The sequence below is a fragment of the Pedobacter sp. ASV12 genome (assembly GCF_016429155.1).
Lineage (GTDB): Bacteria > Bacteroidota > Bacteroidia > Sphingobacteriales > Sphingobacteriaceae > Pedobacter.
This window is the reverse complement of the sequence record NZ_JAELUC010000013.1, coordinates 1-57,288: the sequence shown is the minus strand read 5'-3', so window position 1 is coordinate 57,288 and position 57,288 is coordinate 1. Positions and strand designations below refer to the sequence as shown.

General features: G+C 44.5%; 58 protein-coding genes and 1 pseudogene (1 of these 59 only partly in view). 42 read left to right on the top strand and 17 right to left on the bottom strand.

Translation table 11 applies throughout. From position 1 onward, the window contains the following. The 28 genes from pckA to JHD69_RS05615 form a co-directional block, all read left to right on the top strand. Positions 1-1,480, top strand: partial view of a phosphoenolpyruvate carboxykinase (ATP) gene (gene pckA, locus JHD69_RS05750; RefSeq protein ID WP_199138221.1) — the 3' portion only. The gene continues 125 nt to the left of window position 1, outside the view; 1,480 of the gene's 1,605 nt are visible here — the last part of the coding sequence; its start codon lies off the left edge, out of view; it ends in the stop codon at positions 1,478-1,480. A gap of 292 nt (positions 1,481-1,772) precedes the next feature. Beyond that, a complete protein-coding gene (locus JHD69_RS05745; RefSeq protein WP_199138219.1) occupies positions 1,773-2,654 on the top strand; it encodes a MotA/TolQ/ExbB proton channel family protein in 882 nt (293 codons plus the stop codon). Between the two features lie 83 nt (positions 2,655-2,737). Then, on the top strand, positions 2,738-3,358 hold the full coding sequence (locus JHD69_RS05740) for an ExbD/TolR family protein (protein ID WP_199138217.1): 621 nt from the start codon (positions 2,738-2,740) through the stop codon (positions 3,356-3,358). A 9-nt stretch (positions 3,359-3,367) separates the two neighbouring features. Next, positions 3,368-3,913, top strand: coding sequence for an ExbD/TolR family protein (locus JHD69_RS05735; protein ID WP_199138215.1), 546 nt, complete (start codon positions 3,368-3,370; stop codon positions 3,911-3,913). 33 nt (positions 3,914-3,946) lie between these two features. Further along, complete coding sequence (locus JHD69_RS05730; protein WP_199138213.1) at positions 3,947-4,768, top strand: energy transducer TonB; 822 nt, start codon at positions 3,947-3,949, stop codon at positions 4,766-4,768. A 6-nt stretch (positions 4,769-4,774) separates the two neighbouring features. After that, positions 4,775-5,014, top strand: coding sequence for a hypothetical protein (locus JHD69_RS05725; RefSeq protein WP_199138211.1), 240 nt, complete (start codon positions 4,775-4,777; stop codon positions 5,012-5,014). Continuing rightward, positions 5,015-5,926 (top strand): PstS family phosphate ABC transporter substrate-binding protein, encoded by a 912-nt coding sequence (locus JHD69_RS05720; RefSeq protein WP_199138209.1) that lies wholly within the window; start codon positions 5,015-5,017, stop codon positions 5,924-5,926. A gap of 93 nt (positions 5,927-6,019) precedes the next feature. Beyond that, positions 6,020-7,744 (top strand): tetratricopeptide repeat protein, encoded by a 1,725-nt coding sequence (locus JHD69_RS05715; protein WP_199138207.1) that lies wholly within the window; start codon positions 6,020-6,022, stop codon positions 7,742-7,744. Between the two features lie 79 nt (positions 7,745-7,823). Next, the gene (locus JHD69_RS05710) at positions 7,824-8,195 is read left to right on the top strand and encodes an NADH-quinone oxidoreductase subunit A (protein WP_199138205.1); all 372 of its coding nucleotides are present in this window, start codon (positions 7,824-7,826) and stop codon (positions 8,193-8,195) included. Between the two features lie 171 nt (positions 8,196-8,366). Continuing rightward, a complete protein-coding gene (locus tag JHD69_RS05705; protein WP_199138204.1) occupies positions 8,367-8,909 on the top strand; it encodes an NADH-quinone oxidoreductase subunit B in 543 nt (180 codons plus the stop codon). After that, positions 8,909-9,409 (top strand): NADH-quinone oxidoreductase subunit C, encoded by a 501-nt coding sequence (locus tag JHD69_RS05700; protein ID WP_199138202.1) that lies wholly within the window; start codon positions 8,909-8,911, stop codon positions 9,407-9,409. Before JHD69_RS05705 ends, JHD69_RS05700 begins: the two co-directional genes overlap by 1 nt. A gap of 4 nt (positions 9,410-9,413) precedes the next feature. Further along, on the top strand, positions 9,414-10,628 hold the full coding sequence (nuoD, locus tag JHD69_RS05695) for an NADH dehydrogenase (quinone) subunit D (protein ID WP_199138201.1): 1,215 nt from the start codon (positions 9,414-9,416) through the stop codon (positions 10,626-10,628). Continuing rightward, a complete protein-coding gene (locus JHD69_RS05690) occupies positions 10,621-11,136 on the top strand; it encodes an NADH-quinone oxidoreductase subunit NuoE family protein (protein WP_199138200.1) in 516 nt (171 codons plus the stop codon). The genes nuoD and JHD69_RS05690 overlap by 8 nt, the downstream gene beginning before the upstream one ends. Before the next feature lie 74 nt (positions 11,137-11,210). After that, positions 11,211-12,584: an NADH-quinone oxidoreductase subunit NuoF gene (nuoF, locus tag JHD69_RS05685; protein WP_199138199.1), complete on the top strand. Its 1,374-nt coding sequence runs from the start codon at positions 11,211-11,213 to the stop codon at positions 12,582-12,584. Positions 12,585-12,586: 2 nt separating this feature from the next. After that, positions 12,587-13,597, top strand: a complete 1,011-nt coding sequence (locus JHD69_RS05680; RefSeq protein WP_199138198.1) for a 2Fe-2S iron-sulfur cluster-binding protein — start codon at positions 12,587-12,589, stop codon at positions 13,595-13,597. Beyond that, a complete protein-coding gene (nuoH, locus tag JHD69_RS05675; protein WP_199138197.1) occupies positions 13,597-14,631 on the top strand; it encodes an NADH-quinone oxidoreductase subunit NuoH in 1,035 nt (344 codons plus the stop codon). The genes JHD69_RS05680 and nuoH overlap by 1 nt, the downstream gene beginning before the upstream one ends. A gap of 11 nt (positions 14,632-14,642) precedes the next feature. Beyond that, positions 14,643-15,143 carry a NuoI/complex I 23 kDa subunit family protein gene (locus tag JHD69_RS05670; RefSeq protein WP_199138196.1) on the top strand — a complete coding sequence of 167 codons (501 nt, stop codon included), beginning with the start codon at positions 14,643-14,645 and terminating at the stop codon, positions 15,141-15,143. A gap of 107 nt (positions 15,144-15,250) precedes the next feature. Beyond that, a complete protein-coding gene (locus JHD69_RS05665; RefSeq protein ID WP_199138195.1) occupies positions 15,251-15,757 on the top strand; it encodes an NADH-quinone oxidoreductase subunit J family protein in 507 nt (168 codons plus the stop codon). Further along, positions 15,750-16,079 carry an NADH-quinone oxidoreductase subunit NuoK gene (gene nuoK / locus JHD69_RS05660; protein WP_199138193.1) on the top strand — a complete coding sequence of 110 codons (330 nt, stop codon included), beginning with the start codon at positions 15,750-15,752 and terminating at the stop codon, positions 16,077-16,079. Before JHD69_RS05665 ends, nuoK begins: the two co-directional genes overlap by 8 nt. A gap of 18 nt (positions 16,080-16,097) precedes the next feature. After that, on the top strand, positions 16,098-17,996 hold the full coding sequence (gene nuoL / locus JHD69_RS05655; protein ID WP_199138241.1) for an NADH-quinone oxidoreductase subunit L: 1,899 nt from the start codon (positions 16,098-16,100) through the stop codon (positions 17,994-17,996). A 19-nt stretch (positions 17,997-18,015) separates the two neighbouring features. After that, the gene (locus tag JHD69_RS05650; protein WP_199138191.1) at positions 18,016-19,479 is read left to right on the top strand and encodes a complex I subunit 4 family protein; all 1,464 of its coding nucleotides are present in this window, start codon (positions 18,016-18,018) and stop codon (positions 19,477-19,479) included. Positions 19,480-19,481: 2 nt separating this feature from the next. Then, positions 19,482-20,852: an NADH-quinone oxidoreductase subunit N gene (locus JHD69_RS05645; RefSeq protein WP_199138189.1), complete on the top strand. Its 1,371-nt coding sequence runs from the start codon at positions 19,482-19,484 to the stop codon at positions 20,850-20,852. A gap of 46 nt (positions 20,853-20,898) precedes the next feature. Further along, positions 20,899-21,567 carry a DedA family protein gene (locus JHD69_RS05640; protein ID WP_199138187.1) on the top strand — a complete coding sequence of 223 codons (669 nt, stop codon included), beginning with the start codon at positions 20,899-20,901 and terminating at the stop codon, positions 21,565-21,567. Next, positions 21,564-22,115, top strand: coding sequence for an inorganic diphosphatase (locus JHD69_RS05635; protein ID WP_199138185.1), 552 nt, complete (start codon positions 21,564-21,566; stop codon positions 22,113-22,115). The genes JHD69_RS05640 and JHD69_RS05635 overlap by 4 nt, the downstream gene beginning before the upstream one ends. Next, entirely contained in the window at positions 22,115-23,428 is a 1,314-nt protein-coding gene (locus JHD69_RS05630; protein ID WP_199138183.1) for a hemolysin family protein, read from the top strand. The genes JHD69_RS05635 and JHD69_RS05630 overlap by 1 nt, the downstream gene beginning before the upstream one ends. 11 nt (positions 23,429-23,439) lie before the next feature. After that, entirely contained in the window at positions 23,440-24,141 is a 702-nt protein-coding gene (locus JHD69_RS05625) for a 16S rRNA (uracil(1498)-N(3))-methyltransferase (protein WP_199138181.1), read from the top strand. Further along, positions 24,138-24,920, top strand: coding sequence for a DUF4159 domain-containing protein (locus tag JHD69_RS05620; protein WP_370583455.1), 783 nt, complete (start codon positions 24,138-24,140; stop codon positions 24,918-24,920). Before JHD69_RS05625 ends, JHD69_RS05620 begins: the two co-directional genes overlap by 4 nt. A 2-nt stretch (positions 24,921-24,922) precedes the next feature. Continuing rightward, a complete protein-coding gene (locus JHD69_RS05615; protein WP_199138179.1) occupies positions 24,923-25,423 on the top strand; it encodes a biotin/lipoyl-containing protein in 501 nt (166 codons plus the stop codon). A gap of 98 nt (positions 25,424-25,521) precedes the next feature. Here the strand turns inward: JHD69_RS05615 and JHD69_RS21450 are convergent, their stop codons facing one another. Together JHD69_RS21450 and JHD69_RS21445 are read right to left on the bottom strand one after the other, a co-directional pair. Continuing rightward, the gene (locus JHD69_RS21450) at positions 25,522-26,181 is read right to left on the bottom strand and encodes an SUMF1/EgtB/PvdO family nonheme iron enzyme (RefSeq protein WP_370583454.1); all 660 of its coding nucleotides are present in this window, start codon (positions 26,179-26,181) and stop codon (positions 25,522-25,524) included. Continuing rightward, positions 26,142-27,101, bottom strand: coding sequence for an SUMF1/EgtB/PvdO family nonheme iron enzyme (locus JHD69_RS21445; protein WP_370583453.1), 960 nt, complete (start codon positions 27,099-27,101; stop codon positions 26,142-26,144). The genes JHD69_RS21450 and JHD69_RS21445 overlap by 40 nt, the downstream gene beginning before the upstream one ends. A 396-nt stretch (positions 27,102-27,497) precedes the next feature. On the opposite strand from JHD69_RS21445, the gene porV reads away from it, so the two are divergent. Genes porV through JHD69_RS05595 form a run of 3 tightly spaced genes read left to right on the top strand, consistent with a single transcriptional unit; the run spans position 27,498 to position 29,795 of the window. Continuing rightward, positions 27,498-28,679 (top strand): type IX secretion system outer membrane channel protein PorV, encoded by a 1,182-nt coding sequence (gene porV, locus JHD69_RS05605; RefSeq protein ID WP_233165731.1) that lies wholly within the window; start codon positions 27,498-27,500, stop codon positions 28,677-28,679. Then, the gene (gene ispF / locus JHD69_RS05600) at positions 28,679-29,158 is read left to right on the top strand and encodes a 2-C-methyl-D-erythritol 2,4-cyclodiphosphate synthase (RefSeq protein ID WP_199138177.1); all 480 of its coding nucleotides are present in this window, start codon (positions 28,679-28,681) and stop codon (positions 29,156-29,158) included. The genes porV and ispF overlap by 1 nt, the downstream gene beginning before the upstream one ends. 19 nt (positions 29,159-29,177) lie before the next feature. Continuing rightward, positions 29,178-29,795 (top strand): hypothetical protein, encoded by a 618-nt coding sequence (locus tag JHD69_RS05595; protein ID WP_199138175.1) that lies wholly within the window; start codon positions 29,178-29,180, stop codon positions 29,793-29,795. Between the two features lie 70 nt (positions 29,796-29,865). On the opposite strand, the gene JHD69_RS05590 is transcribed toward JHD69_RS05595, so the two are convergent. The 9 genes from JHD69_RS05590 to JHD69_RS05550 form a co-directional block, all read right to left on the bottom strand. After that, on the bottom strand, positions 29,866-30,741 hold the full coding sequence (locus JHD69_RS05590) for a pirin family protein (protein ID WP_199138173.1): 876 nt from the start codon (positions 30,739-30,741) through the stop codon (positions 29,866-29,868). An 87-nt stretch (positions 30,742-30,828) separates the two neighbouring features. Next, the gene (locus tag JHD69_RS05585; protein ID WP_199138171.1) at positions 30,829-31,359 is read right to left on the bottom strand and encodes a YceI family protein; all 531 of its coding nucleotides are present in this window, start codon (positions 31,357-31,359) and stop codon (positions 30,829-30,831) included. Positions 31,360-31,538: 179 nt separating this feature from the next. Then, complete coding sequence (locus tag JHD69_RS05580) at positions 31,539-32,126, bottom strand: Crp/Fnr family transcriptional regulator (protein WP_199138169.1); 588 nt, start codon at positions 32,124-32,126, stop codon at positions 31,539-31,541. Positions 32,127-32,131: 5 nt separating this feature from the next. Next, positions 32,132-32,293: a FeoB-associated Cys-rich membrane protein gene (locus JHD69_RS05575; protein WP_199138167.1), complete on the bottom strand. Its 162-nt coding sequence runs from the start codon at positions 32,291-32,293 to the stop codon at positions 32,132-32,134. Positions 32,294-32,442: 149 nt separating this feature from the next. Then, a complete protein-coding gene (locus JHD69_RS05570) occupies positions 32,443-33,636 on the bottom strand; it encodes a hypothetical protein (protein ID WP_199138165.1) in 1,194 nt (397 codons plus the stop codon). A gap of 132 nt (positions 33,637-33,768) precedes the next feature. Beyond that, positions 33,769-34,593, bottom strand: a complete 825-nt coding sequence (locus JHD69_RS05565) for a type 1 glutamine amidotransferase (protein ID WP_199138163.1) — start codon at positions 34,591-34,593, stop codon at positions 33,769-33,771. Positions 34,594-34,596: 3 nt separating this feature from the next. Further along, positions 34,597-35,700, bottom strand: a complete 1,104-nt coding sequence (locus tag JHD69_RS05560; RefSeq protein WP_233165729.1) for a carboxylate-amine ligase — start codon at positions 35,698-35,700, stop codon at positions 34,597-34,599. 30 nt (positions 35,701-35,730) lie between these two features. Then, positions 35,731-36,798 carry an ATP-grasp domain-containing protein gene (locus JHD69_RS05555; protein ID WP_199138161.1) on the bottom strand — a complete coding sequence of 356 codons (1,068 nt, stop codon included), beginning with the start codon at positions 36,796-36,798 and terminating at the stop codon, positions 35,731-35,733. A 96-nt stretch (positions 36,799-36,894) separates the two neighbouring features. Further along, a complete protein-coding gene (locus JHD69_RS05550) occupies positions 36,895-37,599 on the bottom strand; it encodes an esterase family protein (RefSeq protein ID WP_199138159.1) in 705 nt (234 codons plus the stop codon). A gap of 173 nt (positions 37,600-37,772) precedes the next feature. Between JHD69_RS05550 and JHD69_RS05545 the strand changes: the two genes are divergently transcribed. From JHD69_RS05545 to JHD69_RS05510, 8 genes are all read left to right on the top strand, one after another. Continuing rightward, the gene (locus JHD69_RS05545) at positions 37,773-38,582 is read left to right on the top strand and encodes an alpha/beta hydrolase (protein WP_199138157.1); all 810 of its coding nucleotides are present in this window, start codon (positions 37,773-37,775) and stop codon (positions 38,580-38,582) included. Positions 38,583-38,765: 183 nt separating this feature from the next. Next, positions 38,766-39,005, top strand: a complete 240-nt coding sequence (locus JHD69_RS05540; protein WP_199138155.1) for a hypothetical protein — start codon at positions 38,766-38,768, stop codon at positions 39,003-39,005. A 184-nt stretch (positions 39,006-39,189) separates the two neighbouring features. Next, on the top strand, positions 39,190-40,998 hold the full coding sequence (gene typA, locus JHD69_RS05535) for a translational GTPase TypA (protein ID WP_199138153.1): 1,809 nt from the start codon (positions 39,190-39,192) through the stop codon (positions 40,996-40,998). Between the two features lie 151 nt (positions 40,999-41,149). Beyond that, entirely contained in the window at positions 41,150-42,034 is an 885-nt protein-coding gene (locus JHD69_RS05530) for a lysophospholipid acyltransferase family protein (RefSeq protein WP_199138151.1), read from the top strand. Positions 42,035-42,239: 205 nt separating this feature from the next. Then, entirely contained in the window at positions 42,240-43,112 is an 873-nt protein-coding gene (locus JHD69_RS05525; protein ID WP_199138149.1) for a lysophospholipid acyltransferase family protein, read from the top strand. 272 nt (positions 43,113-43,384) lie between these two features. After that, complete coding sequence (locus JHD69_RS05520; RefSeq protein WP_199138147.1) at positions 43,385-44,269, top strand: lysophospholipid acyltransferase family protein; 885 nt, start codon at positions 43,385-43,387, stop codon at positions 44,267-44,269. 147 nt (positions 44,270-44,416) lie between these two features. Then, positions 44,417-45,613, top strand: a complete 1,197-nt coding sequence (locus JHD69_RS05515; protein ID WP_199138145.1) for a serine hydrolase domain-containing protein — start codon at positions 44,417-44,419, stop codon at positions 45,611-45,613. 15 nt (positions 45,614-45,628) lie between these two features. Further along, the gene (locus tag JHD69_RS05510) at positions 45,629-46,204 is read left to right on the top strand and encodes a thioredoxin family protein (protein WP_199138144.1); all 576 of its coding nucleotides are present in this window, start codon (positions 45,629-45,631) and stop codon (positions 46,202-46,204) included. Positions 46,205-46,243: 39 nt separating this feature from the next. Here JHD69_RS05510 and JHD69_RS05505 read toward each other — a convergent pair whose 3' ends face one another. From JHD69_RS05505 to JHD69_RS05495, 3 genes are all read right to left on the bottom strand, one after another. Beyond that, positions 46,244-46,804, bottom strand: a complete 561-nt coding sequence (locus tag JHD69_RS05505) for a type 1 glutamine amidotransferase domain-containing protein (protein WP_199138143.1) — start codon at positions 46,802-46,804, stop codon at positions 46,244-46,246. Between the two features lie 91 nt (positions 46,805-46,895). Beyond that, positions 46,896-47,645, bottom strand: a complete 750-nt coding sequence (locus JHD69_RS05500) for a glycosyltransferase family 2 protein (protein WP_199138142.1) — start codon at positions 47,643-47,645, stop codon at positions 46,896-46,898. A gap of 6 nt (positions 47,646-47,651) precedes the next feature. Next, on the bottom strand, positions 47,652-48,932 hold the full coding sequence (locus JHD69_RS05495) for a glycosyltransferase (protein ID WP_233165727.1): 1,281 nt from the start codon (positions 48,930-48,932) through the stop codon (positions 47,652-47,654). A 71-nt stretch (positions 48,933-49,003) separates the two neighbouring features. Between JHD69_RS05495 and JHD69_RS05490 the strand changes: the two genes are divergently transcribed. The 3 genes from JHD69_RS05490 to JHD69_RS05480 all read left to right on the top strand — a co-directional run bounded on the left by JHD69_RS05490 (position 49,004) and on the right by JHD69_RS05480 (position 54,583). Then, complete coding sequence (locus JHD69_RS05490; protein WP_199138141.1) at positions 49,004-52,198, top strand: S41 family peptidase; 3,195 nt, start codon at positions 49,004-49,006, stop codon at positions 52,196-52,198. 95 nt (positions 52,199-52,293) lie between these two features. Continuing rightward, positions 52,294-53,043 carry a class I SAM-dependent methyltransferase gene (locus JHD69_RS05485; RefSeq protein ID WP_199138140.1) on the top strand — a complete coding sequence of 250 codons (750 nt, stop codon included), beginning with the start codon at positions 52,294-52,296 and terminating at the stop codon, positions 53,041-53,043. A 1-nt stretch (position 53,044) separates the two neighbouring features. Further along, positions 53,045-54,583, top strand: coding sequence for a rhomboid family intramembrane serine protease (locus JHD69_RS05480; RefSeq protein WP_199138139.1), 1,539 nt, complete (start codon positions 53,045-53,047; stop codon positions 54,581-54,583). Positions 54,584-54,588: 5 nt separating this feature from the next. Here JHD69_RS05480 and JHD69_RS05475 read toward each other — a convergent pair whose 3' ends face one another. The 3 genes and pseudogenes from JHD69_RS05475 to JHD69_RS05465 form a co-directional block, all read right to left on the bottom strand. Further along, a complete protein-coding gene (locus tag JHD69_RS05475; RefSeq protein WP_199138138.1) occupies positions 54,589-56,040 on the bottom strand; it encodes an alpha-L-fucosidase in 1,452 nt (483 codons plus the stop codon). Positions 56,041-56,140: 100 nt separating this feature from the next. After that, positions 56,141-57,043, bottom strand: a complete 903-nt coding sequence (locus JHD69_RS05470) for a sugar transferase (RefSeq protein ID WP_199138136.1) — start codon at positions 57,041-57,043, stop codon at positions 56,141-56,143. Between the two features lie 12 nt (positions 57,044-57,055). Next, a pseudogene (locus JHD69_RS05465) lies at positions 57,056-57,288 on the bottom strand (hypothetical protein); the annotation flags it as partial.

The window sequence follows — 57,288 nt, the reverse complement described above, 5'->3', positions numbered from 1 at the left end:
GGCCGATAGCGGCGCTTTGGCAGTGGATACCGGAAAATTTACTGGCCGTTCGCCAAAAGATCGTTTTATCGTTTGCGATGAAGTTACCGAAGATACGGTTTGGTGGGGCGATATCAATATCAAGATCAGCCCTGCGCATTTCGATTCTTTGTTCAACCGTCTTACGGCACACCTCAACACCAAGCAGATCTATGTTCGCGATGCCTATGCCTGCGCCAGCAAGCCTTACCGCACCAGCATCAGGGTGGTTACCGAACATGCCTTCCAGAATTTGTTTGCCAATAACCTGTTTTTAAGGTACGATCAGGAAGAGCCGCCTGCACAGCCTGAATGGACTATTATTGCTGCGCCTTCCTTCGAAGCCAATCCAGCTACAGATGGAACCAGGCAGGCCAATTTTTCGATCCTGAATTTTGCCAAAAAGATTATTCTTATTGGTGGCACGGCCTATACTGGCGAAATTAAAAAGGGTATTTTTTCTGTGCTCAATTATGTTTTGCCACAACAAAAGCAAACTTTATCTATGCATTGCTCGGCTAATGTAGGTGCAGATGGAGATACCGCCATCTTTTTTGGCCTGTCAGGAACTGGTAAGACTACCCTTTCTGCCGACCCAAAAAGGGCACTCATTGGCGATGACGAACATGGCTGGAGCGAAGATGCCGTATTTAATTTCGAAGGGGGTTGCTATGCCAAGTGCGTAGACCTTACGGCCGAGAAGGAGCCTCAAATATTCAATGCCATCAAGTTTGGAGCATTGCTCGAAAACACCAATTACTTTCCGGGTACGCGCAAGGTAGATTTTTCGAATATCGAGAAAACAGAGAATACACGGGTTGCCTATCCAATACATTATATAGACAATGCCCAATTGCCATCGGTGGCTAAAGGGCCCAAGAACATATTCTTTTTAACTGCCGATGCTTTCGGCGTGTTGCCTCCTATTTCAAAGCTAACTACCGGGCAGGCCATGTTCCACTTTATTTCTGGCTATACGGCCAAGGTAGCGGGTACTGAGGCCGGGGTTACCGAACCCCAGCTTACTTTCTCGGCTTGCTTTGGCAAAGCATTTCTGCCTTTGCATCCGGCTCGGTATGCCAAACTGCTTGGCCAAAAGATGGAGAAGCATCAGGTCAATGTGTGGCTGGTGAATACGGGCTGGAGCGGCGGACCTTACGGTATTGGCCAACGGATGAAGCTAGGTTACACAAGGGCGATGATTACCGCGGCACTAAATGGCAGTTTGGCCAACGCCGAGTTTGTAGAACATCCCGTTTTTGGCTTGCTGATGCCAAATGCTTGTCCGGAAGTGCCAGCCGAAATCTTAAACCCACGCAATACCTGGAACGATAAGCAGGCTTATGACCATAAGGCTAACGAATTGGCTACGGCCTTTTTGCAAAACTTTAAGCAATTTGAGGAATTTGCTGATGAAGCCATCATAAAAGCGCTTCCCAAGGTGGTTGAGCCTGTGGTTTAAGGTATTTTTTTTACATAAAATTTGCTTTTAATTAAATTTTTAGTTTTAATTGCGGAAGATTGTCTAACCATAGGCAATCTTTTTTAGTTATATGCCCTGTTCGCTTGGTGAAGATGGATAGCAAAACGTAACGAATTAATTGTGTAACGATTATTTAATTTGTAATTTAAATCAAAGTTATAAATTTGTTAACGCAACAATTAGTGTCGATACGCGTTGTGTGTATTACTAAAAGATTTAATAATTTATCTAAAGTTTAAAAAACAAGTACTAAAACTAAAAAACTAAAAAAATGGCAAACGCACCAAAACCAACAACAGTTAAAAAAGAGAGCTCAACTGCATCTAATCTATTTGCAACGCTGGTAATCCCTATCTGTCTTATTATCGGTATTTCACTTTTCATCTTTGTATTAGGAAAGCCTTCAAACTTCAATGTTCCACCTGATGTGGCCAAAAACAACAGTGCTGTATCATTGGCTTTCTACAATGATGATACCCACAGCTTTTTACCACACCCAGGAAACTATGGCGGTATGGCTTACAAAGGTGGTTTCATCGTACCTATCCTAATCGGTATGCTTTTAATGGTGTTTGTATTCTCAATTGAGCGTTTAATTGTTATTGGCAAAGCTACAGGTAAAGGAAGCTTGGATTCTTTCGTTAAAAAAATCCAATCGCTTTTGAGCGCTGGTAATATCCAAGCTGCAGCTGCAGAGTGCGATAAACAAGAAGGTTCTGTGGCAAACGTAATCAAGTCTGGTCTTAAAAAATATGGCGAGATGGAAGTAGAGGCCAACATGGACACCGATCAAAAATGCTTGGCTATCCAAAAAGACATCGAAGAAGCTACTTCATTGGAAATGCCAATGTTGGAGCAAAACCTAACCATCATTGCTACTTTGGTATCAGTAGGTACGTTAATGGGTCTATTGGGTACGGTAACAGGTATGATCAAGGCCTTCGGTGGTTTGGCTAACTCAGGTGCTCCAGATCAAGCGGCTTTGGCAACAGGTATCTCTGAGGCATTGATCAATACAGCTACTGGTATCAGTACTTCTACGCTTGCGATCATCATGTATAACATCTTAACTTCGAAAATCGATAAATTGACTTATGCTATCGATGAAGCTGGTTTCAGCATCATCCAAACTTACGCTAGTACCCATAAATAAGAATTATTTTAATTTTTTTTACCGGCTTTATGGAAAACCGGAAGAATTAACATCATTAATTAAAATATTATAATTTTTATATTATGCCTAGAGTAAAAGTTCCAAGAAAGAGTACCGCAGTAGATATGACCGCCATGTGCGACGTAGCCTTCCTGCTGTTGACTTTCTTTATTTTAACGGCAACTTCACGTCAGCCAGACCCACTGGAAATCAAGACGCCTTCTTCCTCGGTACAGTTTAAAGTACCAGATAAGGATTTGACAATCTTGAGCATCGGTAAAGGAAAGGTTTTTGTCGAGATTATCGGTAAGGACGTGAAAATGCTGACTTTGCAGAAAATGGCTGAATTGTACAGCATGAAGTTCACCCCAGAAGAAATCAACCGTTTTGGTGTGATTTCATCGTTCGGCGTACCTTTCGGCAACCTGAAGCAGTTCATTAAAATGAACGGCGAGGAGCGTACCAAATTCGAGGCGCAGTTTCAAGGTGTTCCGGTTGACAGTACGAGAAACAACGATTTGTTCAGATGGATTGAACAAGCCCGTAGAGCTACGGCCGAATTGCACCAAACCGAGATGCGCGTAAGTATCAAGGGCGACGCAAAAGAAGAATATCCGGTGATCAAAAAGATCGTAGACGTACTTCAGGAGCAAAAAGTCAACAAATTTAGTTTAATTACATCGGCCGAAGCCGGTGCACAATAAAAAAGAGCTATGGCAGAATTAGATACCTCCGGCGGGGGTGGCAAAAAAGGTGGCAAAGTAAGAAGCAAGAAACAATCGACCAAGGTTGACTTGACAGCGATGGTGGATCTGGCTTTCTTATTGATTACCTTCTTTATGTTGACCACTTCGCTATCAAAGCCACTTGCAATGGATATTGCAAAACCAGATAAGGATGCGAAAGATGAAAATAGATTAGAGGTGAGAGAATCTCAGACCATGACAATTCTTCTAGGAAAGAACGATAGGATTGCTTGGTATATGGGAAAAGCTGGTAGCACGGCGCCAACTATCGAAGGATTTTCAGACATCAGGGCATCTTTATTAAAAAACAAAAAAGAAGTAAAGGATAAGACAGGCAGAGATATCATCATTTTGGTAAAACCGACTTCGGGTGCCAACTACAAAAACTTTGTAGACATTATGGATGAAATCAATGTAACCAAAACCAACATCAGTGCTCCGGCAATTGATGACGACCCTAAGCACTTGCTTGAAGCTGAAATAGCTTTCATGAAAGCAAAGGGCATCCTTTAACGAGAATTAGCGAATAATAAAAATACTTGAACAATGTTTGGAAAAAAAATAGATTTATTTGACAAAGAATGGCTTGAGATTGTATTTGCCAAAAAGAATAAAGCTTACGGAGCTTATGAGCTTCGCCAAACAAATTCTTGGAATACAACCAAATCATTATTGATTGCCTCAACAGTATTCATATTGCTGTTTTTGGGGCCAAGAATTTACGCTTTAATCAAAGGCCTTGCGCCAGAACCTCCTCCCGAAAAAGCGGTAGAGGTAATTGTGCAGCCACCGCCGCCGATCGATCCGGAAGTGAAAACACCTCCACCGGTAGAGCCTCCTCCACCGAAACAAGATCAGGTGAAATTCCCTCCTCCGATCGTAAAACCCGATAACGAGGTAAAAGACGAGGAGCCACCAAAACTGGAAGACTTGAAAAAAGCCGATCCTGGACAAAAAACAATCGAAGGAGATCCAACTGCGGAAATCGTTCAGATTGCACCAGCAGGCGAAGGTCCGAAACAAGCGGTAGTGGTAGAGGATAACACGGTTTATAACTTCGTGAGTATGGAGAACCCGCCAACCTATCCAGGCGGTATCGAAAAGTTCTATGCTTTCTTGGGCGCGAATATCAAATATCCGCCAATGGCAGCAGAGAACAATATTCAAGGTAACGTGTTCGTTTCATTTACAGTAGAGAAAGACGGCTCATTAACCGATCTTAAAATCGATCGTAAATTAGGCTACGGAACCGATGAAGAAGCATTGAGGGTATTAAGACTGGCTAAACGCTGGAACCCAGGTATGCAAAACGGTAAACCAGTGCGTGTAAAATACAACATTCCTATTAAATTTAGCTTACAACAATAAGCATACATGTTTAATCTGAATTACTTTAAACAGAAATCGCCTCAGCAGCGATTTCTGTTTATTTTAGGGCTTACCATGATGCTCATCTATTTGGGTATAGGCATCGTCGTTATTTTTTTCGGCGATTTAATTAACCTGGATCCGGAAAGGTTTCCGCAAAAATACCGGATCGCCTTTGGGGTGGTTTTGATTGTTTATGCAGCCATCAGGTTTAGCCGCTTAATCAATAAAAAAGAGTCCGTATAAATGAAAAGAATAAGTTTGATCTTGGTGCTTTTGGTGCTTTTGTTCGGCGCATGCCGCAGAAAGGACAAAAAGGACGCGGTTAAGGAAACCAGGACTTCGGGTACCACCAAGCTGCTGGTTGATGCATCTTTTGCCAGAATTTTGGACGACCAGATTCTTGTGTTCAAAAGCGATTATCCGAATGCCACTGTGACGACTACCTTGGGCAATGAGAACCAGATCCTTCCTGATTTTCTGAACGGCAAAACAAAGATGATCGTTTTGTCGAGGATGCTTAAACCAGAAGAAGAATACTATTACAAGCAAAGACAGGTTCCGGTGTATACAGACCGATTTGCAATTGATGGCATTGCCCTGATTACGAATGTCGCCAATATAGATACGAACATTACCGCAGCCGAAGTGTTCGATATCATGAAGGGCACTTCAACATCAGGAAAAAAACTGGTGTTTGATAACGCCAACTCCAGCACGATCAGGTACTTTATCGACTCGGCAAAGGTTAAGGAACTGCCCAAAAGTGGCGTATATACCCTACAGTCGAACAATGATGTGATTAAGTATATTGCCGAGCACAAGGATTACATTGGCGTAGTGGGCGTGAATTGGTTGTTGGAGAACAATAAAGATATTTTGGCATATTTGCCACAAGTTAAAATGATGGGCGTGAAGAATTTGCTTGGAAAAAAGGGGAGCGACTCGTATTATAAACCTATCCAGGAGAACCTGATCAACGCAAAATATCCTTTTTTAAGGAATGTTTACATCATTAATGCCGAGTACAGTGATGGTTTAGGCACAGGATTTGCAAATTGGTTAACTAGTCAACGTGGACAGTTAATTGTACTCAAATCAGGACTAGGTCCTCATAAATTAGCACCGAGAGAATTAAACATAAAGAACACGAACTAAATTTTAATATTCAACTAAGGAAATAATATTCTTAATGCAGAACCAGATAAAGGCATAGGAAAATTTTATTTCAGTTTAAAACAAATGATGACAATGAAAATGATCAAGAAAGCAATAACCTTAAGTTTAGGTTTGGTAATGATGGGTGGTACTGCCTCATTTGCTCAGAGTTTAGCCGATGCGAAGAAGGCCATGGATGCAGAACAGTACCAAAAGGCGGGCGCGATGCTTAAGACATTAGTAAACACCCAAGGAACAAAGGGCGAAAACTTTTTTAACCTTGGTGAAGTATATTTACGGACAGACGATATCGATTCGGCTAGAGCAGTGTTTACAAAAGGTATCGCTGCCGATGCAAAATACGCCCTAAACTATGTAGGTTTGGGACATGCCGATTTGAAATCGGGCAACCCAACGTCAGCAAAAACAAATTTCGACAAAGCTTTGCAGCTGGGCACTAAAGATTACCAAACCTATTTGGCAATCGGCAGGGCTTATACCGATCAGGCAAAACCTGATTATGCAGCCGCTTTGCCTAACCTGCAAAAAGCAGAAGAACTAGATGCGAAAGATAAAGATGCCGAAACCTTTTTGGCTTTGGGCGATTTTTATGCCATGCAGACTAAAAACACAGAGGCTTATCCGATGTACCTCAGGGCTTTAGATATTAATCCAAACCTGAACCGTGCACACGTACAGATCGGCAGGATGTATAAAATGGCTTTCGCCTTTCCTGAGGCAGAAACCGAATTGAAAAAAGCAACGGAAAGCGATCCTAACTACGGACCAGCCTACCGTGAGTTGGCCGAAAATGAAATGCAATGGTCACGTGCCGATGTGAAAAATGCAGAGGCAAAAAGAGCAGAAGCACTAGCTAACATGAGAAAGTACTTGGATTTGACCGATAAATCTTTTGAATCTCGTTTGCGTTATGCACAGTTCTTGGTGTATGCCGGCGACTTCGTTACTTTGGAAAAAGAAGTAGCTACGTTGAATGCAGAGGCAAATAATCCAAAAGAGTTTGTGGTAATCCGTATGCGTGGCTATTCGGCGATAGAAAATAAAAACTATGAGCAAGGCTTAAAATATATGAACGAATTGTTTGCACGCAAGCAAGACGAGTCGCGTATCTTGGGTGATGACTACCTTTATTTGGGGAAAGCTTATGCTGCAACAGGAAACGACAGCTTGGCTGTATTAAATATTGAAAAAGCTGTTAAGCTTGATTCGACAAAAGTTGAGGAATTGGCGGCTGTAGGCAAAAAACTGTTCGAAGGCAGAAAATATCAACAAGCAGCGGATGTATATAGAAAAGTAATTAGCTTGAATTCTAAAAATCCATCAATGGCAATGAATAACTATTGGTTAGGTAGTGCTGATTATTTTGCATATGCTATCGCTAATAGCGAAAAGAAAAATCCAGATAAGAAAATGTTAGTGGAGGCTGATACCGCGTTTTCAAGAATGCTAAGTGTAGCCCCTGAAACAGAAATTGGTTGGTTGTACAAAGCCCGTATCAATAAATTGATGGATAATGCCGAAACCCCTACTGGTTTAGCGGTTCCTTTCTACGAAAAGTACATTCAATTGGTAACTGTAACAAAACCGGAGAAGGCAACTTCATCGACCAACATGAAAGGTCTTGTAGAAGCTTATAATTGGTTAGGTGCATTTTATTCTGGCTCGGATAAAGAAAAGTCTAAAGAATATTTCAATAAGACTTTAGCTATCGATCCTCAGAATGCCTATGCTACAGAGAGCTTGAAGTCATTGACAGCGCCTCCTGCGCCGGCTAAGAAGGCTCCAATTAAGAAATAAGTTTCTTTCTGAATAGATAAACGAAAGGCAGGGTTTGTAATCCTGCCTTTTTATTTTAATTTTGCCTTAAATTATTGATATGGAAACGCAAAGTACAGCACAGGATTTTCTGCCTATTATTTTTCAGGTTATCGTAGCCTTGGGTTTTGTAGTGGGTACATTGTTTGTAACGCACATTTTAGGCCCTCGACGTAAAACCAAAGACAAGCTTTCTACATTTGAAGCCGGTATCAAAGTAATCGGCAATGCGCGTCAGCCGTTTTCTATCAAATATTTCCTAGTAGCCATACTTTTTGTGCTGTTCGACGTAGAGGTAATTTTTATGTACCCATGGGCAGTTAATTTTAAGGAGCTTGGCTGGAACGGCCTCATCGAAATGTTCATCTTCATGGGCACCTTGCTATTGGGTTTCATTTATATCATCAAGAAAAAAGCCTTGGATTGGGCTTAATCAATTAGCAGTTTACAGCTCTCAGTTAACAACTGATAACTAAAAACTGCTGACTAAAAACTCATTTATTTAGAACGGTTCTAAATGCTAATAGCTTAGGCTAATTGCTTTTAAAATATTGTAAATTTGTTGCTCATTCTTTATTTGAATGAGCATTTTTTGTTTAAAAACATGAGTGAAATCAACATAGTAGATGCGCCTCCAGGTATCGAAGGATCTGGTTTTTTTGCCACCTCTTTAGATAAGGTCATTGGTTTGGCTCGTTCGCATTCCTTATGGCCATTGCCATTTGCCACCTCATGCTGCGGCATCGAGTTCATGGCTACCATGGGTTCTCATTACGATTTTGGGCGTTTTGGCGCCGAACGTTTAAGCTTTTCGCCTCGTCAGGCCGATTTGCTGATGGTAATGGGTACCATAGCCAAGAAAATGGGTCCGGTATTGAAGCAGGTTTACCTGCAGATGGCCGAGCCTCGTTGGGTAATGGCAGTGGGTGCCTGCGCTTCTAGCGGCGGTATTTTCGATACTTATTCGGTGCTGCAAGGCATTGACGAGATTATTCCTGTTGATGTGTATGTGCCGGGCTGTCCGCCTCGTCCGGAGGCTATTTTAGACGGCTTCAACAAAATTCAGGAGCTGGTGAAGAACGAATCGGGCAGAAGGAGGCATTCTGAGCAATACAAAAAAATGTTAGCTTCTTACGGAATAGAATAATGGCCAAAGCAACCAATACAGAAATTATCGAATTGCTTGGCGAAAGATTTGGCGAGCAACTTTTCGATGTAACAGAGCCTTACGGACTGTTAACCTTTTCGACCACCAAAGACAAGGTGATTGCTGTGCTTTCTTTCCTGAAAGAAAACGGCAAAATCGATTTCAACTTCTTAACTGATATTACTGCGGTTCATTACCCTGAGAAAAACCATATTGCGGTAGTTTATCACTTGCACAGCATGGTAAGAGGAATTAGGGTGAGGCTAAAGGTTTTCATCCACGAAAACGAGCCAACCATTCCAACGGCGAGTACGCTTTGGAATGCGGCCAATTGGATGGAACGCGAAACCTACGATTTCTTTGGCGTAAAATTCGAAGGCCATCCCGACTTGAGGAGGATCCTGAATATGGACGATTTGGGCGTACACCCGATGCTGAAGCAATATCCATTGGAAGATCCGAACAGAGTTGATAAAAAAGACGAATATTTTGGTAGATAAATCCATGAATCACAATCAACCAGTATATACAGACAACGATCCGCAGAGTGAATTGGTAACCCTTAACCTGGGGCCAACCCACCCGGCTACGCACGGCGTTTTCCAGAATGTTTTGCAGCTGGATGGCGAGCGTATCGTCAGTGGTGTTTCTACCATTGGCTATATCCATCGTGCATTCGAAAAGATTGCCGAACATAGGCCTTTTTATCAGATAACGCCCTTAACCGATCGTTTAAACTACTGCTCGTCGCCCATTAACAATATGGGTTGGCACATGACGGTAGAGAAACTATTGAATATCCAGATCCCGAAACGCGTGGATTACCTGCGTGTCATCATCATGGAGCTTTCGAGGATTGCCGATCATATCATTTGCAATACCATTATTGCACAAGATACCGGAGCAACCACTACTTTCCTTTATCTTTTCCAGTTCAGGGAGCATATTTACGAAATCTACGAAGAGGTCTGTGGCGCACGCCTAACCACTAATATTGGTCGTATCGGCGGCTTGGAAAGAGATTTTAATGATATTGCCTTTGCCAAGATCAATAAATTCTTAAAAGAATTCCCTAAAGCGCTGAAAGAGTTTGAAAGCTTGTTGAACCGTAATCGTATTTTCATAGACCGTACTGCCGGCGTTGCTGAAGTAACGCAGGAAAATGCGCTGAGCTACGGCTGGACGGGCCCATTGCTGCGTGCTACCGGCGTTGATTACGACGTACGTACCAGCGAGCCTTATGCATCGTACCAGGACTTCGACTTCGAAATTCCGGTAGGTACCAGTGGCGATATTTATGACCGTTACCTGGTGCGCAACGAGGAGATGTGGCAAAGCGTACGCATCATCGAGCAAGCGATGGAGAAAATAAAATCGGAGCCCAAAGGCATTTTCCATGCCGACGTTCCGGAGTTCTATCTGCCAGGAAAGGAAGAAGTATACAACAATATGGAAGCATTGATCTATCACTTTAAGATTGTGATGGGCGAAATCGATGCGCCAAAAGCAGAAGTTTACCATGCCGTAGAAGGCGGTAACGGCGAGCTGGGCTTCTATTTGATTAACGATGGTGGCCGTACGCCTTATCGCTTGCACTTCAGAAGACCAAGTTTTATTAATTATTCTATGTTTGCCAAAATGAGCGAAGGCATGTTGTTGTCAGATGCCATCATCAACATGAGTAGCATGAACATTATTGCAGGAGAATTAGATGCTTAGAGTAGAAGAACAACAACCTGTAGAGTTTTCGTCGGCATTGATCAGCCAATTCGACGAGATCGTAAATCGTTATCCTGCCGGAAGACAGAAATCGGCACTCTTGCCTATTTTACATTTGGTACAGGCCGAGTTTGGCTGGACCAGCGTTCCTGCGATGGATAAAGTGGCCGAATATTTACAGATTCAGCCCATCGAAGTGTATGAAGTAGCATCTTTCTATACCATGTACTTCTTGGAGCCTAAAGGAAAATATGTATTGGAGGTTTGCCGTACCGGCCCTTGCTGCCTGGTGGGTGCCGAAAAAATTATGGACCACATTGAACAGAAGTTGGGCGTTAAGGAAGGCCAAGTAACCGAAGACGGCTTGTTTAGCTGGAGAGGCGTAGAGTGTTTGGCCGCCTGTGGCTTTGGACCGGTGTTGCAAATTGGTCCTGAGTATACTTTTTATGAGAACCTGACCGAACAGTCGGTTGATCAATTGATAGACGATTTAAAAAATAAGATTTGAGACCTTAGATTTGAGGCTTGAGAACGGAGCATTTTGGCTTTTATCTCATATCTCACATCTCATATCTATAGCAAATGGCACGTAAACTATTATTAGAACATATCAATGTACCTGGCATTAACACGCTAGAGGTTTATCGCCAAAAAGGCGGTTACCGAGCCGTTGAAAAAGCATTGAAAACGCTGACCCCCGACGAGGTAGTGGAAGAGGTGAAAAAATCGGGCTTGCGTGGCAGGGGCGGTGCGGGTTTCCCTACCGGGATGAAATGGAGCTTTTTGGCCAAGCCAGAAGGTGTTCCGCGTTATTTGGTATGCAATGCCGATGAATCTGAACCTGGAACTTTCAAAGACAGGTATCTCATGACTTATATTCCGCATGCCTTAATCGAGGGGATGATTGTAGCAAGCTATGCCTTGGGTGCAAACACTTCCTACATTTATGTGCGCGGCGAGATGATGCCTCAGATCCGCATTTTGGAAAAAGCGATTGCCGAAGCCAAAGCTGCCGGATTGTTGGGCCAAAAAATATTGGGAACAGACTATAGCCTCGAATTGTACGTACAGCCAGGTGGCGGTGCCTACATTTGTGGTGAAGAAACCGCTTTATTGGAATCGTTGGAAGGCAAGCGTGGAAATCCCCGTATCAAGCCACCTTTTCCGGCTATTGCAGGTTTATATGGCTGTCCTACGGTAGTAAACAATGTTGAATCGATTGCGGCTGTAGTGCCAATCATCAACGATGGTGGCGATGAGTATGCCAAAATCGGTATCGGTCGCAGTACAGGTACCAAACTGATTTCGGCTTCGGGCAACTTGGTTAAACCGGGTGTTTACGAAATCGAATTGGGCTTGCCGGTTGAAGAATTTATCTATTCTGACGAGTACTGTGGCGGTATTGCCAATGGCAAAAGACTAAAAGCTACGGTAGCCGGTGGTTCGTCGGTGCCCATTCTGCCAGCCAACCTCACCTTGAAATATGCCAACGGCGAGCCTCGTTCAATGAGTTACGAATCTCTTTCCGAGGGTGGCTTTGCCACTGGAACAATGTTGGGCTCGGGCGGTTTCATCGCTTTCGACGAAGACCAGTGCATTGTAAGGAACACGTGGAACTTCTCGCGTTTTTACCATCACGAAAGCTGCGGACAATGTTCGCCTTGCCGTGAAGGAACAGGTTGGCTAGAGAAAATTTTGCATAAAATTGAGTACGGACATGGTACGATGGACGACATCGATTTGCTATGGGATGTACAACGTAAAATAGAAGGAAATACAATTTGTCCACTAGGCGATGCAGCCGCTTGGCCGGTAGCCAGTGCCATCAGACACTTCAGAGAAGAGTTTGAATGGCATATCAAAGAACCGGTGAAGAGCCAGCAACAGAACTATGGCATAGCCAATTATGCAGTGCCCATAGAAAAAGCAGTGGAAGTTAAACAGGATAATCTTTAACCATGAGCGATTTAGTTAAAGTAACTATAGACGGAATAACAGTAGAGGTAGCTCCGGGAACCACCATCTTAAATGCCGCAAGGCAAATAGGCGGCGATATTGTTCCTCCTGCCATGTGCTATTATTCTAAGCTGGAAGGCAGCGGCGGCAAGTGCCGTACCTGTATCGTAAAGGTAAGCAAAGGCTCTGAAAAAGACCCTCGCCCAATGCCTAAGCTGGTAGCCTCGTGCCGTACCACAGTGATGGATGGCATGGAAGTACAGAACATCACTTCGCCAGAGGTTTTGGAGGCCAGAAGTGGCGTAGTAGAGATTTTGCTGATCAATCACCCTTTAGATTGCCCGGTATGCGACCAGGCGGGCGAATGCGATTTGCAAAACCTGGGCTATGAGCATGGCTTGCAAAAAACCAGGTACGAGTTTGAGCGCCGTACTTTCGAAAGGATAGATATTGGCGATAAGATCCAATTGCACATGAACCGTTGCATTTTGTGCTACCGTTGTGTGTTTACAGCCGATCAGATCACCAACAAACGCGTACACGGCATTTTGAACCGTGGCGACCACTCGGAGATTTCTACCTACATCCAAACTGCGGTTGACAACGATTTTTCAGGAAACGTAATCGATGTTTGTCCGGTTGGCGCCTTAACCGATAAAACTTTCAGGTTTAAAAACAGGGTATGGTTTACCAAACCTGTTGATGCACATCGCAATTGCGACCACGAAAAATGCAATGGTAAGGTAACGCTATGGTACAAAGGCGAAGACGTGTTGCGTGTAACTGCCCGCAAAGATCAGTTTGGCGAGGTGGAGGAATTCATCTGCAATACCTGCCGTTTTGAAAAGAAAAATACAGCCGATTGGGTAATCGAGCACCCAACGCACATTCCTGATACTTCGGTAATTGCCTCAAACCACTACGAAACTTTTAAGCCACTACCGGTGATCAAAGAAAACCTGGCCCTGCAAAAAGCAAATCAAATAGAACTAGAAAAAACTGCTAAATTCTAATGGATATCAACTTTGTAATCGAGAAATTTATACTGGTAACCATTTTATTTGCCATCAGTTTGGTTATTGCCATGTACTCTACGTATGCCGAGCGCAAGGTGGCTGCATTTTTACAAGACAGGCTTGGACCGGATAGAGCCGGACCTTTTGGTATTTTACAGCCATTGGCCGATGGGGTAAAGATGTTCATGAAAGAAGAAATCGTTCCAGCTACGTCAAACAAATGGTTGTTCATGGTTGGTCCGGGTTTGGCCATGCTTTGTGCCTGTATTGGCACGGCGGTTATTCCATGGGGACAAGACCTAACCATTGGTGGCAAAACAGTGCCTTTGCAGGTAACCGATATCAACGTAGGCGTTTTGTACATCTTCGGCGTGGTATCGTTAGGTGTTTATGGCGTAATGATTGGTGGCTGGGCTTCTAACAACAAATACTCGTTGCTAAGCGCGATCCGTGCGGCTTCCCAAAACATCAGTTACGAGGTGGCTATGGGCCTTTCTATCATCGCCTTGCTTTTGGTAACCAATTCGCTGAGTTTAAAGGAAATTGTAGCCCAACAACATAGCTGGCACTGGAATGTAATTTATCAGCCATTGGGCTTTATCATTTTTATGGTTTGTTCTTTTGCCGAAACCAACCGTGCGCCATTCGATTTGCCTGAATGCGAAACCGAGTTGATCGGTGGTTACCATACCGAATACTCGTCGATGAAACTGGGTTTTTACCTGTTTGCCGAGTACATCAATATGTTCGTTTCGTCAACCGTAATGGTTACGCTTTATTTTGGGGGCTATAACTATCCGGGTATGGACTATATTGCGGCACATTGGGCTCCAAATGCGGCAGTCTTGTTCGGCACGTTTATATTTTTTATGAAGATATTTATGTTCATCTTCTTCTTCATGTGGGTACGCTGGACCATTCCGCGTTTCCGTTATGACCAGTTGATGAATTTAGGATGGAAGGGATTGATCCCGTTGGCTATTGTCAATATCATCATTACAGGAATTTGGATTGCCTTACGTCAATTTTAAAAGGGAGAGCAATGGAATCATTAAGCAATAAGAAAAAAGTACTGGAACAAAAGCCGTTGAATTTGGCCGAGCGTTTGTATTTGCCGGCTATTGTAAAAGGCTTGGGTACTACAATGAGCCACTTTTTTAAGAAAAGTGCAACCATCAGGTACCCAGAGGTAGAGCGCGAGTTTTCGATCAACTGGCGTGGCATGCACTCTTTAAAAAGAGACGAAGAGGGCAGAGAGCGTTGCACAGCCTGCGGTTTGTGCGCCTTATCGTGCCCTGCAGAAGCCATAACCATGATCGCGGCCGAGCGCAAAGCGGAAGAAAAACACCTTTACCGCGAAGAAAAGTATGCCGCCGTTTACGAAATCAACATGTTGCGTTGCATTTTCTGTGGCTTGTGCGAAGAAGCCTGCCCTAAAGAAGCCATTTACCTGGATGGACCTATCGTGCCGTCTGATTATCTGCGCAAAGACTTTATTTATGGCAAGGATAAATTGGTAGAAGCTCCGTTGGAGACCAAATAAAAAACAGCCGTTGCAAGGAAAGAAGCAATCCCAAGCAACGGTTTAAAAAATGAGATTGCTTCGTGCCCCGCAATAGCGATGGCAACTAATAACTAAACAAAGAATTAATGGGTACACAAGTATTCTATTTTGTAGCTGCACTGAGTGTCATTTTCTCGCTGCTGGTGATTTTCTCTAAAAATCCCATCCACAGCGTGCTATACCTGATACTTACCTTCTTTACGTTTACCGTGCACTATGTATTGTTGAACGCCCAGTTTCTGGCCGTTGTAAACTTTATCGTTTATATGGGGGCAATTATGGTATTGTTTCTCTTTGTGCTCATGTTGCTGAACCTGAACAAAGAGAATGAACCCAACAAATCGAACCTCATTAAAATTGTGGGCGTAATTGCCGGAGGCTGTTTGGCCGTAACCTTAATCGGTTCGTTCAAAGCAGTTTCGATCAATAGCCCGCTGGTATTGCAGAACCCGAGCCTGGGCTTGGTCAAAAATCTGGGCAAGGAACTTTTTGGCCCGTTTATGTTGCCATTTGAGTTGTCGTCCATCTTATTGCTTACCGCAATGGTTGGTGCCGTATTGTTAACTAAAAAGGAAGAAAAGCAAAATGGATAGTTTGTTTCAAAATATGAAGGTTGTGCCGCTTAACCATTACATTTGGTTATGCGCCATTATTTTTACCATTGGTGTAATCGGGGTATTGACCCGCAGAAACGCCATCGTCATCTTTATGTCGGTAGAGCTGATGCTGAATGCCGTAAACTTGTTGTTAACTGCCTTTTCGGTTCACCATAACGACCCGTCGGGACAGGTTTTTGTGTTTTTTATTATGGCTTTGGCCGCGGCCGAGGTTGCTGTAGGATTGAGTATCATCGTCATGGTTTACCGCAATACGCAGTCGATAGATATTAATGTGTTAAATCGCCTTAAGTGGTAATTATATAGAATAGGAATGATGAATAATTTACTTTGGCTGGTTCCTTTGCTTCCGCTTTTAGGCTTCATAATTAATGGCCTTGGCCGAAATACGTTCAGCAAAAGCCTGGTTGGCTTGATCGGAAGCGGTGTGGTATTGGCCTCTTTTGTACTCAGCGTAGTTTTATTTTTTCAATTGAGCGGCAGTGCCGAAAAACAAATCAATGTAGTACTTTTCGACTGGATCAGCGCGGGCAAGGTACAGATCCCCTTGGCTTTCCTGCTCGATCCGTTGAGCTCGGTGATGCTGCTGATCATTACCGGTATCGGTTTTCTGATCCATATTTATTCGATTGGCTATATGCACGAAGATGCCGGTTTTGGCAAGTTCTTCAGCTATTTGAACCTCTTTATCTTCTTCATGTTGATTTTGGTGCTGGGTTCAAACTATATCGTGATGTTCATCGGCTGGGAAGGCGTAGGTTTGTGTTCTTACCTGCTTATCGGCTTTTGGTACACCAACCAAAGCTATGCAAGCGCGGCCAAAAAGGCTTTTGTAATGAATCGTATTGGCGATTTGGGCTTTTTGATTGGCGTATTTATGTTGGTAAACGCCTTTGGCAGCACCGAGTTTGCACAGATTTTCCCCCAAGCCTCTAAATTTGTTACTAACGATACGACTATAATTACCATTACCATCTTATTGTTTATCGGTGCCTGCGGTAAATCGGCACAGTTGCCTTTGTTTACCTGGTTGCCTGATGCGATGGCTGGCCCAACCCCGGTTTCAGCCTTGATCCACGCCGCCACCATGGTAACTGCTGGTATCTACATGATTGCCCGTTCGAGCGTATTGTTCGATTTGGCCCCGGTTACGCAAAACATCATTGCCATTGTAGGTGCAGCTACCGCTTTAATTGCCGCCTTGATTGCTTTGACCCAAACCGATATCAAAAAGGTATTGGCTTATTCAACCGTGTCGCAATTGGGCTATATGTTCCTGGGTTTGGGCGTTGGTGCTTACACCGGCTCGTTTTTCCACGTGTTAACACATGCTTTCTTTAAAGCCTTGCTGTTCTTGGGCGCTGGTTCGGTTATCCACGCCATGCACCACGAGCAAGATATGCGCCACATGGGTGGCTTAAGGTCGAAATTGAAAATCACCTTTGCTACCATGATGATCGGTACCATTGCCATTGCAGGTTTGCCACCGTTTTCGGGTTTCTTCTCTAAAGACGAAATCTTGGCCCATACTTTCGAGCATAGTCCGATACTTTGGGGCGTAGGTTTGCTTACCGCTTTCCTAACTTCGTTCTACATGTTCAGGATGATGTTCCTGACTTTCTCTGGCAAATACCGGGGCACGCACCACGAAGAAACCCATGTGCATGAGTCGCCAGGCGTAATGACTTTCCCGTTAATTGTGTTGGCCATTTTGGCGGCCATCGGTGGACTGATCAACCTGCCGCATTTTGCCGGAGGTAACGAATGGTTGGCGCATTGGTTGGCTGGTGCAGGTATTGCCCCACAAGAATTGGGCTTAGATCATGGCACAGAAATCGGCCTCATGGGCGCTTCTGTAGGTGCTGCCGTTATTGCCTTGATTTTTGCTTATGTAAAATATGTGAAAAATGCTGATATCCCTGTTGCCGATGAGGGCAAAAGATCGGTATTGGCCAAATTGTCTTACCACAAATTTTATCTGGACGAGATTTATGATACGATCATCAGAAAACCATTGGATGCTTTGTCCAAGTTCTTCTACCGGATTGTAGATAAAAAAGTAATCGATGGTTTGGTAAACGGCTTGGGCTGGACGGCTACCGAAGGCAGCAAAAACCTTCGCCTGTTGCAATCTGGAAATGTAGGCTTTTATATCTTTATGATGGTGTTCGGTATCATTGCCTTATTGTTGTACACCTATTTATCCATCTCTTAACATTGGCTAAACAAAATAAATGGAACTTTTAATACTTATATTTTTACCACTAATTGGTGCCATTGTCACAGCTGCTTTAGCCAAAAAAACCGCTAAGCAAACGGCCTTGGTGTTTTCCATCCTTTCGCTGGCAACAACCATAGGTTTATTGTGCAAATTTACGCCCGATGCCAGTACACAGTTTGTAATCAACTGTGCTTGGATTAAAGAGTTTGGAATCAGCTTTCACGTAGGTATCGACGGCATTAGCATGATTACTGTGCTACTGACCAATATTTTGATGCCTTTGATCATTTTGGCCAGCTTCAGGCACGACTATAAAAACAGCAACGCTTTTTATGCTTTGGTGCTTTTTATGCAAAGCGGACTTTTATTGGTGTTTACCTCGCTTGATGCATTTTTGTTTTACATCGGCTGGGAAGCGGCTTTGATCCCGATTTATTTCATCTGCGCCATGTGGGGCGGCAAAGACCGCATCAAGGTCAACATGAAGTTTTTTGTGTATACCATTGCGGGTTCGTTGTTCATGCTTTTGGGCATGATCTACCTGTACCTGCAAAATCCGGCACATACTTTCGCTATCGCCGATTTTTATAAGCTCCAACTCGATGCTACGCAGCAGGGCTGGGTATTCTGGGCCTTCTTTATTGCTTTTGCCATTAAGATGCCTATTTTCCCATTCCATACCTGGCAGCCAGATACCTATACCGAAGCTCCGGCAACCGGTACGATGCTCTTATCAGGTATCATGCTGAAGATGGGTATTTATGGCGTCATCAGATGGCTATTGCCGGTTGTGCCGCAAGGCGTACAAGACTGGACCAATCTGGCCATGATTTTGTCTGTTATCGGTATCGTTTATGCCTCCTTAATAGCTTTTACGCAAAAAGATGCCAAACGTTTGGTCGCCTATTCGTCAATTGGCCACGTAGGCTTGATTGCGGCAGGTATTTTTGCACTAAATACGCAAGGTTTGCAAGGTTCGATGGTACAGATGTTGAGCCACGGTATCAACGTAGTAGGTTTGTTCTTTGTATTGGACATCATTTCGTCGCAATTGAAAACCAACAAGGTGGATGAACTAGGCGGTTTGGCCAAAGTGGCTCCAAAACTAGCCATTACTTTCCTCATCATTGTTTTGGGCACGGTAGCCTTGCCAGGAACCAATGGTTTTGTGGGCGAGTTTTTATTACTGATGTCTGTTTACCAATATAATGTTTGGATGGTGGCTGTAGCCGGATTGACTATTATTTTCGGCGCTGTTTATATGCTGAGGATGTATCAAAAGGTAATGTTGGGCGAAACCAACAGCCTCACCATCGGCTTTACAGATATTAAAGGAACAGAAAAAGTGGTGTTGTATATCATTTGTGCACTTATCATTGTAATGGGCGTATATCCTAAGCCAATATTGCAATTATCGGAAGCTTCAGTACAACATTTATTAGAACAAGTCAATCAAAAATTAACAGGGTTAAACTAAACATGAACATTATTATAACCATTGCCGTAACGGCATTAGTAGTACTTTATGCAGGTTTGTTCAAAGCAAAAAAAGCCTTGTTGCCATTAACCTTGGTAGGTTTGCTTGTAGCCTTGGGCTTTACCCTGTGTGCCTGGAATAATCCGACAACTTATTTTGGCATGATGAAAATGGACAATTTTGCACTGGCCTTTAGCGCCATCAGCATTATTGGTACTTTCTTGATCTTTTTGCTTACCCAACGCTATTTTACCGAAGGCAGCGATAACGTAGCCGAATATTTTACATTGATTTTGTTCGCTTTGTCGGGCATGATCATCATGGTATCTTACCAGAACCTGTCTATGTTGTTTATCGGTTTGGAAATCATGTCAGTAAGCTTGTACATCCTGGCAGGTATTCGCAAGCTTAATTTTGCCTCTAACGAGGCTTCGCTGAAGTACTTTTTGATGGGTGCCTTTTCGACCGGATTTTTGTTGTTCGGTATTACCCTGATTTATGGCGCTACCGGATCTTTTGATATCGAAGTCATCAACAAATATTTGGTAGAGCACAATGCGGTTTCTACGCTATTCTACCCGGGTGTGATCCTGATCATGATTGGATTATGCTTTAAAGTAGGTGCGGCGCCTTTTCATTTCTGGACACCGGATGTATACGAGGGTGCACCATCGCTCATTACCGCCTTCATGTCGACAGTAGTAAAAACCGCTGGCTTTGCGGCTTTCTTGAGGTTGTTTAGCAATGCTTTTGAGCCTTTGCACGATTTCTGGACGCCTGTGCTAACCTGCATTGTCGTGCTCACCCTATTTATCGGCAACATCACCGCCCTTTACCAAAAGAACTTCAAGCGCATGTTGGCTTATTCGAGTATTTCGCATGCCGGTTATTTGCTGTTTTCTTTGGTGGTATTGACACCAAACTCGGCCAATAACGTATTGGTTTATGCGGCAGCCTATACTTTTGCCAGCATCATTGCCTTCGCCGTGCTGATCATGGTGAAGCAAAAAACAGGCAGCGATACTTTCGACAGCTTTAATGGCTTGGGCAAAAAGAACCCTTTGGTGGCATTTGCCTTAACGGTTGCCATGCTATCGCTGGCAGGTATACCGCTAACCGCCGGCTTTATGGGCAAATACCTCATGTTTATGAACGTAATGGACAACTATCAGGTAGTTTTGGTGGTTATTGCCATTTTAAACGCTTTGGTAGGTTTCTACTACTATTTTAGGGTAATTATTGCCATGTACTTTAAAGAAGGCGAAGAAATTTCTTTGGAAGCGCCGTCGCAGTATAAAATCGTATTGGTACTTGCCGTTATCGTAACCTTGCTATTAGGCGTTTATCCATCGCTTATTTTAAATTTGATATAGCATAACGATATAGATTATTATTTGTAGTTTTACGAATAATTGAACTATGCAAGAATTCTGGAATTCAGTACAGCATTTTATAGACCCTGAAAAACTGCTCAAAGAGGGGGGATTTTATGTGGTATTGTTCGTTATTTTTGCCGAAACCGGGCTTTTCTTCGGTTTCTTTTTACCTGGTGATTATCTGTTGTTCTTGGCAGGCATGTTTGTAGCTACAGGCAGGCTCGATGTCAATATTACCGTGCTGGTGCTGGGGCTCTGTGCCGCTGCCATCCTTGGCAATTTTACAGGTTACTGGTTCGGTCGCAAAACAGGTCCGGTTTTGTACAACCGCAAAGATACCTTCTTTTTTAAGAAAAGGTATTTGGTTGCCGCCGAACGCTATTACCGTAAACAAGGTGCTTTTGCCCTCATCATGGGCAGGTTTGTGCCGATTGTACGCACGTTTGCACCTATTTTTGCAGGCGTTGTTAAGCTCGATGTAAAAAAGTTTGCACTTTATAACATTGTTGGCGCAATATTATGGATAGCATCCTTAACTTTGTTGGGATATTTTTTGGGCAGGAAGTTTGCCACACAAATTGAAGAATATTTGGTTTATATTATAATAGGTTTCATTGTCATCACCACCATTCCGCTGATTATTACCTTTGTGAAAAAGCAGGTTTTGGGCGCTGGAGAGACAGATGAAACAGAGAATGAAGAAGAAAAATGAGTAAAGACGGCTATCATCCATGGCATAGTGTTTCTCCGGGCAAAAACGCACCGGAGGTTGTGAATGCAATTATAGAAATTCCTAAAGGTTCCAAAGCAAAATACGAAATCGATAAAGAGTCTAACCTGATCAAGCTAGACAGGGTGTTGTTCTCTTCGGTGATGTATCCGGCAAACTACGGATTTATTCCGCAGACGTATTGCGATGATAACGATCCCCTGGATATCTTGGTGCTGTGCTCGGTAGATGTGTATCCAATGACCATCATCGAAGCCAAGGTAATTGGTGTAATGCACATGGTGGATAATGGCGAACAGGACGATAAGATTATCGCAGTAGCCAAAAACGACATGTCGGTAAACTATATCAACGACTTGCACGAACTGCCGCCACATACCATGAAGGAAATTGTAAAATTCTTTCAGGATTATAAGGCTTTAGAAGAGAAAAAGGTAACAATTGAACACCTGCTAGGGGTGCGATACGCTCATAAGGTAATTAATGAGAGCATCGAATTATATAACAAAACATTTGGAAAATTAGCTTAATGGGCTGGGATCTATTCTGGACTTTCTTTTTAGTTGCGCTGAACGGCTTTTTTGTGGCCGCAGAATTTGCTATCGTTAAGGTTCGGGGTTCCCAAATTGAGATCAAGGCAAAATCTGGAAGCCGTGTAGGCAAAATGGCCAAGCATATCATCCACAACTTGGATGGCTATCTGGCCGCTACACAATTGGGCATTACCTTGGCTTCGCTAGGCTTGGGCTGGGTGGGCGAACGCGTGATGCACGACTTGATCCACGATGGCTTGCAAAACTTGGGCATGAGCGAAACTTTTATCAGCTCGGCATCAACAGTTATTGCCTTCTCTATCATTACCATTATGCACATCGTATTTGGCGAGTTGGCGCCAAAATCATTGGCTATCCAGCGACCGGTGGCTACCACCTTGTTTATTGCCTTGCCCTTACAGGGTTTCTACTTTATTGGTAGGCCTTTTATTTGGTTGCTCAATGGTTTTGCAAGGATTGTACTTAAGCTGTTTGGCATCAATACGGCTGATGGGCACGAATCTTTACACAGTACCGAAGAGCTGCAGTACCTGTTAGATCAGGGCAAGGAAAGCGGTGCCTTAGATACCAATGAGCACGAACTGATTAAAAACGTATTCGATTTTAACGAGCGCGTGGTTAAAAACATCATGGTGCCCCGTACCAAAATATCGAGTATCGAGCTGGATACGCCGAAAGAAGAAGTCGTACAAAAGATCATTGCCGAAGGCTATTCACGTATGCCGGTTTACGATGAGATCATCGATAAGATTATCGGCATTGTGCATGCCAAAGATATTTTGCCATTATTGGCGGGTAAAAAGGAGTGGGCTTTAACCGATATCATCAGGAAGCCTTACTTTGTGCCTGAAACCAAAAAAATCAACGACCTGTTGAGCGAACTGCAGCAAAAACGCATCCAGATTGCCATCGTCATCGACGAGTTTGGCGGTACGGCAGGCATGGTTACGCTCGAAGATATTGTGGAAGAGATTGTGGGCGAGATCCAAGATGAGTATGACGAGGAAAAGCCAACCGTTGAAAAGATTTCAGATACCGAATTTATCATTAATGCCTATGCCACGGTTTACGACGTAAACGAGCATTTGCCACACGATTTGCCCGAAGACGAAGATTTTGATACCGTAGGCGGCTTGGTTTCGCACGCCTTTGGCAAAATTCCGGAGGTTGGCGATAGCGAAGAATGCTATGGCTACCTTTTCACCATCCTTAAAAAAACGGAACAAAATATCGAAACCATCAAGCTCGAGCTGGTTATTGGCAAAAGCGACATGGTTGATAACCATTAATCCCCCACATTATGCATATCTTCTATACACCAGATATTGCATCGGCCCATTATACGCTTAACGAAGAAGAAAGCAAACATTGCAGCAAGGTGCTTCGGTTGGATGTAGGCGATGTTGTGCAGCTTATCGATGGTCGTGGTGGTTTTTACGAAGCCGAAATCAGTTCGGTCAGCAAAAAGCATGTCGATTTAAAAGTAATCAGCAGCCAGCAGGATTATGGCAAACGCAACCATCACCTGCATATTGCCGTCGCGCCTACTAAAAACATCGACCGTTTGGAGTGGTTCTTGGAAAAGGCAACAGAAATTGGCATTGACGAAATTACACCGCTCATCTGTGATCGTTCCGAACGACGTGTGGTTAAGGAAGAAAGGCTCGATAAAGTAATTACTTCGGCGGTCAAGCAATCGCTTACAGCCTATCATCCGCGGCTAAATCCAACTATGGCGCTGGCCGATTTCCTCAACAAGGAAACCTCGGCCAATAAACTGATTGCCCATTGCATGGATGGCGATAAAACCTATGCTAGAGATTTGGTACAGCCGCACCAATCGTATGTGGTGCTGATTGGCCCCGAAGGTGATTTTACGGCTGCAGAGCTGGAGCTCGCTTTGCAAAATGGCTACAAACCCGTAACTTTAGGACAAACGCGCCTGAGAACGGAAACGGCAGCCTTGTATGCCTGTTTCGAGCTTAACTATGTCAACCGATGAAGCTGATTTACGATTTACGAGCTACGATTTACAATTTGGGCAAGTCACTTAAGCGCATTGCGGTTTCACTTTGGGTTTTGGTCTTTGGCCCTTCCGCTTTAAACTTTAAACTTTCAACCTTCAACCTTCTGCCTTTAATCTTGGGTTTTTCGGTCTTGGTTTCCCTTACCGGCTTCAACGCCCCAACCTATAAAATGGGTAAGCTGAAGTACAGTGGGGGTGGCGATTGGTATGGCAACCGAACAGCTTTGCCTAACCTCATCGAATTCTGCAATAAAAATATCAATACTAATTTTGCGCCAGACGAAGGCATTGTGGAAGTGGGCAGTGCCGAACTGTACAATTTTCCTTTTGTGTACATGACCGGCCATGGCAACGTGATTTTTAACGACCAGGAAGCGGCTAATCTGAGAAAATATTTAATCGGTGGGGGCTTCTTGCATATCGACGATAATTATGGGCTCGACAAGTTTATCAGGCCCCAAATGAAAAAGGTTTTTCCTGAGCTGAGCTTTGTAGAACTGCCCGCCGACCATAAGCTGTACAACCAGAAATTCAAGTTCCCGGCAGGCCTGCCCAAAATACACGAACACGATGGCAAACGGCCGCAAGGCTTTGCGCTGATCTGGCAAGGCAGGGTGGTTTGCTATTATACCTACGAATGCGATCTGGGCAATGGTTGGGAAGATTACGGCACATATCCCAGCGATACGCAAGAAAGTAGGACCAAGGCGCTAAAAATGGGCGCAAATCTAGTGCAATATGCTTTAACCCAATAAACATGTATCAAGTAAAAGTAAACAACAAGTATGATTTTGAGATCGAGGCAACTAACCAATCGCTAAAAATCAATCATGAGGTAGTGACATTGGATAGTTTTCCCTTGAACGGGAACACCGCTCATGTGCTTTATCAGAACAAATCTTATACTACAGAACTTGTAGAACTGAACAAAGAAGAAAAAACCGCTACGGTTAAAGTAAATGGCAACTTGTATACGGTTAGCATCAAAGATCAGTTTGACCAGTTGCTTAAGCAATTGGGTATGGACAACCTGGCAGCCCATAAAATACAGCAGGTAAAAGCACCAATGCCAGGGCTAGTGCTAAACGTACTGGCCAGCGAAGGCGATGAGGTAAAGAAAGGCGATAGCCTCTTGGTACTCGAAGCCATGAAAATGGAAAATATGATCAAATCGCCTACCGATGGGGTAATTAAGAAGATAGCGGTAAAACAAGGCGATAAAGTAGAGAAAAATGAATTGCTCGTTAGCTTTAGCTAGGACATACGCTCTCGAAGTTTCAAAAAGCTTCGTAAGTGTATGAACAGGAAGGCCCGAAAATCTAGGATTTTCGGGCCTTCCTGTTATTTTTTTGAGGCTTACCTGCCTGACTTGAATTGAGGCTTGCCACTCGATTTGATTTCTGATGGGCCCAACATGGTCATGGCGCAACGGAAACCAATATCCGCGGTCGATTCGTCTTCCTGCAAGTGTCTTCTTGCTGCCGGATTTAGCCATTGTGCCTGGTCGTTCCACGAGCCACCTTTGTAAACTCTCGATTTATCGTTTACCAAAGTAGTAATGCCGTACAAAGCACTTTGCTCGTCGCGGTAACCGCGTTGATCGGCGTTGTAGGCCGCGCTGCCGTTGGTGCCTGCTGCTTTTCCGGCCTGTAGCTCTTCCCAGGTTTGTTTAACGCCAGAGTTGGCCTTTACCATTTCGGGCTTGCCATATTTGTTTTGTTTCAATTGGCTGTTTACAGGATCTCTGTCTTTGTTTTGGAATTGGTTACCCCTGAATGGGTTTAAGGCATCGGCCTGCTCGAAAGTAGCGGCACGGTATACGTCGGCTACCCACTCGTTTACATTTCCAGCCATGTTGTAAAGGCCAAAATCGTTAGGCATATAACTTTTTACGTTTTGGGTAAAAGCAGCTTTATCGTTCAAAGAACCACCAACACCCATGTAATCGCCTTTGCTTCTTTTAAAGTTGGCCAAAATCAATCCCCTGGTTTTTTTCTTGGCTGAAGTGATGCCCAAACCATTCCAAGGATAGATTTTTTCTCGTTTACGTTTTCATATTGGGTGTTGCCAATGAGGCCCAAAGCAGCGTATTCCCACTCGGCTTCTGTAGGCAAGCGGAAAGGCTGCAGAATTACACCGTCTTCCAACCTTACGTTTCTAGTTGCTCCTGTACCTCTCCGGCCATTGGTTGTAGTGCCGCTAGCTGTGGCTGCAGGATTTAAATCAGCCATGGCCCTAGGGCCTTTGTCGTCGTATTGGCCATTTAAATAGATTTCAGTATTGAAAGGTTTATCTTTTTTAGGAACTGCCGCGGCTGCCGTTGCATTTCTGCCGGTTGCCGTGCCATTAACTGTGGCAAAGGAATTCATATAGCCTTTGTCGCGTAAAAGCTTTTCGTTTACCATATCCGTTCTCCAGGCGCAGTATCTTTCGGCTTGTTTCGCACTTACGCCAACTACCGGATAGTCTTGGTAAGCCGGATGTCTTAAATAGTTGTTTACATAGGGCTCGTTAAACGAAAGCGGACTACGCCAAACCAAAGTATCAGGAAGTTCTTCATAGTAGTATTGCGCATCGGTAGGAAAGTTCCTTTTGATCCAGTTCAGGTATTCTAACCAGTTGGTGTTCGAAACCTCGGTGTCGTCCATATAAAAAGAGCTTACCGTAACCTCGCGTTTGTAGTTGTAGTTGCTCATGTCTTGGCCCGGAATATCAACCGCACTGCCACCCATGATGAACTCGCCACCTTCAATCTCTACTAATCCTGGCCCTGGGCCACGTTTGTACTTATTTGCCACCTCGAATCCGCCGTTTTCCTTTTTGTTGTAGGCATATCCGGTTTTGTTCGATACCGCACTGCTGTTTTTAGACTTGCAAGAAGCAAAAACGGTAAGACTGATCAAGAATGCAAAAGAGTAAAAGTATGTTTTTTTCATAAAATGTGCCTTTGTAACACTTAACCGTTAAAATTACGTAAAAAGGGCGGGCCACCAAAAAAAATCTTACTTTTTAGTTGCCTATAAGTTCAGGCATAACCCTTTGCTCCAATAATAGAACAATACCTACAAACGTAAACTTCCTTAATTTATTGTGGCTAAATGTATTAGGTGTTTTCTTCCCGTCTGGACACGTGCCGGCCCCAATGCTTTATAGTATAAGCGAGAAGGTTTTTTTGCCTATTTTGATGCGTTTAATTGGCTATAACAACATTTAATTGAAAAATACGTTTGTTTGCTAACAAGTTGACCCGCTAGAAGTCATATAATATATTAATGCTTTGAAATTAGTAAACACTATGTTAACTTGCATGCCTGATATATCTGTTTCAACTGATGAAATTAAAGTACTTTAGTGCAACAGCTTTAGGCATGTTTTCTTTAACCATGTTTTTTAGCGCCGGGCTACAGGCACAAGTAGTGCAACCGGGTACGCAAACTAATGGTAGTCAGTCTAACAATATCATAACAGCGGTTCCTTTTTTGCTGATTACGCCCGATGCCAGGGCGGGCAGTATGGGCGAGGCCGGTGTGGCCGCGCCGCCCGATGCCAACGCAATGAGCATCAATCCTTCCAAATTGGCCTTTTTAGAATTGCCTTACGGCTTTTCGGCTTCCTATAGTCCATGGTTAAAAAGTCTGGTTCCCGATATCAATCTCGCCTACATCAGTGGTTTTTATAAAATCAACGACCAGAGTACGTTAGGAGGTTCGTTGCGTTATTTTTCATTGGGCCAAATTCAGCTAACCGACGCTAACCAACAAGATCTAGGCATTTACAGCCCGAATGAGTTTGCATTTGATGCCACTTATTCGAGGCGCTTTGGCGACGAGTTTGCCTTGGGCACCACAGGCCGCTTTATCTATTCCAACCTCTCGTCGGGCCAGTTTGCCGCCGGACAGCAGACGCGTGCGGGCAAAGCCTTTGCAGTTGATGTTTCGGCCTATTACAGAAAACAGACCGTGATGTTTGGCAAAGATGCCATTATAGGGGCAGGCGCCAATTTCTCCAATATCGGAACCAAGATCGGCTATGTTGATGGCGGAGAGAAATTTTTCTTGCCTACCAATATGAAAATTGGAGGTGCTTCTACATTGATCATCGACGATTATAACCAATTTACGCTGGCACTCGATTTCAATAAACTGATGGTGCCTACCCAGCCAATCAGAGATTCGAACGGCAAGATTATTTCGGGCCGCGATCCCGACCGTTCGGTTCCGGCTGGCATATTTGGTTCTTTTAGCGATGCGCCAGGTGGTTTTAGCGAGGAACTGAAGGAAATTAGCATCAGTACCGGCGTGGAATATTGGTATAACCAGCAGTTTGCCCTTCGTGCAGGCTATTTTTACGAGTCGCCGCAAAAGGGCGATCGTCGTTATGTAACTTTGGGCGCTGGTTTAAAATATAATATCTTCAATATGGATTTCGCCTATTTGCTGGCCAATCCACAAAAAAGTCCGCTGGCTAATACCTTGAGGTTTAGCCTGCTGTTCAACTTCGGAAATACGAAATAATGAAAATCAAGGTAGGTTTTGGTTTTGATGTACACCAATTAAAAGACAATCATCCATTTGTAATTGGCGGCGTAAACCTGGCGCATCACAAAGGTGCCTATGGCCATTCTGATGCAGATGTATTATTGCACGCCATTTGCGATGCACTTTTGGGCGCAGCCAACCTCAGGGATATCGGCTTCCATTTTAAGAATACCGATCCCCGCTGGAAAGGCATCAGTAGTATGATACTGCTGCAGGAAACGGTAAAGCTGTTGCAGGAAAAAGGCTGGCAGATCGGCAATATCGATGCCATGCTATGCCTCGAGGCCCCTAAAATAAATCCGCATATCCCGCAGATGCAGGCTAACATTGCCGGAGCAATAGCGATGGATGTGGAAGATATTTCTATTAAAGCCACTACCAACGAGCAAATGGGATTTATAGGTAGGGAAGAGGGGGTGGTTGCCTATGCCGTTTGCCTGATCCAGAAACCTTAAGCAAAAATAGTTGTTATTGATGGAAAAGATCATCACGTTTAAAAGCCCGGCCGAAGCCATTGACAGTTTGGATAATGGCGGTAGGTTTTATAATGTTTTAACCAAGCCAAACGATGAGATTGTCAGCCTTTCTGAAGTAGGGAAAGTGGCCGGCCTGTTTTTCGAAAAGCAAAAAGCGATCTTGTTTTTGGAACTAGCCATTGCTGCGCTCGACGAAAATGCCAAGCAGCACATCGTGTCGAAGTTTGATAAAGACCTGCAAATCTATTACAACAAGTATAAGCCGCAATGGCTATTGCCTGCTATGGTAAAAAGCAAAGGCATTACCGGTGCAAATACGGTGATTACCGGCATACCGCACCTGATTGATTCGAATGCTGAACTTAATGGCTTCATTTTTATTCCTGCCGGAAAAGCATTGGTGATGGTACCGATTTTTGACGAATACGATATTTACGAAATCAGGGACGAGCAGCATTCGGAAACATTCATTATCGGCAACAAAAAAGGCAAAGAAAAACTGCCCGAAAAGAAGCTCAAGGTTGGAGGTGTTTTAAAAGAAATGAAGGCCAAGAAAGGCGACAGAACCGCGCTTGATCGATTTTTGGAAATCAACTACTTTGTAGACGAGGATTAATTGGGCTATCATAAAAAAGTCGACCATGCCCTATGCAATGGCCGACTTCTTAAAAAACCATCAAGGTAATTTAGTCTTCGAGATAGCCAAATTTGCCTTCATTGTAGTCGGCTATGGCTTGTTGTATTTCCTCCGGCTTGTTCATTAAGAAGGGCCCATAAGCCGCAATCGGTTCGTTGATGGGCTCGCCGCTCAGTATCAAAACGATGCTGTTTTCTAAAGCTTCCAGCTCAATCTCTTCGCCTTCGTTTTCAAAATAAACCATCTGGTTGGTGTTAGCCTGTTCTGTTCCGTTTACTTTAATGCTGCCTTCTATCACTACAAAAGCGGTGTTGTAATGGGCCGGAAAGCTGAAAACGGCTTGGGCTCCCTTGTTCAGCCGGGCATTGTACATTTCAATGGGGCTGAATGTAGTTACGCTGCCTTTGGTGCCTTGGTAATCGCCTGCAATCACTTCGATGATGCCCTGCTCATTGGGCAAGACCAATTTTTGCATATCGCTTTGTTTTACGCCCTGGTATTTTGGCGTGCTCATTTTGTGTTGAGCAGGCAGGTTTACCCAAAGCTGCACCATTTGAAAAGGACCGCCTTTTTTGCTGTAGCTTTCTTCGTGGTATTCTTTGTGGAGTATGCCACTGGCTGCGGTCATCCATTGTACATCACCGGGATAAATCGTACCCGAGTTGCCCGCACTGTCGTGGTGTGCCACGGCGCCATGATAGGCAATGGTTACGGTTTCGAAGCCGCGATGCGGGTGTACACCAACCCCACGAGGTTCGTTACGGGCAGAAAATTCGATTTTCGCATTGTAATCGAGCATAAAGAACGGACTCATGTTCAGTCGATAGCCACTAGGAAAGAAATTATGTACCCTAAAACCATCACCTACCATGTGTGGTGCAGGTGGATTTAACACTGCTGCTACTTTTTTTACATTTGCTTCCATCATTGAAAAGATTAGAGTTTTGCATCGAGCGTTTGGTGTTATAACCCCGAACGCTTTTACTTATCGTGGTACGCTCAACGCGTTTGCTTATGCTTGTTTGACGAACTGGAGTTCGCCTAAAATTCTTACGTCTTCGCTTACCATTACGCCACCGGTTTCTAGGGCAGCATTCCAGGTTAAGCCAAATTCGGCACGGTTGATTTTGCCACTTAAGGTGAAGCCTGCTTTGGTGTTGCCCCAAGGGTCGGTTGCAATGCCACCAAATTCAGCAGTTAATTTTATGGGTTTGGTATTGCCTTTAACCGTTAAATCCCCTTTAACGATGTAGTCGTCGCCGTCTTTTTCTACTGCGGTAGAAGTAAATTCGATAGTTGGGAATTTTTCGGCATCGAAGAAGTCGGCGCTTTTTAGGTGGTTGTCCCTGTCTTTGTTGCCGGTATCGATAGAATCTATATCTCCTTTAAAAGATATAGACGAATTAGAAAAATCGTCGCCTTCTGAAGTTAATTCTGATGAGAAAGATTTCAAACTGCCGGTAACAGTAGTAATCATCAGGTGTTTTACCTTAAACTGAAGTTCGCTGTGGGTTGGATCCAATGTCCATTGAGTAGTTGCCATAACTTTATGTTTTTTAAGTTGTTTAAATTTGATAACACAAAGTTAAGGTGGCTAGTTTGCTCCCACATTGATGTATGTTAAGTAATTCGGGAGTTGGATTGTTTGTTGGTTCGGTGGGGGTTTTTGAGGCGATGATTTATGGTACACCAGCTATTTGTCATCAGCAATCAGACGTCCAACTATTTGAAATGCTTTTTGGCCAAATCCTTGCGTACGCGGCTCAGCGATTCTGGCGTAATGCCCAAGTAGGAGGCAATCATCCATTGCGGTACACGGAGGGTGAGGTTAGGATAGAGCTTGATGAAATCGAGGTAGCGCTCTTCGGCGGTTGCGCCCAGCAACATGTTGATCCTTTTCTGCATAAAGCGAATCGAATTGTGCAACATCAGGATGTTAAGCTCCAGTATTTTGGGCACGACGTATTGGATGGCCGGAAAAAAATCTTTCTTCACCACCACTACTTCGGTGTCTTCTATGGCATCAATATAAAAGAAAGAAGGTTCGTTAAACACGGCACTGTTCCTTTCAGAAATCATCCAGTTTTCTGGTGCAAATTGAATGATGTGTTCTTTGCCTTTTTCGTCGATGGAAAAGCAGCGCAACAAACCACTGTTAATGAAATAGGAATCTGATTTCAAATCGCCTGGACTTAAAACAACCTGGCCTTTTTTAAAGCTTTTGGTTTTGAGACAGCTCACGGCCTCCTTGGCCTGCTCGTTGGTAATGGCTAATCGTTCTTGCAGGTAGGCTTGAAATTTCTCCAGCATGTGGCTTATTTTTTAGGCTCCGGAATATTAGAGAAGTTGGCGCCGCATTTGCCACAGCCCGAAGCGCAAGATCCAGCTTTTGGAGAAATGGAACGGTAAATCAATCGGCCGATGTAAAACAGCGCGGCGATAAAAACCACGATCATTAAGATAAACTGAATATCCATAGATGCAAAATTACGATTATTTATGAAGCCCGGTTCAGATTACTGTCAAATTTGTTAATGATTGAAGGCTTGGGTGAGAGAATGATTGAATGAACCCGTTTTCAGTTAGCAATTCTGAGTAGGTAATAAGCTAAGGGCTAATGAACCAATTAGTCTTGATTTTCCATCAGCCCTACTGTACCGCCAACCCAGTCGAAATCCTTGTTGTAACGGACGCCAATCATTTTGCCTCGACTTAGCCTGGCCAGGTTAATGCTCAGCTGGGGCTCTTCGCCCTCGGGCCAAAGGTACATCATCCTGATTTCGGCTTTTACGCCGGCATCGGGCGCCTGGATAACTGGTTCATAGGTTACCTTTCGCTGCAGTATCCAATTCTCGGGGTCTTTGATCTGTGCAACGTCGTTTGAGGTTACATCGATAATGACACCCATGCCGGCAAAAGAAAACAGGGGTTTGAGCACATAGTTTTCCAAATCGGCAGGTATGGTTTTCAAGGTATGGAGAAAATGCGTTTCGGGTACAAACTTGCTCTGCAAGAAAGGCATGGTGTATTTGCTGATGCGGTAGAACCAATTGGGATGGGTAATCCATTCGATGTCCAGTTCTTCGCGAGGATCGAAGGATTGCTCGAAAATTGCCGTATTTTGGCCAATCTCGTCAAAAATCAAGCGGTTGTAGATCCGTTTCAGCTGGATTTTTTGCCCGTCTTTTTCGTAAAAGAGCAGCTTGCCTTCTTTTTTGATTTCTTCCAGTGCCAAAACCGGTATGCCCAGATGTTCGGCGGTTACAAAAAAGTCGATGGCCGTTTTTTGGTTCGGGGCATCCAGATCCATCAGGGCAACTTGGTGAGGCTCATGCTGGCCGATGATTACCTTTTTGAGCAGTTCGAAATAGGTAGCCTGGGTTAAGCCGTTAAAGTAAGGGCTCAGTTGCTCATCAAGTGCGAAAATACGTTTAAAGGTATGGCTCAGGTGCGTTTGGAAGCCATATAGCGAAGGAAAGCCCTGCATTTCGATCAGCATGGGTATCACTTCACCGTTTTCGTCTTTGCATAAGCCGTAGTCGAAAGTCAAGAAATGCGGATGACCGGTTTCATGGGGTACGTTCCACTCGGCAGGAATCGATTTTTGGGTCAGTTCCTTAAAGTTGGGTTGCTTAATCAGCGCGATAATCTCTTCGCCCGCGGCAATCAGCTTTTGTTGAAGCGCTGCTGGTATAAAAACAGGCGTTTCTGCTACCCGGAACGGAATTTCTGGAAATCCTTTTCCGAGCTCCCGTAAAAACTGCTGATATTTTTCGGCCGTAAAGGCGGCGTTAAATGCTTGGCGATATTTTTGGATCATGGTTTCAGTTGGCAGGTTTCAGTTATAGGTTTTTAGTAAGGAGAGTTCGGTTAAAACTCTCCTAATGCGTAATAATTGACCACGTAGGCGTATAGAATTGAATGTTTTGTGTGCTTTCTTATGGTTTATCTTCTACGCCTCTTGCAAAGTCTTGATGGCCTGGGTTAGGAAATTAGGTAAAATAATGCTTTGGGTCAAGGTAATCCGGTTGGGGTCTTCCAAGCTATTCAGCATGTCATGGTATTTTTCTTCGCCGTGGTTGTTGCTAATCGCTGTTTTCTTTTCTTCCTGCAGCAGGTACATTTTCATGCCAATCGGGTCGGCTTCGGGATGAAACTGCGTGCCAATCACCTGCTCGGAAAAGCGTATGGCCATAATGCAGCGCTCTAAAGCTACATGTGGCCGTTCTTTTTCGATGGCCAGAATCTGTGAGCCTTTGGCTTCAAAATCTTCCTGTTTGGGCTCAACCACTTGCCAATCGCGGCTGTCAACCGAATAAAATGGGTCGGGCAGGCCGTTAAATACCGGTTCGTGCATGCCATCTTCGGTGAGGCTAACCGGGAAAATGCCGAAAGCGTTCGATTTCCTTTTGGTTACTGTTCCTAATCCGTATTTGCGACAGGCCAGCTGAAAAGAATGGCAAATCAGGAAGACATGCTTTTTATGCTCGTTTTGTGCATTGAAGGTTTCAATGCGGTCTAGCAAGGTAAAAAAGTCATGTTCCCATTTTTCGCCTTCTCCATCAAAGGGGCTGCCTGGGCCGCCACTCGAAATATAGATGTCGTATTCGGTGCCTGGTATTTCTCCTTTTTGCCTCAGGTCAAATAAATCAAAGGTTAAATTTAACTGGTTTTGTTTGGTGTAGGTTCGCAGCAGTTCTTGTATGCCTCGCATTCCCTGATTGGGAAAGCCGTTGTTCATGTCGATAACTGCTACTTTTATCTGTCTTTTAATCATTTTTTATTTTGCGCCTATTAAAGTTTGGGTAGTGATGTAATCTACCACCGACTCGAAGCTGCCTGTTTTTTCGTAAACGGCCAGTTGCCTGTCGGCTCCGGTTCCATTGGCCAAGATCTGGTGTACATAATTGATGTCTTCGCGGCTGCCCAAATCGTCAACTACATCGTCAACAAAATCCAATAGCTCAAGCACAAGGTTACGGCAGTTGATTTCCATCTCCTTGCCAAAATCGATCAAGTTGCCATCAATGCCATAGCGGGCTGCCCGCCATTTGTTTTCGTTGATCAGTGCCCTCGAGTAACTGATAAATTCCATGTTTTGGAGGCGCAATTTATAAAGTTTGGCGCACAATGCCTGAAACAGTGCCGTAAAAGCCATGGTTTCGTCAATGAGCATCGGGCAATCGCAGATGCGGAACTCGATGGTGTCGAAGAAAGGATGTACGCGGATGTCCCACCAGATTTTCTTGGCATTGTCTATGCACTTGGTCTTGATGAGCAGTTTTACATAGTTGTCGTAATCTTCTATGCTGTTGAAAATGTCGGGTATGCCTGTGCGTGGAAATTTGTCGAACACTTTTGTCCTGAAAGATTTGTAACCCGTATTTCTCGATTCCCAAAATGGCGAATTGGTAGAAAGCGCAAATACGTGTGGCAGGAAATAGCGTACTTGGTTGGCGATGTGGATGGCCATTTCGCGCGATTGGAAGCCTACGTGTACGTGGAGGCCAAAAATGAGGTTCGAACGGGCAGCTTCCTGCAGTTCGTTTACAATTTCGCTGTAGCGTGGATGTTCGGTAATGAGCTGCTTTTCCCAATGCGAAAAAGGGTGTGTGCCCGCCGCGCCGATGCGCAGGCCTTGTTCGCCGGCCAGTTGCGATACGGTATAGCGCAGCTGTGAAATTTCTTCTCGCGCTTGCGCGGTGTTGTGGCAAATGCCAGTGCCTACTTCTACTACGGCCTGGTGCATTTCGGCCTTTACCTGGTCTTTGTGAATCTTCTGTGCCGATTCTACAATTTTCTGTTCGTGGGAGGTCAATTCTCTGGTAACGGGATCAACTACCATGTATTCTTCCTCAATTCCGAGCGTAAATTCGTTCATCATCATATCTCCTTGTTAAATAAAAAATCCCAATTATTTTTTTGCTGGTGCTTTTTTTGGTTTTGCGGTGCTTGTTTTTGTGGTTTCTTTAGGGGATGATTTGGTGGCTGGTTTAGCTTTTGCGCTGCTTGCAGGCTTGGCCGCACCGGTTAAAGGGGTTCCTGTGGCCGAGGTTCTGATGTACTCGCCCCAGGTCAGGTTGTCTTTTCCTGTTTTTTGCGCCTTGGCTCTTTCTATGGCGTAGGTGGCGGCGGTTTCAACCACCCACTCAAAGTTTTCTGCACCCACGCTTTCTAAAGCGGCATCTGGCGCCGGATTGCAGAAATCAATGGCGTAAGGTATGCCGTCGCGAACGGCGAATTCAACGGTGTTGAAGTCGTAACCCAGGTATTTGTTTAGCCTTAGGGTGTAGTCTTCGATGGTTTTGAGCAATTTTGCATCAGGTTTTGGCCCGTCAATTACATAGCGCAGGTGGTGCGGGTTGCGGGGTTCGTACTGCATAATGCGCACATACTTGCCGCCAATGCAATAGCACCTGAAATATTCTTCAAAAATGATTTCTTCCTGTAGCATCATCACGGCCTGCTTGGTTTGGCTGTGTTTATCAAAAAAGTCTTGTTTGTCGTGCAGCTTGTATACTTCTTTCCAGCCGCCGCCGTCAAAAGGTTTCATGTAGGCCGGAAAGCCGGTGTATTCGAAAATAGCATCCCAATCTAAGGGCATCACCAGGTTGCTGAACGATTTTTCTGTCGTGTCGTCGGGGTGTTCGCGCGAGGGAATCAGCGCGGTTTTGGGTACTGGAACACCAATGTTTTCGGCCAGTGCATTGTTGAAAAACTTTTCGTCGGCACTCCACCAAAAGGGATTGTTGATGACCGCCGTACCGCCCATGGCTGCATTTTTGAGGTAGGCGCGGTAAAAAGGCACATCCTGCGAAATGCGGTCGATGATTACTGCGTATTCGGGCTGTTCGGCCTGAAACACCTTGCTAATGTTGACAAACTCGGCCTTAATGTCTTTTTCGCCTTTTTGGTTAACCCTGTCAACAAAGGCCTGTGGAAACGAGCGTTCCTGGCCAAATAAAATTCCAATCTTTTTCATCTTGTTATAGTTTGATTTTCAATGGTGATGGAGCCTGTGGTCAGGCCAAATCATGATTAGAGCAATTTGGGAATCATGATCGTCAATATCTATGTTTTAAAGTTGTGCTAAATAGTTGGGGAACATTTCCCTCCAAATTGGCCAGTCGTGGTCGGCATTAGGCCTGATGTCTAGCCAATGGTTGATGCCCTTTTGGTGCAATATGCCCGAAAGGCGCTCGTTGTCGGCACGGCACATGTCGCGGTCGGAGGTGCCCAATACGATTTTCATCTGCCATAATTCGGGGTTCATGTCATTGGGCAGAAAATCAACCGGGTTGTTGAAGTAGGCGTCGTCATTAAAAAAGCCGTCTAGCTGGCTCTTAATGTCGAATGCGCCACTCATGCTAAACAAGTGGCTTACTGCCCAAGGGTGCCTAAAGGCGAAATTGGCGGCATGATAGCCCCCAAAGCTGCAGCCAGAGGTAATCACCTTGTGGTGGCCGGTTTCGTGTTTGGCCAAGGGCACCAGCTCTTCGAGCAGAAACTTGTCGTACCAGATATGGTTTTTCACCCTATCTGCCGGATGGATGTCTTTATTGTACCAGCTCTGCTTATCGATGCCATCGGGACAATAGATTTTTACTTTGCCCGAATCGATAAAGCCCTGTACGGATTCGATTAATTTAAAGTCCTTGTTTTCATAGTACCTGCCCATACTCGTTGGAAAAAGCAGGATAGGGTAACCGCCATGTCCGAAGACCAGGGTTTCGATGTCGAGGTTCAGGTTAGGACTATGCCACTTTTTGAGTTCTTCTTTCACGGTATTGTATTTAGATTGCTTTAAGATATGAAAATCGGAACCAAACACAAAAAAATAAAATCAATTAAAGCTTGCAAATCTGTATGTTAAGTAAAAAATGGGCAATGTGGATTAATTGTTTTTCAAGATTCGTATTTTTGCGCCTGATTTAGTGAGAACGCTATTTGTTGACCATGTACACCACCTTGTTACTACCCACTGTTATTAAAACGCTTCACCAGTTCCAATCGGTTTATTTAAAGAGGGCGGTTGAAATCGAAATTTTCAGCCCCGATCATTTAATGGGCAACGAAAGGGTTAACCTTTTGCTGCTTAACGATGGCCAAGACCTCGGCCAGATGCAAATGGAGCCCATGCTGAACAATCTTTATGAGAAGTGGAAGATTGAGCCAACGGTTGTGGTAGGCATCAAGGCGGGCACGGAGCGCGTGCAGGAATATGGGGTGGCTGGCCGGCCAGACTTTAAAAAGCGTGGCTCGAAAGCCCAAGCCTATACCGATTTTGTGATCAAAGAGTTACTGCCCTATGTGCAAAGCGAAGTAAAGGCGGCCATTAACGGTAAAAGGGCCATCGCAGGGTTCTCATTGGGGGGCTTAACTGCTTTTGATATTGCCTGGAACAACGACAATTACTTTGATGCGGTTGGTGTGTTTTCGGGCTCGTTCTGGTGGCGCAAAAAAGACCTGAGTGCGGGTTACACCGACAACGACCGCATTCTGCACCAAATGATCCGCGAAAGCAAGACCAATCCGGCGCTTAAGTTTTGGCTCATGACCGGAACCGACGACGAGCTGGCTGATCGCAACCACAACTTCATTATCGATTCGATAGACGATACCATCGACGTGGTGAAAGAGCTCATGCAGAAAGGCTACAAGCGTCCGAACGATATTTTCTATTACGAAATGGTGGGTGGCAAACACGATGTGCCTACCTGGGCCAAGGCTATGCCTGCTTTTCTAAGCTGGGCTTTCGGCAGGTAAAGCCAATTTCCGATTTCTTTTTTTGTTTTTGCGACCTTTAGAGTGGTGCATGATGGTGCCAGTCTTTTGTTTATTTTGTTCATTGATAGGTTTTTGCGGGTTTTACAGGTTGAAATTTGTAATTTAACTGATGGCCAGTTAAGGGCTGGCTAAAACATTATTTAACCTAAAACAACCGGAACAATGAAAAAAGAAAATCTATTAAGCAAGGCCGACCTGCGCAAAGTGCTTGGCGGTTCTATTGGAAGAGGAGTTTGCGAAACTAAAAACTGTTCTTTTGAATTTATGGGTATTGAGTATGCCGGCCAATGTGGCTCATCAATTCAAGAAGGTGCGCCTATAACTTGGTGTAGATGTATAGCCATGGGCCCCTATGGCGATTTTATCGAAGACGATACCAATCAGAATTGTTATGTAGCCTAGTGACTGGATTGTAGCCTTGGCCAGTCTTGTATTGCTGCGCTTAAAAGCAACTGCCTTGATGGCCCTGGCTACAAAACGCTGATTTTCAAAAATTAACAAAAAGATAATCCGCTAAACTGCCTGCATTTGCGATAAAAAATCAATAAAAAACCTTATCTTTGCGCCAAATTTAGAGGCGCATTGTATGCAAAAGATTAGAAACATAGCTATTATAGCACACGTTGACCACGGTAAAACCACTTTGGTTGATAAGATTTTACACTCTTGTTCAATTTTTCGTGATAACGAACAAACAGGCGAGTTGATACTTGATAATAATGATTTGGAGCGCGAGCGAGGAATTACCATCGTATCAAAAAACGTTTCTGTAAAATACAAGGATGTAAAAATCAACATCATTGATACACCGGGCCACGCCGACTTTGGCGGTGAGGTAGAGCGTGTACTTAAAATGGCCGATGGGGTACTTTTGCTTTGCGATGCCTTTGAAGGCGCCATGCCACAAACCCGTTTCGTAACCCAAAAGGCACTTTCGCTAGGGTTGAAGCCAATTGTGGTGGTCAACAAGGTTGATAAGGAAAACTGCCGTCCGGAAGAAGTTTACGAGCAGATTTTCGAACTTTTCTTCAACTTGGAGGCTACAGAAGATCAATTGGATTTCCCGGTAATCTACGGTTCGTCTAAACAAGGCTGGATGAGCACTGATTGGAAAGTTCCAACTACAGATATTTTCGCCTTATTGGATACGGTTGTTGCAACCATTCCTCCGGCACCAGTAAACGAAGGCACTTTGCAAATGCAGATTACTTCATTGGATTATTCTTCATTTGTAGGCCGTATTGCCATTGGCCGTGTACACCGTGGCACCATCAAAGAAAACCAACCGGTTACTTTGATCAAGCGCGATGGCAAAATGGTTAAATCGAGAGTAAAAGAATTGTATACGTTTGAAGGCTTGGGTAAAGTAAAAACAACCGAAGTAGGTTCGGGCGATATTTGTGCCGTGGTAGGTATTGATGGTTTCGACATTGGCGACACCATTGCCGATTTCGATGCGCCGGAACAACTACCGGTAATCAAAATCGATGAGCCTACCATGAACATGTTGTTTACCATCAACAACTCGCCGTTTTTTGGTAAAGAGGGCAAATTGGTAACCTCGCAACGTATCAAAGACCGTTTGTATAAGGAAATGGAGAAAAACTTGGCCCTTAAAGTGGTTGAAACCGAATCTCCAGATTCATGGCTGGTATACGGAAGAGGTATCCTGCATTTGTCGGTATTGATCGAAACGATGCGTCGCGAAGGTTACGAAATCCAGGTTGGCCAGCCACAGGTAATCATCAAGGAAATCGATGGCAAGAAACACGAGCCTATCGAAACCCTGATTGTTGATGTACCGGGCGATGTTGCTGGTAAAGTAATCGAGTTGGTAACGCAACGTAAAGGCGAATTGTTGATCATGGAGCCAAAAGGCGATTTGCAACACTTAGAATTCGAAATCCCTTCACGTGGTATCATCGGTTTGCGTAACAACGTATTAACCGCAACTGCTGGCGAGGCGATTATGGCGCACCGTTTCAAAGCTTACGAGCCTTGGAAAGGCACGATCCCTGGACGTTTGAATGGGGTATTGGTATCGATGGAAAAAGGTCAAACTACGGCTTATTCAATTGATAAGTTACAAGATAGGGGCCGTTTCTTTGTTGATCCAGGAGTTGATGTTTACGAAGGACAGATCATGGGCGAGCACATCCGCGACAATGACTTGGTAGTTAACGTGGTTAAAGGAAAAGCCCTAACCAACATGCGTGCTTCGGGTAGCGATGATAACGTGCGTATCGCTCCGGCCATCAAATTTTCATTGGAAGAGTCGATGGAATATATCCAGGCCGACGAGTATATCGAGGTTACGCCGGTAAGCATGCGTTTACGCAAGATCTACCTTACCGAGAACGAACGCAAAATCAATGCTAAAAAGTTCCAATCGTAAGTAAACGATTAAAAAACCATATCAGCCCCAATCCTGATTTATATCGCGATTGGGGCTTTTTTATGTAAAAATTGTGAGGCAATGTTATCATGGGCCTACAAGCTGGCAAATGTGGCAAGTAAATGCATTACTTTGTGGCCTTAAATCATTTATGTTTCGAAGAGCGCTTAACCATATCGGTATATTTTTTTTAAACTTGCTGTCGCTGTTGCCAATGCCGATTTTGTATGGCTTGGCCAAGGCAATGTATTTTCTCCTCTACCGTGTAACCGGTTACCGCCTCAGCGTGGTTAGGGAAAACCTGCAGCTGGCCCTGCCCGAGCGAAGCCCTGAAGAACGCAGGCTGATCGAAAAGAAATTCTACAAATATTTGGCGGCCTTGGTGGTAGAGATTGTTAAAATGAGTTCGATTTCGAAAAGAGAGCTCGAAAAACGTTTCCGGATCAAGCGGTCGGAATTGATGGAGTCTTACTTCGCAAAAGGAGAAGGCGTATTGCTGTGTGCAGCGCACTATGGCAACTGGGAGTGGGGCTCGGTTGCTATCGGCCTTGCGGTTTCGGGTCAAAACTATCCTATTTATAAGCCTTTAAACAACCCGGTATTTGACAATTGGTTTCAAAAAGCGAGAAGCCGGTTTGGAAGCAAGCTCATTTCGATGCGCCAAACCTTAAGGGCCATACAGGCCAGCAAAGGCGAAGCCAGTATTTTTTGCTTTGGCAGCGACCAGGCGCCTTCAAGAGACGAATCGCACTATTGGACCACCTTGCTTCATCAGGAAAGCTCCATCCAGTTGGGAATCGAAAAAATTGCCAGGAAAACGAACCGGCCAATTTTCTATTTTAATGTAACCGCAGTACAAGAAGGCTATTACGAAGCAGAATTTGTACCGCTTTGTTTAAATCCGCAAGAAACTGCCGAGTTTGAAATTACCGAAATGCACACCCGGTTTTTGGAAAAAATGATCCGTAAGGAACCTGCCTATTGGCTGTGGAGCCATCGCCGGTGGAAACATAAAAAGCCGGTTGACGGTGTATAGTGAGTAGTTCATCATCGGAAGTCAGGGGCTTGGTACAGCGTTGCTGTCTATCCTCTATTCCGCTTTCTGCCTCCCCGCCTTAGCATTTAACTTTTAAGCAAATCTCTTCAAATTGTAAAAAATTGAGGGTTATCCGCATCATGGGGCCTAAACCAATGGACGAGGCAACAGAAATGTTTAATTTTGGGGCCTTGAATTTAGTTCCATGTTACAAAAGGCATTTACCCACATTGGTCTTTTCTTTTTAAAACTGCTGGCGCTTTTGCCCATGTCGGTACTTTATTTTCTGGCCGATGGGGTTTATCTGCTGCTTTATTATGTAATTGGCTACCGCAGAAAGGTTGCCCGGGAAAACCTGCAAAACGTATTTCCTAATCAAAAACTAGAGGAGATCATTGCCATAGAGCAGAAGTTCTACCGCTACCTGGTTTCGCTGATGGTGGAAATCGTGAAGATGGATAGCATTTCTGAAAAGGAGGTGCAAAAGCGCTTCAAGTTCAAAAATCTCGACCTGATGGAGGCCTATTGGCAAAAAAACGAAGGGGTACTGATTTGTACCGCACATTACGGCAACTGGGAATGGGCGGGCCTGAGCCTTGGACTGACCGGGAGCGCCCAAAACTATATCATTTATAAGCCCCTAAACAACGCCACTTTCGAAGATTGGTTTTATAAGGTAAGAACCAAGTTCGGCAACAAGGCCATCGCTATGAGGCAAACCTTAAGGGCTGTGCAGGGCAGCAAAGGTGAGGCCAGTGTATTCTGTTTTGCCAACGACCAGGCGCCTTCTAAAGACGAATCGCATTATTGGACCACCTTTCTCAATCAGGAGAGCTCGGTGCAGCTGGGTATCGAAAAAATAGCCAAAAAAACCAACCGGCCGGTGTTTTACCTCAAAACCAAGGTCATTAAAAGAGGCTATTATGAAATGGACTGTGTGCCGATCTGTTTAGAACCAGCCAATACAGCCGAATACGAAATCACCGAACTGCACATCCGTTTTTTAGAAAAAATGATCATCGAAGAGCCGGCTTATTGGCTTTGGAGCCATCGCCGCTGGAAATATAAGCGGGGTTAGCCCTTCGTGTTTAGCCTAGAAATCGGAAAACCGAGGTTATAGTGCGTAATTAACCAGGCTGCTATCTGTTTTGCCCTTTTGATCATACCTTCAACCTTTCTGCCCGCTATCCCTGTTTTAGTCTCCGTTTACCCTTAAGTTTTTTGGGCATGGTAATTGCATAAGCTTCTAAAACGATTTTATAAGCATCATATTGTGTAACTTAATTGCAATAAGGCTTAAAATCTGTTTTTGGTTTTAAAGCTAAACATTCACCTAGACTATTAACATCTATGCTTGCAAGGGCCTTGTCCTATTTTGGAATATTCCTGTTAACCCTATTGTCTTTATTGCCGTTATCTATACTTTATATCATTGCATGGATATTTTATTTCTTCGTTTACCTTGTTTTTGGCTATCGGAAAAAGATAGTCAGGGCAAATTTGCGTAACGTCTTTCCTGAAAAGAGCGAGGCCGAACTGTTGTGTATCGAGAAAAAGTACTATGCCTATCTCACGGCACTGGTCGTAGAAATCATCAAGATGAGGTCTATTTCGAAGGCCGAACTGCAACGCCGTTTCCGTTTTAAGAATATCGAGGTGCTGGAAGAATATTTTAAAAAAGGTCAAAGCGTATTGATTTGTTCGGCGCATTATGGCAATTGGGAGTGGGGTACAATGTCATTTGGCTTAGCTATTTCGGCGCAAAATTATCCCATTTATAAGCCTTTAAAGGATATGGTTTTCGATTGCTGGATACGCAAGGTACGCAGCAGGTTTGGCAACAAGCTCATTGCCATGAATCAAACCCTAAGGGCTTTGCAGGCCAATAAAACAGAAGTCAATGTATTCTGTTTTGGCAACGACCAGTCGCCGTCTAAAGATGAACTCAACTACTGGACAACCTTTTTGGGCCAACCAAGTGCGGTGCAGCTGGGCATTGAGAAGATTGCCAAGAAAACAAATCGACCGGTGTTTTACCTGAAAACCACGGTGCTCAAAAAAGGATATTACGAGGTAGAGTGCGTGCCACTTTGTTTAGATCCCGCGGCGGCGGCCGAATTTGAAATCACCGAGCTCCATGTTCGCCTGCTTGAGCAGATCATTTTGGAAGAACCTGCCTACTGGCTATGGAGCCACAGGCGATGGAAGCACCAAAAGCCGGCGATTGGTTCTTAAGGGTAACCCTTAAATCCCCCTCAATCTATTATAAGCCAATAAATCCTATTGTATTAACCTTTTGGCCACTGACCCAGGTTATTCGTGGCTACAGGCCTATGGCAAGTTGTTTGAGTTTGTTATTTTAGCAATTCAAATAACAAGCTTGTGAAAATCATTAAATATAGCCTGCTCACTTTGCTAGGCGTTACGGTGCTGGGTTTAGCCATGCTGTTGATTTGGTGGCCGGTACTGCTAAAAGTGTTGCGCTATCGCACGCCCGATGCCGAAACCTACAAGATTTTTCCGCAGGCCTATGTACAGCCCAGCGATTCGGCTTTCCATTTCATCCGACCGGCCAAGCAACGAGACGATCTGGATACGCTCCAGGTTTTTGATGGGCAGCAGCATTACTTGCCATTAAAAGATTACCTTAAAGCCGGCCAGGTAAATCTGTTTATGGTGATCAGGAACGACAGTATTTTGTACGAAAAATATGATAAAGGCTATAGCGACAGTACTTTGGCTACCACTTTTTCGATAGCTAAAAGCATGCTTTCGGTGTTGGTGGGGCAGGCATTGGCCGATGGCCGCATCAAAAGCCTCGACGACCCTATCCTCAATTACATCCCAGAGCTCAGTGCCAATTCGGCTTATAGCACCCTGATTTTGCGCGACCTGTTTACCATGAAATCAGGCTTGGCCTTTCGCGATACCAATGGTGGCATCATCAATGCCTTTTTCTCTGACGAAGCCAAATATTACTATACCGACGATATGAAGCGCGAGCTGTTAAAGGTAAAGCGCGTGGGCTACCCCGGACAAGCATGGCAATATAAAAGCATTGATGCCATTTTGTTGGGTTGGGTAGTTGAAAAGGCTACCAAAAAGAGCCTGGCTCAATATTTTCAGGAACGCTTGTGGCAACGTATCGGTACCCAATATCCGGCTAGCTGGGGCCTCGACCATGTAAAGGGGCTGACCAATACGGCAAGCCGCTTTCAGGTTACGGCCATTGATTTGGCAAAAGTTGGACGTTTATACCTGAATGATGGGCAATACAATGGCCAACAGGTGGTGCCTCAAGATTGGGTTTTGCAAACCATTAAAATGCAAGGCCGTACTCCTGTAACCAGTAAGGGCTGGCAAAAAACAACACAAAACTATTTATGGTGGTTACCACAGGAAGGCGTTAACGGCGAATATGCTGCCGAAGGCATGTTGGGCCAGCGCCTGTATGTTGATCCTTTAACCAAAACCATTATTGTGGTGTTTGCCGACAAAGGCGGTGGCGATTACCCCTACCGTAAAGTAAGCCGGTATTTGGCGGGCATGCCGTTTTCTTATCCCAAAATATTAAATTAGCAAAAAACTAATCGCATGAAAATCAAAATCCTATTTATTGCTTTTGTAGCCATATTGCTAACCAATGTGGCTTTTGCGCAAAGCACACCTCCTTCGGCCGAAACCGTTTTGAAGGATGCCATTAAAGAGGCTAAAGCCCAAAAGAAAAAAGTATTTATCATGTTTCACGCTTCGTGGTGTGGTTGGTGCCATAAAATGGACGATAGTATGAACGATCCAGCAGTGAAAGCCTATTTCGACAAGAGCTTTGTGGTTAGGCATTTAACGGTCATGGAAAATGACCCGACTTTAAAGAAAACCGAAAACCCAGGGGCAGATGCCATGCTCAAGCAGTACAATAGCGATGGCTTCGGCATTCCGGTATGGTTTATTTTCGATACGAATGGCAAATTGTTGGTCGATTCGCATTTGAGACCTGAAGGAGTGGGCATGGAAGTGAAAGGTAAGAACATCATCGGTTGCCCTGCGGCCAAAGAAGAAGTGGTAGCTTTTGTAAAAGCACTAAAGCTAACTACCAAGCTTAATGATGATGAACTGGCCAAAATAGCTGCCCGTTTCAGAAAGAACGACCCAAGCTATAAAGGCGAATAGTTAAAAGAGGCTTAGCTAGCACAGCTAAGCCTCTTTCTTTTAAGCATGTTGTCCTTCGTGGATGCCTTCTGCAAATTCCTCCACCAGTTTGTCGTTAAAGGCAGGCAGGTCATCTGGCGTGCGACTGGTAACCAGGCCTTGATCAACGACCACTTCTTCGTCTACCCATTTAGCACCTGCATTGATCAAATCTTGCGCTATATTTTTTACCGAAGTCATCTCTCGGCCTTCAACTACTTTGGCATTGATGAGCGTTTGCGGTCCGTGGCAAATGGCAGCTACCGGTTTTCCGGCTTCAAAAAAAGACTTTACAAAAGCAATGGCTTCGTCATTAACCCTTAATTGATCGGGGTTGATTACACCACCTGGCAACACCAAACCATCATAATCGGAAGCGTTCGCTTGGTCGAGGGTTTTGTCAACAGCTACTTTGATCGACCAATGATCGTGGTTCCAAGCGGTTATTGATCCACTTTTGGAAGAAATGACATGTACGGTTGCATCTTCTTCCTTTAAGCGTTTAACTGGTTCGGTCAACTCCACTTCTTCAAATCCATTTTCTGATAGCACTGCAATGGTGCGGTTACTTAAACGTCCCATAATTTTCTCTGTTTTTAATTCATGTTTAAAGACACGCAGAAAAAATTATTGTTTGCGAAAATTTATTCGTTCAAGCTATAATCAGCGCTGATTAATCGTTGGTGCGGCGATGTTTGATGTAGTACATGCCTAAATTAATGGCGATAAAAACATGGTTGATTACGTTCGGTATAAGGCCGTAATAATGGCTCAATATCTTAAAACGTTCCTTTAGGCTTTCCCAATGTTTTTGCTTCGACATGCCTCCCACCAGGTATTTGGCTACGTACAAATGCGTATTCACAATGTTCGACGATTTTTTGGCCGCCTTTAAAATCCAATCGATATCCGCACTGTATTTGTATTGCAAATCGTAAGGTTCGGTAAGGCTGCGCTTGATGTAGATGGCCTGATGACTAACATTCATGCCGTATTTGAAGCTATGCCAGTCGAACTTTTCAGGCGCTTCGTGGCGACGCTGACCCAAGCTATGCCAATCGGCATCGAACATTTCGGTTTCGCCATAATAAATATCGCCCGATGGAGCCGAGGCAAAGACTTCTTCTACCGTTTCGGGTGCATAAATTTCGTCGCCCGAGTTCATAAAAAGCACATAATCGCCAGTGGCCAGGGCCAAGCCTTTGTTCATGGCATCGTAAATGCCTTTGTCGTTTTCCGACACAAATTTGGCCAGTCGGTCTTTGTATTTGCCAATCAGCTCGGCGGTGCCATCGCTAGAATTGCCGTCTATTACAATGTACTCGATGTTTTTGTAGGTTTGGTTGAGCACCGAAAGCATGGTGCGCTCAATGTCCTTAACATTATTATAGACGATGGTGATGACGCTTAGTTTAGGCTGCATGACTGATTATTGGGGTAGGGCGCTGATGAGTTTGTAGTACAATTCTTCGTGTTGACCGGCAATTACTGCAGGGGCAAAATGGGTCAGTATGCTTCTTCTGGCTTCCTTTTGCACTTCTGCAGGCTGTTCGTGCAAAAATAGCCATTCTATGCCATCGGCCAGGTCGCTTGCCGATTGATAATCGGCCAGATAACCGTTCTGCAAATGCTTAACCATATCCGGAATGCCACCCGTTTTAAAAGCAATAACCGGCGTGGCACAAGCCAGGCTTTCCATGACCGTATTGGGCAAATTATCTTCCAGCGATGGCGTAATAAAGGCATCGGCGGCCGAGTAGCATTTGGCCAAATGGTCGTCTTTACTGATTGTGCCCAAGAAGGTCGTCTTAAAAGGAAATTCGGGCAGGTTTTTCTCGTCTTTGTTGCCAAAAATAACCAGCTCTATTTTTTCTTTGGGTACTTCGGGCCTTGCCGCCAATTCGTTAAGTGCATCCAGCAAATATTGCGTGCCTTTGTGCTTGTCGTTTTTGGAGGGCATAAAGCCGCTCATGATCACAAACTGATCGGGTTTTATTTTGAGCACCTTCTTGGCTTCGGCTTTTACATAAGGCTTAAAAATATCAGTTTCAACAGTGTTCGGAATAACCGAAGTTGGCCTGAGGCCGAGCAGGCTGCTTTGTTTGACCGAGTTGGCCATCCAATGGCTGGGAGCAACCACATGAAAATTAAGCTCGGAATAAGCCTTTTGCTTGCGTAGCCAGGTTTTGTGCGAAATATCCTTAGGGCCGCTTAAGCTTAAGATAGGGCAGTTGCCACATTGCCGGTGGAAATGCTCGCAGCTGTAGCGCACATGGCAGCCACCCGTAAAGGCATTGCTGTCGTGGAAAGTCCATACAATAGGTTTTTCCAGTTCGTCCAGCTCGGCCAGCATTTTTGGCGACAAAAAGCCATGGTTTACCCAGTGCAGGTGTATAATGTCGGCATCTTTCAGGTCGGGATGGTTTTTGATCGATTTGCCGAACCACTGGAGCGAAAAGGGCGTTTTAACGGCTTTGGTCAATAATTTAGCCAGGTAACGTTCGGCCATGATGTTAAAAACGGCATGCAACTTGGCCAGAATGCCTTTGCTAAAGGTGTCGATGGCTGGGTTTTGCCCAAACTTATAATACACCATGACCTTCGAGCTGATGCCATTTGCGTTAAGCGCGTTGCTCAGGCGCAGGCAGGCCCTTCCGGCGCCTCCGTTTCCGTCGTAGGTATTTAAGTGTACTACTTTCAAATCAATCAAAAATACATTTTATTGTTTAGGATTGTAAAATAGTTGCGTATTTTCAACCCTTAAAGCCAATAAACAAAATTATGAAGAAGAATATGTTCGGCGCAATGGCATTTTTGCTATTGCTGTTTCCAGTTTTTGCTCAAGCACAAGACCAAACTTATTTTGCTGCTTATCCTTCATTAACGCCCGATGCACAAAGTATTGTATTTAGCTACGACGGCGATATTTGGAAAGTAGCCGTAAAAGGAGGCTTGGCCACACGCATAACGGCTATGCCCGGCGAAGAAATCAATGCACGTGTTTCGCCTGATGGCAAATGGCTCGCTTTCTCGTCTAACCAGTTTGGCAATTACGATGTTTACCTGATGCCCATGGCCGGTGGCGAAATCAAGCAGCTGACTTTTAACGATGCCGCCGACGAGGTGGATGGCTGGAGCTGGGATTCGAAAACCATTTACTTTACTTCGGGCAGGTACAATTCTTATTCGAGCTATAAAGTGGGCATCAATGGCGGCACCGCCATCCGTTTGTTCGACAATTATTTCAATACCACCCATAACATTGCCGAGGCGCCAAACGGCGAACTTTTCTTTAACGATACCTGGGAGAGCAAGAATTTTGCCAACCGAAAGCATTACAAAGGCGCATTTAACCCCGATATCCAATCGTACAACCCTAAAACCAAAGCTTATAAACGCTATACCGATTACATTGGCAAGGATTTCTGGGCCAGTGTAGATCAAAAAGGCAATGTGTTTTTTGCATCAGACGAGGGCAACGAAGAGTACAACCTTTACACTTTTGTAAATGGCAAAAAAACGGCACTTACCCGGTTCGAAACTTCTATTAAACGTCCGTTTGTGGCCGCCAATGGTACAGCCGTTGTTTTTGAGAAAGACTACCAGCTGTATGTGTACGATGTGGCCAGCAAAAAAGCCGAAAAGGTAAACGTTGCCTCTACGCGCAACCAGGTGCTGAGCAAAGAGCAGGAATACGACGTTAGAGGAAATATTTCGGCTTTCGATGCCTCGCCCGATGGCAAAAAGTTTGTGTTTATATCGAGAGGCGAAATCTTTGTGAGCGATATCGATGGCAAATTCATCAGAAAAATAAGCAACAGTGGAGAGCGCGCGCTGGAAGTGAAATGGCTGGCCGACAACAAAACGATTTTGTTTAACCAAACTTTTAATGGCTACCAGAACTGGTATACCATCACCGGCGATGGCAAAGGAACAGCCAAACAACTAACCAAAGACAAAGCCAATAACCGCGACATTACTTTCAACAAAACCAAAACCTTGGCGGTTTACCTGAGCGGCCGCAACGAGCTGCGCCTGCTCGATCTTAAAACTTTGGAAAGCAAAACCATTGTGAAAGACGAGTTTTGGGCCATTCAAAATGCGACGCCAAGCTTCTCGCCCAACGATCAATATGTGTTGTTTACGGCTTTCCGCAACTTTGAGCAAGATATCTTGGTGCACGATATCAAACAAGATAAAACCATTAACTTAACCAATACTGGCGTGACGGAAACCAACCCGGTATGGTCGCCAGATGGTAAGTACATTTATTTCATCAGTTCGCGCACCAAGCCTTCGTACCCAACCGGTCTTGTCGATCCGCATGTTTACCGCATGGCGCTGAACAATTACGATACGCCATTCCGTTCGGATAAGTTCGATGAGCTGTTTAAGGAAGACAAACCTGCCGAGCCCAAAGAGGTAAAACCGGCAACGCCAGTCCAAAAGAACGAAAAGGCCAACGATACGGCTAAAAAGAAAGCCGAAACCAAGCCAACACCAAAGGCACCTGCATTAATAACCATCAATACCCAAAGAATATTAGATCGTATTGAGCAAGTTAGCCCTAATTTTGGCAGCCAATACCTGATTGATGTTTTTGCCAAGGGCGACAAAACCCTGGTGTATTATACCACCAACCAGGATGGCGGTGCGCCGTCGGTGTATCGTACTACGTTAGAGCCTTTTGAGAACAACAAAAACGAAAAGGTAAGCGATGGAGGCGATTTTAACCTGATAGAAAGCGGGGGCAAGTTCTATGTGCTGAGCCGTGGCGTAATCAATAAATACAATCCCGATGCCAACAAACTAGACAAGGTAGATCACGGCTACAAATTCAGCAGAAACCTGAACGCCGAATTTAACCAAATGTTTTACGAAACCTGGGTGGGCCTCGACGAAAACTTCTACGATGAGAACTTCCACGGGGTTGACTGGGAAAAAATGAAGACCCGCTATGCGGCTTACCTACCTTATGTAAACAACCGAACCGATTTGAGGATCTTGCTGAACGATATGCTGGGCGAACTCAACTCGTCGCACATGGGCTTTAACAGTTTTGGCGCCGAAGAGCGCAAGAACCTGAATTACATCACCAACGAAACGGGTATCCTATTCGATAATGAAAAACCTTACCAAGTAGCCCGTGTGGTAAGTAAAAGCAATGCCTTTTTGGCCGGAGAAAACATTAAGCCAGGCGATGTGCTGGTAGAAGTGAACGGCGTTAAGGTTGACGAAAAAATGGATCGCGATTATTATTTCAGCAAGCCGTCATTAGATCGCGAAATGAGTTTGGGGTTGATGCGCAACGGCAAAAAAAGCTATGTCAACGTGCATCCGCAAAGCGCAGCGGCTTTAAGGGCCAACCTGTACGACGAATGGATTGCCGAAAACAGAGACAATGTAGCCAAATGGGGCAATAACCGTATCGCTTATTCGTACATGAAAAACATGAGCGGCGGCGAGCTGGAACGCTTCCTGCTCGATATGGTTGAACAGGAAAACAACAAAGATGCCATTATTTTGGATCTGCGCTACAATACGGGTGGCAATGTGCACGATGAGGTGTTGCGTTTCCTTTCGCAACGGCCATACCTGCAGTGGAAATACCGCGGAGGCAAAATGTCGCCGCAAAGCAACTTTGCGCCAGCCGTTAAACCTATTGTGCTCTTGATTAATGAGCAATCGTTGAGCGACGCCGAAATGACCGCTGCCGGATTCAAGCAATTGAAACTGGGCAAGATCATCGGTACGGAAAGCTATCGTTGGATTATCTTTACTTCAGCCAAGGGCCTGGTTGATGGTTCGTCGTATCGCTTGCCGTCGTGGGGCTGCTATACCATGGATGGCAAAAATATAGAGAAGGAAGGCGTAAAACCCGATATTTATGTGAAAAATACCTTCGAAGACCGCTTGCAGCACAAAGACCCGCAATTGGAAAAGGCCGTAGCCGAAATTATGAAGGATTTGAAATAGGTATCAGTTGCCGGTTACGAGTTGCCGGTTTGCCGCTAAACAATTCAGCAATAAAGCATAAAACATTAAAAGCAATTAGCATAACAAAAGGAATAATGTCGAATTTACTAACCGATAGGGATTTTTGGGTAAAGTATTGGGAGAGCAAAACTGATTTATCGGTAGTTATTCCTGAAAACTATCTTTTTCATCGCCAACTGGCCGAGCTGACCGAAAAAAACAAGGTTAAAACTGCTATCGAGCTGGGTGGATTTCCGGGCTATTATGCCGTTTTCTTAAGGAAATACCTCAAGCTTGACGCTACTTTGCTCGATTATTTTGTCCATCCGCCAATTACCGAACAGCTGCTCAAGGTAAACGGGCTCGAAAAAAACGATATCCACATCATCGAAACGGATTTATTCAGCTATGTGCCCGAAAAGCAATATGATTTGGTACTGAGCTGCGGTTTGATTGAGCATTTTAACGATACGGCTGATATTATTAATCGGCATATTGCCTTTGTAAAACCGGGAGGAAGCCTGTTCATTACCCTGCCTAATTTCAAGGCTTTGAACGGCTGGTTCCAAAAGAACTTCGACAAGGCTAATTACGATAAGCACAACATCGATTGTATGGATCCGGCACTGCTGGCCCAAATTTGCAAGGATGCAGGTTTAGAGGTATTGCAATCGCGTTACTTTGGCCGGTTTAGCGTATGGCTGGAAAACGAGAAAGAAAAATCGGCCGGGGTAAGGCTGTTTAAAAAAGCGGTTTGGCTTGGTGGCAAGGTATTTAGCAAAATCTTCCCTTTCGATTCGAGGCAATTGTCGCCCTATATTATTTTAGAAGCCAAAAAGTCTTGATATGGCCATTAGTTGGGGTTACTCGCCAAAAACGGAGAAATATATTCCCTTAGGAGATTTTCCAGCAGACAAATATCTTATTATTGCTCGTCAGGCCATCGAGAATTTGGGCTGGAAGCTAAGCCATATCTCTTCAAATGGGCTGATTGCCTATACTGGCCTGTCGTGGCAATCGTATAGCGAAGAGATTTCACTTAGGATAGAGAGTAACTTTGCCGTAGTAAAGAGCGAGTGCGTAGGCTTGCAAATGTGGTTTAACGATTATGGTAAGAATAAGCAGAACCTGGCAAAGTTTTTTCATGAATTTGCCTATGTCGAGTTTCACCTTAAAGATATATGGGAAGAAAGTCTTGCACAATTCCACAGTTTTGTGCTTAACCAAGACAATGATTACTTTGAAAAGGCGCCATTAGCGGTTAAGAACAAAATCAAAAATGTGCTTTATCTTTTTTGGCCCCAAAAAGGCTATTTGGCAACACCCATTATTACTTGGCTAAATATTTTTTATTTCGGCTTTACTTTTATCTGTACCGTTATTTATTTCAGGTACTTTTTTGCCAAGGCTACAGTTGTCGATCCGGCTTTAGTGGTGCAAAAGCTAGAGCAGTTATTGCTTAATTTGGGTGCCAACAATCGAAAACTAGTTTTGAACGGGCAATATTGGCGATTAATCAGCTACCAGTTTATGCACGCCTCGTTGCTTCATTTGTTCTTTAACCTGTATGCTTTGTTGTATTTAGGGCTGATGATAGAGAACAAACTGGGCTGGCGGAAGTTTGTATTCATTTATTTCTTTAGTGGTATTTGTGGGGGATTGGTGAGTATAATTTTTCATCAGGAGGAGATTTTGATGGGTGCATCTGGAGCAATCATGGGATTATATGGAGCCTTTATTGCCTTGTTGCTTAATAAAGCCTACGAGAAAAACGCAAACAAGGCTTTATTGGTGAGTACCCTTATTGTGATGATATTGGTGCTGATAAACGGCTGGTTTGGCCGCAGAACAGATAATGCCTGTCACTTGGGCGGCGTAATTGCTGGCTTTGTAAGTTGTTGCTTTTTGTATGTAAAACCCATGAATTCGAGTCGCATATGGGCCAGGTATGCCGCTACATGCGTCATTGGTCTTGCGTTTGCTGCTGGCGTGATTGGCTTTAGCCCAAGGTATCAGCATGAGGAATTTAAAAAACTGAGTATCGAATATGCCAAAAACGCAGATGCTTTTAATCGGGTGATGACTTTAAAGGCCTCTTTAAGTAAGGCCGAAAAAATAGTCTTTATCGAAGAAAACGGATTGGCGCCAAGCCGGAGCAATTTGGAACTTGTTAAAAAGATGAAAAAGCTCAAACTGGACAAAGAAGATCTGTTTGAGCTTGATTTTAAAGCGCAAGTGGCTCAGCAATCGTATGCGGTAGCCCAACTGATGAAAAAGGACATCGAGTCTGAAAATTATAGCTACCGTAAACAGGTTAATGAGCAAATGAACAAGCTGATCATTTTCAGTGCCACTGCCAGAGATTCCTTACGCAAGGCAGATTAACCTAATTATGCCGATTTTTTATAAAGCCCAAACTCGCTCAGCGTTAAACATACCGGCGATTGGGTGATGTTGAGGCGTACTTTGCTTGCCGTAACGGGTTGTGCCAACTTGATGAGCCTTTTGGCGCCTATGCTGGTTCCATCGTAAACCTTTTCCCAGGTATTGTTCTTTAGAACTTCAATGTTGTAGCCCTCTATTCTTTGCCCTAAGGGAATAAACTCCTGTAGGCTGATGATGTCGAATGTTTGTGGAGCTTTTAGGCTGATTTCCAGGCTGGCTTGGTGTACATTGTCGGCGCTTGCCCAAAAAGTTTGCTTATTGCCATCTAAAAGCGTTGCTGTGCCATGGGTTTTGTCTCTGGTATTGCTCGATTTGATGCTGGCGCCTTTGGCCAGGTTTTGGGCAAAAGTTTGTTTAACCATTTGGCCAAAGGCTTGCAGGGCCGCTACATCGTCGTCGTGCAAGAGCCCTCTGGTATCGGGTGCCAGACCTAAATCTAAAGCTGCGCCATGGCCAACGCTTTTTAAATAAAGATCGAATAAGGCTTCTGGCGTTTTGGGCTTTTGCTTGGCATGAAAAAACCAGCCGCTTCGCAAAGGTACATCGCATTCGGCTGGCATCCAGAATTTGCCATTCCTAATTCCCACCGGACTTTCTGGATAATTGGCCTGCCCCGGAACGGCTACGTTTTTGCCTTGTGGAGGCATAGGCGTAAAAGTGGCCCAGCTAGTTTCGGCCGCATGGCCCTCTTCGTTGCCCACCCATCTCACATCCAGGCCTACATCGCTAAATATATTGGCCATGGGTTGCATTTTACGGGTAATGGCCCAGGTATTTTTCCAATCGTAATACACCGTATTGTCAATGCTTCTTTTCTCGCGGGCACCGCCATAATAGCCGTCGCCACCATTGGCACCATCATGCCAGCTCATAAACAGCTGACCGTAGTTGCTATACAGCTCTTTGAGTTGCGCCTGGTAAATGGCAAGGTAGTTTGGTGTGCCATACTGTGGATTGTTTCTGTCCCAAGGCGAACAATACACGCCGAATTTAAGTCCGTATTTCTGTGCGGCAAGTTGTACTTCCTTCACCAAATCGCCTTTGCCGTTTCTGAACGGGCTTTTCGAAATGTTGTAAGGCGTGGTTTTTGTTGGCCATAAAGCAAATCCATCGTGATGTTTGGCCACGAGGATGATTCCTCTTAAACCGCCGGCCTTGGCGGCCTTTACAATTTGCTCGGCATCAAAATTAGTCGGATTGAAAATTTTCGGATCGGCATCGCCATAACCCCATTCCTTGTCTTCGAAAGTTGTCGGCGTAAAATGGATAAGGCCGTAAACTTCTACATCGTGCCAGGCCAATTGTCTTTTAGCTGGTGTGGCGCCATAAGGCTTGATGGGTTTTTGGGCATAGGCAAAGCTGCAGATGAAAAGGCAGCTAATGAGTATTTTGTTCATGGGAATAGATTTGGTAGCTATTCAAACTTAATCCTAATTTTTGGATGGCTATTAAATTATATTGGCTTTTCATCAAAGGATATTGGAATACTTTCGAAGCCTACGAGTTCAGTTTCTCTTTGATGAAACGCTTGATCCGTGCCCACAAGCTGCCTTTGCGGTTGGCCAGGAAATGCTTAATGGCCTGGTAGGCCTGCTCGTTTTCGGCAATAACCGATGGGAACTGTTTAATGGGCTTGGGGTTGATGATGACGTTGTAAATATCGCTCAGCCCCGAGTGGATGCCGCTGCCATCGTGTCCGATGTTGTTAACCAGCGATTGCGAAGGGTTTAAAGTCAAGCCGCCCTTTAAAAAGATGGAAGCATACCAACGGATGGCCCAAGAGTTGTTTTTGCCGTTCTTGAAATCCTGCATCTGTTTCCAGAAATTCATGGTGTTTTCGATGGCAAAGGCGTGTTTCTTTTTGGAGTCGAACTGCGCCATTAAAGTATCGATGTTTGGCTCGAAATGTTGCCAAGCTCTTGCCCAGGTAGCCCAGCCCCAGCTGGTAGCCGCTCGGTAAAAGAAGCTTTCAGGCAGGTTTTCGTCTTTGAGGGCATACATGTAAGCCCCAATGTGCATGACCTTTTCTTCGTTGCGGTAGCGGTCCAGCGCCTCGTTAAAGTAAGTGAGGGTATATGGCGACGAAATCAGGTCGTCTTCAAAAACAATGGCCTGCCCGTAGGTTTGGGTAAGCCGACTAACACCTGCAATAACCGAATTGGCTAACCCCATATTGGTCTGACCTTCAATAATTTCGACAGTCTTAAAGCCTTCAACCTTTTTAATGAACTCCCTTACCTCTTTTACCTTGTCTTCGTCGGCTACGGTTTTAGGGCCATCCGAAAAGATAAAGAGCCTGCTTTCTGAAGCCAATTCGTTCTGTTGCAAAAACTTTAGGGTCCGCTCGGTATGCTTGGGGCGGTTGTATACAAAAAGGGCTATAGGCGCAAAATGTTGCATTAAACTGGGTTGTTAGGTAGCCACAAAGATAGGATATGAATCATTTGCTTGGATAAGTTGTTTAATTCTACCTGATAATTGTAACGCTACCGGTATAAATAGTCGATTTTTTGTCGTTGAGCGCAATGGTGTAATAATATACCCCAACTGGCAAGGGCTTGTTTTTGTGCTCTGTCTCTTATACACATCTAAAAAGGGGGGGGGGGGGGGGGGGGGGGGGGGGGGGGGGGGGGGGGGGGGGGGGG

Excerpts from the sequence above, each read along its gene's own strand:
- JHD69_RS05475 (WP_199138138.1), bottom strand. The coding sequence starts at position 56,040 with ATGAACAAAATACTCATTAGCTGCCTTTTCATCTGCAGCTTTGCCTAT.
- JHD69_RS05645 (WP_199138189.1), top strand. The coding sequence starts at position 19,482 with ATGAACATTATTATAACCATTGCCGTAACGGCATTAGTAGTACTTTAT.
- JHD69_RS05680 (WP_199138198.1), top strand. The coding sequence starts at position 12,587 with ATGAGCGATTTAGTTAAAGTAACTATAGACGGAATAACAGTAGAGGTA.
- nuoH (WP_199138197.1), top strand. The coding sequence starts at position 13,597 with ATGGATATCAACTTTGTAATCGAGAAATTTATACTGGTAACCATTTTA.
- JHD69_RS05480 (WP_199138139.1), top strand. The coding sequence starts at position 53,045 with ATGGCCATTAGTTGGGGTTACTCGCCAAAAACGGAGAAATATATTCCC.
- JHD69_RS05580 (WP_199138169.1), bottom strand. The coding sequence starts at position 32,126 with ATGCTGGAGAAATTTCAAGCCTACCTGCAAGAACGATTAGCCATTACC.
- JHD69_RS05560 (WP_233165729.1), bottom strand. The coding sequence starts at position 35,700 with ATGATGAACGAATTTACGCTCGGAATTGAGGAAGAATACATGGTAGTT.
- JHD69_RS05745 (WP_199138219.1), top strand. The coding sequence starts at position 1,773 with ATGGCAAACGCACCAAAACCAACAACAGTTAAAAAAGAGAGCTCAACT.
- JHD69_RS05615 (WP_199138179.1), top strand. The coding sequence starts at position 24,923 with ATGTATCAAGTAAAAGTAAACAACAAGTATGATTTTGAGATCGAGGCA.
- JHD69_RS05505 (WP_199138143.1), bottom strand. The coding sequence starts at position 46,804 with ATGGGACGTTTAAGTAACCGCACCATTGCAGTGCTATCAGAAAATGGA.
- JHD69_RS05485 (WP_199138140.1), top strand. The coding sequence starts at position 52,294 with ATGTCGAATTTACTAACCGATAGGGATTTTTGGGTAAAGTATTGGGAG.
- JHD69_RS05670 (WP_199138196.1), top strand. The coding sequence starts at position 14,643 with ATGGAATCATTAAGCAATAAGAAAAAAGTACTGGAACAAAAGCCGTTG.
- JHD69_RS05720 (WP_199138209.1), top strand. The coding sequence starts at position 5,015 with ATGAAAAGAATAAGTTTGATCTTGGTGCTTTTGGTGCTTTTGTTCGGC.
- JHD69_RS05530 (WP_199138151.1), top strand. The coding sequence starts at position 41,150 with ATGTTTCGAAGAGCGCTTAACCATATCGGTATATTTTTTTTAAACTTG.
- JHD69_RS05665 (WP_199138195.1), top strand. The coding sequence starts at position 15,251 with ATGGGTACACAAGTATTCTATTTTGTAGCTGCACTGAGTGTCATTTTC.
- JHD69_RS05540 (WP_199138155.1), top strand. The coding sequence starts at position 38,766 with ATGAAAAAAGAAAATCTATTAAGCAAGGCCGACCTGCGCAAAGTGCTT.
- JHD69_RS05525 (WP_199138149.1), top strand. The coding sequence starts at position 42,240 with ATGTTACAAAAGGCATTTACCCACATTGGTCTTTTCTTTTTAAAACTG.
- JHD69_RS05545 (WP_199138157.1), top strand. The coding sequence starts at position 37,773 with ATGTACACCACCTTGTTACTACCCACTGTTATTAAAACGCTTCACCAG.
- JHD69_RS05740 (WP_199138217.1), top strand. The coding sequence starts at position 2,738 with ATGCCTAGAGTAAAAGTTCCAAGAAAGAGTACCGCAGTAGATATGACC.
- JHD69_RS05690 (WP_199138200.1), top strand. The coding sequence starts at position 10,621 with ATGCTTAGAGTAGAAGAACAACAACCTGTAGAGTTTTCGTCGGCATTG.
- JHD69_RS05715 (WP_199138207.1), top strand. The coding sequence starts at position 6,020 with ATGAAAATGATCAAGAAAGCAATAACCTTAAGTTTAGGTTTGGTAATG.
- JHD69_RS05620 (WP_370583455.1), top strand. The coding sequence starts at position 24,138 with ATGAAGCTGATTTACGATTTACGAGCTACGATTTACAATTTGGGCAAG.
- porV (WP_233165731.1), top strand. The coding sequence starts at position 27,498 with ATGAAATTAAAGTACTTTAGTGCAACAGCTTTAGGCATGTTTTCTTTA.
- nuoK (WP_199138193.1), top strand. The coding sequence starts at position 15,750 with ATGGATAGTTTGTTTCAAAATATGAAGGTTGTGCCGCTTAACCATTAC.
- JHD69_RS05735 (WP_199138215.1), top strand. The coding sequence starts at position 3,368 with ATGGCAGAATTAGATACCTCCGGCGGGGGTGGCAAAAAAGGTGGCAAA.
- JHD69_RS05640 (WP_199138187.1), top strand. The coding sequence starts at position 20,899 with ATGCAAGAATTCTGGAATTCAGTACAGCATTTTATAGACCCTGAAAAA.
- JHD69_RS05625 (WP_199138181.1), top strand. The coding sequence starts at position 23,440 with ATGCATATCTTCTATACACCAGATATTGCATCGGCCCATTATACGCTT.
- JHD69_RS05500 (WP_199138142.1), bottom strand. The coding sequence starts at position 47,645 with ATGCAGCCTAAACTAAGCGTCATCACCATCGTCTATAATAATGTTAAG.
- nuoD (WP_199138201.1), top strand. The coding sequence starts at position 9,414 with ATGAATCACAATCAACCAGTATATACAGACAACGATCCGCAGAGTGAA.
- JHD69_RS05575 (WP_199138167.1), bottom strand. The coding sequence starts at position 32,293 with ATGGATATTCAGTTTATCTTAATGATCGTGGTTTTTATCGCCGCGCTG.
- JHD69_RS05650 (WP_199138191.1), top strand. The coding sequence starts at position 18,016 with ATGGAACTTTTAATACTTATATTTTTACCACTAATTGGTGCCATTGTC.
- JHD69_RS05565 (WP_199138163.1), bottom strand. The coding sequence starts at position 34,593 with ATGATTAAAAGACAGATAAAAGTAGCAGTTATCGACATGAACAACGGC.
- JHD69_RS05585 (WP_199138171.1), bottom strand. The coding sequence starts at position 31,359 with ATGGCAACTACTCAATGGACATTGGATCCAACCCACAGCGAACTTCAG.
- JHD69_RS05700 (WP_199138202.1), top strand. The coding sequence starts at position 8,909 with ATGGCCAAAGCAACCAATACAGAAATTATCGAATTGCTTGGCGAAAGA.
- JHD69_RS05630 (WP_199138183.1), top strand. The coding sequence starts at position 22,115 with ATGGGCTGGGATCTATTCTGGACTTTCTTTTTAGTTGCGCTGAACGGC.
- nuoL (WP_199138241.1), top strand. The coding sequence starts at position 16,098 with ATGAATAATTTACTTTGGCTGGTTCCTTTGCTTCCGCTTTTAGGCTTC.
- JHD69_RS05590 (WP_199138173.1), bottom strand. The coding sequence starts at position 30,741 with ATGGAAGCAAATGTAAAAAAAGTAGCAGCAGTGTTAAATCCACCTGCA.
- nuoF (WP_199138199.1), top strand. The coding sequence starts at position 11,211 with ATGGCACGTAAACTATTATTAGAACATATCAATGTACCTGGCATTAAC.
- JHD69_RS05570 (WP_199138165.1), bottom strand. The coding sequence starts at position 33,636 with ATGATCCAAAAATATCGCCAAGCATTTAACGCCGCCTTTACGGCCGAA.
- JHD69_RS05710 (WP_199138205.1), top strand. The coding sequence starts at position 7,824 with ATGGAAACGCAAAGTACAGCACAGGATTTTCTGCCTATTATTTTTCAG.
- JHD69_RS05635 (WP_199138185.1), top strand. The coding sequence starts at position 21,564 with ATGAGTAAAGACGGCTATCATCCATGGCATAGTGTTTCTCCGGGCAAA.
- JHD69_RS05595 (WP_199138175.1), top strand. The coding sequence starts at position 29,178 with ATGGAAAAGATCATCACGTTTAAAAGCCCGGCCGAAGCCATTGACAGT.
- JHD69_RS05510 (WP_199138144.1), top strand. The coding sequence starts at position 45,629 with ATGAAAATCAAAATCCTATTTATTGCTTTTGTAGCCATATTGCTAACC.
- JHD69_RS05725 (WP_199138211.1), top strand. The coding sequence starts at position 4,775 with ATGTTTAATCTGAATTACTTTAAACAGAAATCGCCTCAGCAGCGATTT.
- JHD69_RS05555 (WP_199138161.1), bottom strand. The coding sequence starts at position 36,798 with ATGAAAAAGATTGGAATTTTATTTGGCCAGGAACGCTCGTTTCCACAG.
- JHD69_RS05490 (WP_199138141.1), top strand. The coding sequence starts at position 49,004 with ATGAAGAAGAATATGTTCGGCGCAATGGCATTTTTGCTATTGCTGTTT.
- JHD69_RS05470 (WP_199138136.1), bottom strand. The coding sequence starts at position 57,043 with ATGCAACATTTTGCGCCTATAGCCCTTTTTGTATACAACCGCCCCAAG.
- JHD69_RS05730 (WP_199138213.1), top strand. The coding sequence starts at position 3,947 with ATGTTTGGAAAAAAAATAGATTTATTTGACAAAGAATGGCTTGAGATT.
- JHD69_RS05705 (WP_199138204.1), top strand. The coding sequence starts at position 8,367 with ATGAGTGAAATCAACATAGTAGATGCGCCTCCAGGTATCGAAGGATCT.
- typA (WP_199138153.1), top strand. The coding sequence starts at position 39,190 with ATGCAAAAGATTAGAAACATAGCTATTATAGCACACGTTGACCACGGT.
- ispF (WP_199138177.1), top strand. The coding sequence starts at position 28,679 with ATGAAAATCAAGGTAGGTTTTGGTTTTGATGTACACCAATTAAAAGAC.
- JHD69_RS21445 (WP_370583453.1), bottom strand. The coding sequence starts at position 27,101 with ATGAAAAAAACATACTTTTACTCTTTTGCATTCTTGATCAGTCTTACC.
- JHD69_RS05520 (WP_199138147.1), top strand. The coding sequence starts at position 43,385 with ATGCTTGCAAGGGCCTTGTCCTATTTTGGAATATTCCTGTTAACCCTA.